Source organism: Myroides sp. WP-1 (assembly GCF_014145635.1).
Lineage (GTDB): Bacteria > Bacteroidota > Bacteroidia > Flavobacteriales > Flavobacteriaceae > Flavobacterium.
Map to the genome: position 1 here is coordinate 115343 of NZ_JACHTC010000005.1, position 57671 is coordinate 173013.

Genomic DNA, 57671 nt, shown 5'->3' on the forward strand with positions numbered 1-57671 from the left:
TTACCTTTATTTTCGCTAAAAATTAATCCTAAGAACTTAGGTGCATATAAATTGCAATTAGGGTTTGTATTGGCTTCGATTATCTTGCTAGTGACTCTACACTACTTAGCAATTCCAATTATCATTTTGCTTTATATTTTACTTTCAATAGTTAAAAATGTAACTGCCAAAAAAGAAATAGCTTAACATAAAAAAGGTCAGCAAATGCTGACCTTTTTTATTTCTATCTAGTTATCTTCTTACCAATCTCTCCACTCTTCTGTGATATCTTCATCACATTTGCCATAGCCTTTTTCGCAATTCACTCGGATTAAAATCGTTGCAATTATATCTCTTTCTGAAGTAGAAATCAACTCCAAATCACACTTTTGATTTAATGCATTGAACTTTTCTACTGTCGTTTGGACAATAAGCAACCCTTTTTCTTTTGAAGTAGATTTTTCCATCTGTTCAAAATATTCATCCAAGATAACACCTACCTGATTGACATCTTCTTCTGAATAAGGGCAATCCGCCATTTTTTGATAGGCTAGCATTCCTTTTTTTAAGTTTGTTATTTCCTTTTGATACGGAATACCTAACTCGTATTCCACATTCTCATTTGCCTTGTAATCGATTTTTTCTTGCTTTTTATTACAAGCACAAGCAAAGATCAAAAAAGCAATCACAAATCCTACTATTACAACGCTGTATCTCGTCATGTTTATAGCTTAATTATTATATCTGCCAGAACACCGAAAACGACAATAAGTATTTGAAAGGTTATGACCCCTAGTAAATAACTAAAAAATCCTTTCCAATAACTACGTCTCGTTCCGCCGTAAAATCTACCAATAGCCCAACCTACATAAAAGAACAGCACCACTGCAGTTATAAACTCATTGAGTAAAATAGCTTTGGGAAATACAAAATTCAACGCCACTTGGAGTGTGTACAACAACATCCCCTCAGCCATTATTAAACTCGTCACGACAAAAGTTTCATACGTATTATACTTGTGTTCATTAAACAAAAGCCGAGTCCAAAAAGTAATAGGTACTAACATCAACAAATTGGCATATCCATAATTTTGCTGTACCCAAAAGGACAATTTAAAAATATAGGAATCGCCATACATTGTTTTCATCATTCCAGTATGAATAAGATCAGATTTGAAGTAATGGCCAACTACAGTATAAATTAAAGATGTCAGGATAAGAAAGGTAATGGGTTGGGTAATTCGCTGTCGATCTTCATCGAGATATTGGCGAATAACTTTTCCTGGACGGAGGGCTAATGCTATAACGGTATATACAAATCCTTTTTCGTATCCGGTGAGTTTCATCAACTCCTGAATAGCATATTTACGATCTATGCGCTCAATACTAAGAGATTGCCCACAATTAGAGCAAAATTTACCAGATTCTTCTAAATTACAACTTAAACAATGTGCCATATTATGGTAAGTTGCGTTGTTTAAGTTCCTTTTCAAGAATTTTATGGTCTTGTTTACTTTTCAATAAAATAAAAACAAAAAACAGAGGGAAAAAAGTAAAAAATCCCATACCCTTTTTATAGGTACTAAAAATGGCTACACCTACAAACACACCAATCATTACGGCATTTATTAGGGCATACGTTTTCGCTTTTTTTTCTTTTTGGATTAACGCTTCATCCGTTAATTCTTTTAGTTCTTGTTCGGTCATAAGGTTGAGTTAGTATAGCGCGTTTTTTTTATTCTACTTCATCCACACAAAAAAGACGAATAACATAAAAAATCATATTTGCTTTGTTCAAATGTATAAAAAAAACACAAACAGATGAATAACTGAACGATGAAGGATTTTAAAAAATGAGGTAAAAAAAAAAGTAACCTTTCGGTTACTTCTTTTTCACTAAAGGATGATTTAACCCCTTTACATTATTATTGATGACTTCGTACGTTTTTAAATGCTTAAACATTTCGGTTAAATTTCTAAAACCATAATCACGCGAGTCAAAACTTGGGTCTAGTTTACGCAGATTATTACCCACGGTTGAAATATATGCTTCTACTTCTTCATCGACAGACATATCAAAAGCGCGATCAATGAGACGCATCTCCTTTTTGGTAATTGTACGTGTGTCGTTATCATCCTCTTCATCGACAACCTGTTTCTTTTCTTGATTAACCGTTTTTCCTTCTTTTACAGGTTTAGGCATTAGAGTTTCACAATACGTAAAAATCTCACATGATTGCACAAAAGCATTAGGTGTCTTCTTTTCGCCTATTCCCATCACAAAGATTCCTTCTTCTCGAATTCGCTTAGCCAATCCTGTATAATCACTATCACTTGAAACAATACAAAATCCATCGACCATCTTGGCGTGTAAAATATCCATTGCATCTATTATGAGCGAACTATCCGTAGAATTTTTTCCAGAAGTGTAATTGAACTTTTGAATCGGCGAAAAAGACAAATCATTTAAGAGATCTTTCCAACTGTTCATTTGTGGTGTTGTCCAATCGCCATAGATACGACGAATAGTTACCTTTCCATATTTGGAAACTTCAGCTAATATATTTTCTAATAATTTGGCTTGTGCGTTATCTCCATCAACGAGTATCGCTATATTGTTATTATTTTTTTCCATTTTTCTTTAGTATTCATACTCAAGTAGGGAAAATACGAAAAAAAAGTTCAAAAATAGCGATTTTAATCTTTTTTTAGCACTGTTAAGGTGTTTGTTTTTGCACGACCCACTTACCTACTTTTGGGGCTTCATATGCTTCCATTTGCTGTAATAAATCGTCTAGATTGTCCGATACAATAACCATTTTTTTATTTTCTTCTTTTAAAAATCCCTGATGAACCATAGTATCCATCATTTGCAACAGCGGATTATAAAAACCGTCCACATTAAATAACGCAATGGGTTTTTTATGTAATCCCAGTTGCCCCCATGTCAATACTTCAAAAAACTCTTCTAACGTACCATATCCACCAGGTAATGCGATTATTCCGTCAGATAACTCGTCCATCTTTGCTTTGCGCTCATGCATTGTATCAACAAAAAACAACGAAGTAAGTCCTTGGTGTCCTAACTCTACATCAGCTAAAAAATGAGGTAACACCCCAATTACTTCTCCATTGTTTGCCAAGGCTCCATCAGCGATAGCTCCCATCAATCCAACTTTAGCGCCTCCATAGACTACTCCGATATTACGCTGAGCTAATACCGCTCCTAAAGCGGTTGCACTTTTCATATATTCTTGTTTACTTCCTGCACTTGATCCACAAAAAACAGTATATCTCATAAAATTTATATTTTTTCTAAATAACAAATAAACACCTGAAAATCAGTAAAATACAATAAAAATATTTGATTGCTTAATTTTTTTTACTCCTTATCTTGTAACAAAAGTAACGATTCTCAGTCTATTAGGTAAGACAAAAAACTTAATTCAACTAATCAAATGAATTCAAAACTATCTTTATTGTTTTTTCTACTCTCTCTATGTGGCGTTTACGCTCAGAGTTCAGTAAAACTAACGGGACGTGTACTTGACAAAAATCTCAATGAAGCCGTTCCATACGCTACCATTACGCTTAAAAAAGGAGATGCTGTTATTACGGGTGGAATGACTACCGATAACGGTACATTTACGATTACAGCAGCAGCTGATACTTACGATTTAGATATTCAATTTATTGGTTACAAACCGTATCATAAAGAAATTGCTATCAAATCAGCAACTGATTTAGGAACTATTTATTTAGAGGCAGAAGCAACAACTTTAGCGGATGTTACTATTGTTGCAGAGCGATCTACTATTGAACAAAAAATTGACCGAAAAGTAATTACTGTTGGTAAAGATTTAACTACAGTAGGAGCTACAGCATCGGATATTATGAATAATATTCCTTCTGTAAATGTAGATAAAGACGGGAAAATTTCTTTAAGAGGGAACGAAAATGTGAGAATCTTGTTGGATGGAAGACCAACAAATATGTCTGCAGAGCAATTGTTAAAACAAATTCCTTCTACCTCAATTAAGAGCATTGAATTAATCACAAACCCCAGCGCCAAATACAATCCAGAAGGAATGTCGGGAATCATCAATATCGTGTTACACAAAAACACAGCTGATGGATTTAATGGTTCTGTAGATAGTGGGGTTACTATTGCAAAAAATATCCAATCAACGACTTCACTTAACTTAAACTACAGACAAGGAAAATTAAACTTCTTTGGTAATGCAAGTTATTCTGATGGTAAATCGAAAAATAACGGAGATATGTTTCGCGAAGACTTATTGTCTCCAACAACGATCGACATGTTGAATAATAATAAAAATATCCTATACAAAGTAGGGGTTGATTATTATATAAATGACAATAATACGCTTTCATTTTACACAAATCAAAGTACAAATAAAAGCGATATGGGTTTGAAAACGTCAACAATTTACCCTGATCAATCTTTTGATAATATTTTTCAAAATACAAACTACAACAACAAAAACACGTTTAGCACTTATAACTTAGCTTACAAGCATTTATTTGCTAAAAAAGGGCACACACTAGATGTTGAAGTAAACCACAACATCAATAAATCGGATATGGATGGAGATTACCTAACAAAACTAGGAACTGCTAGTGATTTGTTGTATCAAGATGGAAATGACGATAAAAACACATTATCTACAGTAAACATTGATTATGTAAATCCATTAAACGACCACACCAAATTAGAATTAGGTGCTGAGGCTAGAATTTCTAGAGCAGATAATAATTTCAACTCTAACAATCCTTTAATTCCGGTAAATCAAACGACAATTGCCAATAAATACGATCAAGATATTTTCTCTGCTTATGCTACTTTTGGTCAGACTTTAGGTAAGTTCAACTACCAAATTGGAACGAGAGTTGAGAGCTACAAAGTAGACTCTAAACTAGATGGTACATCTACATTTAAAGATGATTATGTAACGCTTTACCCTTCCGTTTACTTAGGATATAACTTAACGGAAAGCGATATGTTCAACGTAAGTTACAGCCGTCGTGTAGATCGTCCTGGGGTAAGACAAACCAATCCAGTTCGTCAGTTTTCTACTCCATTAATGACAATGGTTGGAAACCCTGAGCTAAAACCACAATTTACAAACTCAGTGGAATTAAACTATACGCGTTTATTCGCTAAAAGAAGTAGCATTACCGCTGGAGTATACTATAGACGTATCAATCACGAAATCAATCACGTGATTTACGACGATCCAGAAAACGACAATCCAAATGCGTTGTTAATGACGTTTGATAACTACAAATCAAATGATGCTTATGGTTTTGAAGTTTCAGCCAACATTATTGTTACGCCTTGGTGGGATATGCAACCTGCAATTGATTTTTCTAGTATTAAACAAACAGGGTTTGTTTCTCAGTTAGATGCTACAGGAGCTATGCAAACTGTATTGCGTGATATCACTGCAAATGCTTTTAATGCACGTTTAAACAGTAATTTCAAAGCAACAAAGAATTTGCGTTTCAATTTATTCGGTTTCTATAGAGGTGCTGTAGATGGAATCACTTCAGATGCAAAAGAAATGTACAAAATAGACGCTGGAGCTCGTTATGCTTTAATGGATAACAAACTAGGTATTAGCGTTAGATTTAACGACATTTTCAATACCATGTCTTACAAATACGAAACTAAATATCCTTATCCTTCAAAAGGTGAATTCACTTGGGAAAGTCAATCCGTATACATTGGTGTAAACTATACCTTTGGTGGAGGAAAAGGACGTTCATTACAAAGAAAGTATAGAGATACCAACACAAAACAAAGTGGTGGATCAGGAGGATTATTCTAAATCTATACCTAGACTTCAATTATTGCGAAAAAGGATACCCGAAAAGGTGTCCTTTTTTTGTTGCCTTTTGTTTGTTGCCTTTCGTTTGTTGTCCTACTAATAACCGGTAACAGTTTACCTTTCACAACAAAGGGGACAACAAGCGCAGAAAGCTATTTTTCAAACGATGCCATTTAGAGCGTTTATTCCAGCGATCTAATTCTAGTTTAATTGCATTTTTACAATCTTCTTCAAACATCGCTCGCATCTGATTGGCAAAATCCATATCGTAGAGTACAACATTAACTTCAAAATTGAGATCAAAGCTACGATGGTCTAAGTTACAGGTCCCTACTGAACTAATACCCGAATCAGTCACCCAAGTTTTGGCATGAATAAATCCTTTTTTATACAGGTAGATTTCAACACCAGATTCTAACAATTCTTGAAAATAAGATTCCGAAGCTAACTTGACTGTAAGAGAATCGGTTATACCAGGTAATAACAGCTTTACTCTTTTTCCGCTAAGTACGGCCATTTTAATAGCTAACTGCAGAGATTCATCCGGAATATAATAAGGCGTTGTAATACAAATTTCACGATCCGCAGCTTGGATGGCTTGTAAGACGCTAAAGAGAATAGATGGCACATCTGAGTCTGGTCCGGACGCAATTACCTGCAGAGGGAGTGTTTCTTGTTTCCCCATATTTATTTTAGGAAAATAATCGGCTGAGAAATTGATATTTTCTTTACTACAGAAATTCCAATCCGTTAAAAATACATGTTGCAATCCGTAAGCTCCACTTCCTTCAATTCGGATATGCGTATCTCGCCAAAAGAAGTCATTTTCTCCTTTTCTGCTGTTGTCATAGCGATCGGATATATTAATCCCTCCGGTATAAGCTACTTGCCCATCAATAACCACTATTTTACGGTGATTGCGGTAATTTAATCGATTGGCTAGGGCTAACAGTATAATTTTATTAAACGCGAAAGCTTGAACGCCATTTGCGCGTAAATCTTTGACTATGTTTTTGCGGATACTTCTACTGCCAAAATCGTCATAGATAAAACGAACCTCTACTCCTTCTTTTGCCTTCTGAATGAGCAATGCAGCAATCTCTTTTCCGATCTCATTATTTTCGTAGATATAATATTCAATATGAATATGGTGCTTCGCCTTTTTGAGATCCTCCAATAAACGAGGAAAGAATTCCTCTCCATTTTGTAGGAGTTCTACGTGATTATCTACCAACAGAGGTCCCTCTCCGACGATAGCATTGGATAGTAGATCAACAAAAGATCGGTGTTTATCAACAATAGGATGTCCTTGTTGTTTGAGATCCAAATGAATTTCTTGAATTCGCTTATTAAAGCGATCCGCGTAATTATCGTTAGCGATTAATTTCTTAGAATACATTTTTCTTCGGCGATAATTAATGCCGAAAGAGAAATAGAACACAATACCAAAAATAGGTACGAAGAAAACGAGTAATAGATAGGCTAAGGTTTTGGAAATAGAATCCGTATCATATATAATTCGGATTGAAACGAGAATTGCAATAATAAAATAGACTAATTCCCAATAAATAACCCATTCTGATTCAAAAAGCAATGCTATCATAATTTGAATTATTGCGCCATGAAACAATGTCAATTGTCATTTAAACGAAATCTAAATTTACGCATTCTTTAAATAGGAAAGAATATAAATAAAAAAAGCTTCCTATGTGATAGGAAGCTTTTGAGCCGATGGAGGGACTCGAACCCACGACCTGCTGATTACAAATCAGCTGCTCTAGCCAGCTGAGCTACACCGGCAATTTAAATTGCCTTACAAGACTTTTGAAAAAATTTGAGCCGATGGAGGGACTCGAACCCACGACCTGCTGATTACAAATCAGCTGCTCTAGCCAGCTGAGCTACACCGGCGACTCAAATTGCCTTGCAATATTTAATCTTCAAATTTGAGCCGATGGAGGGACTCGAACCCACGACCTGCTGATTACAAATCAGCTGCTCTAGCCAGCTGAGCTACACCGGCGACTCAAATTGCCTTGCAATACTTAATCTTCAAAATTTGAGCCGATGGAGGGACTCGAACCCACGACCTGCTGATTACAAATCAGCTGCTCTAGCCAGCTGAGCTACACCGGCGACTCAAAATCGTCTTGCAATATTTAATCTTCAAAATTGGAGCCGATGGAGGGACTCGAACCCACGACCTGCTGATTACAAATCAGCTGCTCTAGCCAGCTGAGCTACACCGGCGACTCATTTTGCGAGTGCAAATATAACACGCTTTTTCAATCTTCCAACTGATTTAGCGTGTTTTTTTCGCTTTATTTTAATTACAAGTTGTTAATTTTTTCAACTAATTGACCTGCAATGTTTTCCAATTTTACAAAAACGCCTTTAAAATGAGCTTTTTTATTTTCAACTCCTTTAGCATTGATGTCAACGATCAATTCATCGAATCCTGTTAATGCTTCTTCGATTAATGCTGATGTCTCTTCTGTAGGTCCTCCTACTGTCAATTCATGGATATAAATTGCCTCAATGATGTCTCCTAATACTTGGTGTACATCTTTTTTTAATCCTCTTACACTTGCCATAATAATTTATTTAAAATTTAAACAAAAGTACAATTATCTTTACTATATCGTCGGTCTAATCGATATATATTTCTAACAATGTTGCCTGACCAATGGCAACTAGCTTTTTCACTGAAGCGGGAATCAACACGGTTTCTCCTTGTTTGATTTCGCAAGTCAGGTTATTAATTTGAAGCTCACACGCCCCTTCTGTACACACATAAAGGTAAAAGCGATCTAAAGGCTTCTCTATTTCGTATCGTTCTGCTAAGGGGATGAAATTGACAGTAAAAAATGGACAACACACCAAGGGATTTGCTTTGTTTTCCAGTTTATCATACGTAAGTACTACCTGTTTTTTCTCGTAATTAATGGCTTTTAACGCCAAATCTACATGTAATTCTCTTGTTTGTCCTTCACTATCCATCCTATCCCAATCGTATACGCGATAAGTAATATCAGATGTTTGCTGAATTTCAGCGAGTAATACGCCTCCGCCAATGGCGTGAACCGTTCCTGTTTGTATAAAAAAAGCATCTCCTTTTTTTACGGGAATCTCATTTAAAATAGAAGGAAGTGTTTTGGCACTCAGATGTTGTAAGTAATCCTCTTGCGTGACTCCCTCTTTAAAGTCGACAACAACTCTAGCTTCAGGATCTGCCTGCATGACATACCACATTTCTGTTTTACCTAATGAGTTGTGTCTTTCCTTTGCCAATTCATCATTGGGATGTAACTGAATAGACAAGTCTTCCTTGGCGTCTAAAAACTTAAACAGCAGGGGAAACTGATACCCAAATGTTGTTACAATAGAAGACCCTAAAACATCCATTGGATAAGTTTTAATCAGTTCTTCTAAGCTTTGTCCTTTATAACAACCATTTGAAACAAGACTAACATTTTCTGGAACATTTGAAATTTCCCAACTTTCTCCAACGGAATCAGAAATCTGCTGTTTACCTAAAACAGTATGCAATTTCTTCCCTCCCCAAATTCTATCTTTTAGGATGGGTTCGAACATCATTGGATATGGTATAAAACTCATAGGCTTAACTTCTTCCTCATTTTGCGATAGTCTATCCATAGGTTTATCGCTTAAAACAAGACGCAAATGTACAACTTTTAATGGATTCTATGCATGTTAAATCCCCTCCCCTTTAAAAGTTACAAAGTTTCTAGAAGTTTCATACAAAACCACCTCCAAATCTTTGTCTTTTTCAATAAAAGGCCTCAATTTTTGCCAAATTACTACAGCTATATACTCAGCTGTAGGAATGAGATGTTTAAATTCTTTCACATCTAAGTTTAGGTTTTTATGATCAAACGCCTCTTCAATCTCTGCTTTGATCAAATCTGAAAGTATTTTAAGATCCATGACAAACCCTGTTTCCGGATCTACTTCTCCAGTTACATTGACGATTAATTCGTAATTATGTCCATGAAAATTAGGATTATTGCACTTGCCAAACACAGCCTGATTCTTTTCGTCCGACCAATCGGAACGATGCAATCGATGTGCTGCATTAAAATGTGCTTTTCGGCTTACTGTTAATCTCATGCTGTTTTATTTTTTATGCGCTTCGATGTGGGGATAAAATTTGGCAAATATGATTTTAAACCATGCTGTATAAAGGTGCGGATTTACTTCCATATCATTTTTCACCTCTTCAATACCCATCCATTTCCAAGCTTCTACTTCTTCAGGGTTAATAATAGGTTCGTCATTGTAATACCCAATCATCACATGGTCAAATTCATGTTCTGTTAGTCCGTTGTCAAACGGTGCTTTATAGATAAAATGAAAAACGTCTTTCAAGGCTACCTCAAATCCCATTTCTTCTCTCAAACGGCGTTTCCCTGCTTCAATATTCGTTTCTCCAACTCTCTGATGACTACAACAAGTGTTTGCCCATAACAACGGTGAATGATACTTCTGTGCAGCACGTTGTTGTAACATAATCTCATTTTTATCATTCAAAATAAACACGGAAAATGCACGGTGCAACAAAGCTTTTTCATGGGCTTCTTGTTTACCCATGGTACCTACTTGTTCATCTTGCTCGTTAACTAAAATCACTTGCTCTTCAATCATACCTAGTGTTACTTTTATTTTACTTCCAAAAGTACAAAAAACAAAATAGTAAACCAATGACGAAAAAGAGTTTAAAGACCTCCCTAAACTACTTCTTCTTTTAAAGATCTTTTCGTTTACGTTTTAGGTCCGATACAATTTAGTTACCTTTGAGGTTTTACACTAGTCATGGAGAGATTAATTAAACTTATTTGGGATTTTCGCGGTCCTGATGCTGAAAGAATAGCAGAGCATCACGTGATTCACTTGCGTGAATATGTGGCTTTAGAAAAACTTCCTTTAACACTTATGGATAAAGAGGTCATCAATGAATTTCACGCTATTGCTTATTTGGTAGTCAATGATCAACAAATGAGAGCATTGAGAGACACTTTAAAACCGCATCGCGGTGAAGTATATGAACAATAAAAAAAATGCCTATACAATTGTATAGGCATTTTTTTTATTTCATAGGCTTAATTTGCTTCCTTGGTAATAAATTGGATGCGCATTAATCGCAATTCATCCGTATCATATTCACCATCAAATTCTGCCATTGCTGTTTTAATATTATCCGATTCAGAATCCATGAAGTAATCGTAAATTTCTTCTTGTTGCTCTTCATCCAGCACTTCATCCAGCCAATAATCGATATTTAATTTTGTTCCAGAATAGACAATCTGTTCCATTTCTTTCAATAGAGCATCCATATCCAGTCCTTTTGCTTTCGCAATATCATCTAAAGAGAGCTTTCTGTCCACACTTTGTATAATATACAACTTCAACGCTGAATTTGCCCCAGTAGATTTCACGACTAGATCATCTGGTCTGATGATGTCATTTTCTTCGACATAGTTCTTAATTACATCGACAAAATCTTTTCCGAATTTTTTAGCCTTTCCATCGCTCACTCCGATGATATTAGCCATTTCTTCCAGTGTAATAGGATACTTCAAGCACATTTCTTCTAATGAGGGATCTTGAAATACTACAAATGGAGGAACTCCTGCTTTTTTGGCCACTTTTTTACGCAGATCTTTTAATAAATTAATCAACACTTGATCAATTATCACTTCTGCTTTTGGAGTATCACTTTCAACAACCGAATCGCCTTCTGCATATTCGTGATCTTCAGTCATCATAAAAGAAACCGGATGCTCCATAAAGTGTTCGCCCATTTCTGTCAGCTTCAATACACCGTAAGACTCAATGTCTTTTTTGAGGTATCCCGCCACATTTGCTTGGCGAATTAGCGCCAACCAAAAACGTTCATCTTGATGTTTTCCTATTCCAAAAAAAGGTTGTGTATCCGTTTTATTTACTTTCAAGAGTGCGTTTAACTTACCTAACAAGATAAACACAATCTCTTTGGTCTTGTATACTTGTTTGGTTTCTCCGATGATCTTCAACACTTTCTGAAGGTCTTCTTTTGCTTCACTCTTTTTCTTAGGATTTCTAACATTGTCATCCATGTCTGCTCCATCTCCATGCACTTCATCAAATTCCTCTCCAAAATAATGGAGTAAAAATTTACGTCTAGACATAGAGGTTTCAGCATAGGCTACTACTTCTTGCAATAGCGCTATTCCTATTTCTTGCTCGGCAATTGGCTTACCTGCCATAAATTTTTCGAGCTTTTCGATATCTTTATATGAATAATAGGCCAAACAATATCCTTCTCCTCCATCTCGTCCAGCTCGTCCAGTTTCTTGATAATAGCTTTCTAGAGACTTAGGAATATCGTGATGAATAACATAACGCACATCTGGTTTATCAATCCCCATTCCAAAGGCGATAGTAGCTACCACAACATCTACATCTTCCATTAAAAACATGTCTTGATGTTTAGCTCTCGTCTTTGCATCTAACCCCGCATGATAAGGTACAGCACTAATACCGTTTACTTGCAAAACATTGGAGATCTCCTCTACTTTCTTTCTGCTTAAACAGTAAATCACACCCGATTTACCTTTGCGTTGCTTGATAAAGCGAATAATATCACTTTCTATATTTTTCGTTTTGGGTTTTACTTCATAATATAGATTGGGTCTATTAAATGAAGCTTTGAAAACATTAGCATTTGGGATCTCTAAGTTTTTCAGAATATCTTCCTGTACTTTTGGAGTAGCTGTAGCAGTTAAACCAATAATAGGAATATCGCCTAATTGTCGGATAATATTCCTTAAATTTCTATATTCGGGTCTAAAATCGTGTCCCCATTCGGAAATACAATGCGCCTCATCAATCGCAACAAACGATAGTTTTACTTCTTGAAGAAAATTCACATATTCTTCTTTTGTCAATGATTCTGGGGCTACATATAACAGTTTTGTTATTCCTTGTTTAATATCTTCTTTCACCTGATTTACTTCTGTTTTGGTCAAAGAAGAGTTTAAAACATGGGCAATTCCTTGCTCAGTTGACAAGCTGCGAATAGCATCAACTTGATTTTTCATCAGAGCGATCAACGGAGAGACAACGATAGCAGTACCGTCTAAAACCAATGCAGGTAATTGATAGCAAAGTGATTTACCACCACCTGTAGGCATAATCACAAATGTATTGTGCCCGGAGATAATACTTTTCACCACGTCTTCTTGAAGACCCTTAAACTGAGAAAAGCCAAAAAATCTCTTTAACTCTTTGTGCAAGTCAATTTCAATTGATTTCATTATTTTTGTATGGTATTTTACATAAATTTGCAGTACCTAAAGATAATAATTTTCTTTGGTGCAATCCTAATATTTAACATTCTCGTCATTTTGAATACATCTACAACTATATTACAGCGAGCAAAACAAACTTTACTATCTGAAAGTGAAAGCATTAAAAAGCTTATCGATTATTTAACGGAAGACTTCTCGGCGGCTGTACAAACCATCTTGGCTTGTAAAGGGCGTGTAGTAGTTACAGGGATTGGTAAAAGTGCGTTAATCGGCAGCAAAATTGTTGCAACCTTCAACTCCACTGGAACTCCTTCGCTTTTTATGCATGCATCAGAAGCTGTTCACGGAGACTTAGGTTTACTTCAACCCAATGATTGCGTTATTTGTATCTCGAATAGTGGAAATAGTCCCGAAATAAAAGTATTGACTCCTCTACTAAAGCGCTTTGGCAATACGCTCATCGCAATCACGGCCAATGAACAATCTTTTTTAGGAAAAAACGCCGATTACGTTTTACTTTCTAAAGTAGATCGCGAATCAGATCCGAATAATTTAGCTCCAATGGATAGCACCACTGCGCAACTAGTCTTAGGTGACGCATTAGCCGCTTGTTTAATCGAATGCAGAAATTTCACTGCCAATGATTTTGCTCTTTATCACCCAGGAGGTGCCTTAGGTAAGAAATTACTCCTTTTGGTTCAAGACATCTTAAACAACGAAAACAAACCTATGGTACGTCCGGATTCTTCAATTAAAGAAGTAATCGTAGAAATTTCTCAGAAGCGTTTAGGAGTGACTGCCGTTATAGATCAAAACAAGTTGATTGGTATTATTACAGATGGAGATTTACGTCGAATGTTGCAAAACAACACTAGTTTTGAGAATATTCAAGCTAAAGATATCATGAGTATCAACCCTAAAACGATTGAATCTGACCAGCTTGTTTCCAAAGCCTTATCTGCGTTAGAAGACAATTCAATCACACAGTTAATTGTTACAAACAAAGGCGAATACCAAGGTATTATCCATTTACACGATATTTTAAAAGAAGGAATAGTATAACCAATGGCAAAACAAAAAAACTCAGAAAAGGCAATGTCCTTTTTAGACCATTTAGAAGAATTAAGATGGCTTTTAATACGCTCTTCTGTTTTCATTTTAGGAGGAGGTATTGTAGCTTTCTTTTTCAGAGATTTCATTTTTAATCAAATTATCTTCGGTCCTAAAAATAGCGATTTCATTACCTATCAATTCTTTTGTAAAATCGCACAAAAATTTAATTTTGACGATAGTTTTTGTCAACAAGAACTTCCATTCGAAATTCAAAATAGAACCATGGATGGGCAATTCTCTGTGATGATGTGGACGTGCATTACTGCAGGTTTTATCATTTCAGTTCCTTTTATCTTACGAGAAATCTGGAAATTTATTAGCCCAGCCCTCTATACGAAAGAAAAAAAATACGCCAAATTCTTTATTATTGTTTCGTCATTTTTATTCTTTTTAGGTGTTTTATTCGGTTATTATGTAATCACTCCCTTATCGATTAACTTTTTAGTTAACCTACAAGTGAGTGATATCGTAAAGAATGATATTGATATCAATTCGTATATCGGCTTAGTGAAGACAACGTCATTAGCCTGTGGTCTTATTTTTGAACTACCTATTATCATGTATTTCTTATCCGTACTAGGCTTAGTAACTCCACAATTCTTAAGAGAATACAGAAAATATGCAATTGTTTTAATTCTAATTTTGGCAGCGATTATCACACCTCCAGATGTAATAAGCCAAATTATCGTATCGATCCCTTTATTAATTCTGTATGAAATTAGTATTTATATCTCTAAATTTGTTCAGAAGAAACCTAAAACAGAAGCTTTAGAAGCGCATAAAAAGGACTAATCATGAAATTAAGAGCAGACAATATTGTCAAGATATACAAGAAAAGGAAAGTCGTAAAAGGAGTTTCTGTTGAAGTAAATCAAGGAGAAATTGTAGGTCTATTAGGCCCCAATGGAGCGGGAAAGACAACGTCATTTTACATGATAGTTGGTTTAGTAAAGCCCAATCTAGGTCATATTTATTTAGACAATATGGATATCACCAATTTCCCGATGTACAAACGAGGACAACATGGTATTGGATATCTTGCACAAGAGCCATCCGTATTTAGAAAGCTCAGCATTGAAGATAATATTCTCAGTGTTTTACAGTTGACTAAATTGTCGAAGCAAGAACAAGTTGCAAAGATGGAATCGTTAATTGCTGAATTCAATTTAGAACACATTCGAACGAATCGTGGAGATCTACTTTCAGGAGGAGAACGTCGAAGAACAGAAATTGCTCGTGCATTAGCTACTGATCCAAAGTTCATTTTATTAGATGAACCATTCGCAGGTGTTGACCCTGTAGCAGTAGAGGACATTCAACGTATTGTAGCCAAATTAAAAAACAAAAACATTGGCATTTTAATTACGGATCACAACGTACAGGAAACACTAGCCATTACAGATAAAACCTACTTAATGTTTGAAGGAGGAATTTTGAAAGCCGGAATTCCAGAAGAACTTGCAGAAGACGAAATGGTTAGAAAAGTATATTTAGGTCAAAACTTTGAATTACGTAAAAAGAAATTAGAGTTTGATTAGATAAATTGTAAAAAAACTGATTTCAGCACTCTTTTACTTTAATTTGTAAAATATTGCTACTTTTACTTTTATTCGACTCAACAAAGTTCTATTTTTGAAAAAAAATTAACAATGAAATTAAGAAGCTTTTTTGTAGTGCTTTTGGTAGCAACTACTGTGTTTTTCTCTTCTTGTGCCTCAAGAGAATCGGTAGTATATTACCAAAATGTAGAGGATGTTTTAGCGAAAGACAATACAGTAAAACAATTTGAGACGTATTTACAACCCGATGATTTATTAATGATTATCGTTTCTGCTCAAGACAGAGAGGCTGCCGAACCCTTCAATTTAATCAACACTATGGTGACTAACTTGAACAACCAAGCGGGTGTAGGGTCTGCTCAACAGCAACTTTACTTAGTGGACAATAAAGGAAATATTGAATTTCCTGTTCTAGGTACTGTAAAAGTTAGTGGATTAACGAAAAAACAAGCCACAGACTATTTAACAAGTGAAATTAGCAAATATATCATTCGCCCTATTGTAAACATGAGAATCATGAATTTCAAAATTACAGTACAAGGTGAGGTGAACCGTCCTGGTATTCACACTATTGTAAGCGAACGCCTAACGCTATCTGATGCTATTGCTCTTTCTGGTGACTTGACTGTTTACGGTAAAAGAAACAACGTCTTAGTTATCCGCGAAGTAGAAGGCAAACGCATTCCGTATCGTGTTGACATGACAAAAGCTGATTTCATAACTTCCCCTTATTACTATTTGAATCAAAATGACATTGTATACGTAGAACCAAACAAAACAAAGATTAACTCATCTGTAGTTGGTCCAAACTTGAGTTTAGGTATCTCTGCGTTGTCCCTATTAGTAACTATAATCGCATTAGCAGCTAAATAATAGAAATGGAAGGAAAATTCGAAAATAACGAAAATACGAATATCAATATTCGAGAAGAATTAGAAAAGTATCTTATACATTGGAGATGGTTTGTTGTAAGTATTTTTCTTACACTAGTTCTTGCTTTTATCTACCTTCGTTATACAGAAAAAACCTATAAGGTTAACACAACCATTGTAGTAAAAGACGAAAAACGAGGTGGCGGTATTTCTACTGAGCTCTCTGCTTTTGCTGATTTAGGTATGCTTTCAGGAGGTAAGAGTAACGTTGAAAATGAGACTCAGATCTTATCTTCACGTACCTTAGCTGAACGAACAGTACGTCGTTTACAATTAAACATTACTTATATCAATGAAGGTCGCTTAATCAACAGTGAACTTTATAACAATAGCCCGATAGATTTTAATTTTATCGAACGCGTTTTTGACTTTGACAATATTACGTATACCTTCTATGCAAAAGACATTACAGAAACGTCTTTTACACTTTTAGATAAAGACAAAGTTAACTTAGGAACCTTTGGATACAATACCACAATTGAAACGGTCTTAGGTAAATTGGTGGTTACAAAAAATCAACCAAAACAAACTCCAACATTAAAAAAATTAAACTTAGAGCAAGTAGACCCAGAGGAAAGTGAAGAAATCAAGAATATTATTATTGAAATTACTCCTATTGAGAAAGTTACAGATTACTTTGTAAAAAACGTACAAATCTCTCCTACGGATAAATTTTCTAGTATTTTAGATTTATCGCTTCTTAGTCCTACACCAGCAAAAGCAGCTGATTATTTAGATAATTTAATTACTCTTTACAACGATGCTGCTGTTGCAGATAAACGCTATATATCAGAAAAGACATCTGAATTTATCGATAGCCGTTTAAAGCTTATTACAGATGAATTAAGCGATGTTGAGAAATCAGTTGAAGGTTATAAATCTAGAAATAGCATTACAGACATTCCTACTGAATTAGGTCTGTTTTTACAAGATGCTAACGTTTATGACAAGCAAATTATAGAGAATGAAACGGAATTAAAAGTAGTTTCTTCTTTGATTGAATTTTTAAGAAACAGCAAGCAAAATGAGCTTTTACCAAACTTGATTTCTTCGGATGCCAATGTTAATGCTCAGATAAACCAATACAATATGTTGGTTCTAGATCGCAATCGTATTAGTTCGAGTTCGACAGATTTGAACCCTACTGTAGTAAAATATGACGATCAGATTTCTGCTATGCGTACTTCAGTTGCTGGTAGCTTATCTCGTTTAGAAAGTTCATTAAAAATTACAAAGAAAGAATTAGCAAGTAAAGAAAACGAATTGCGTTCTAAACTATCTCAAGTACCTAGACAAGAACGCGAGTTTAGAATCATTGATAGACAGCAAAAAGTAAAAGAAGCAATCTACTTATACTTATTCCAAAAAAGAGAAGAAACTGCAATTACATTAGCAGCAACGGATCTTAATGCAAAAGTAATTGACACTGCAAAAAGTTCAGACAAACCTGTTTCTCCTAAAAAAATGATTGTTTTATTAGCAGCGTTAATTTTAGGTGGTTTGATTCCTTTTGCTATCATTTATTTGCGTTTATTACTTGATACAAAAGTTAAGAATAGACTAGATATTGAAAACAATACGAATGTACCTTTCTTAGGAGATATCCCGCATTCGGATGATAATGAAAACATCATTGACTTATCAAGTCGTTCAAGTTCTGCAGAAGCGTTGCGTATCATACGCACAAACTTGGAGTTCATGCTTGGAAACGTGAAAGAAGGAATGGCAAAAACCATTTTCTTAACTTCTACATTCCCGAAAGAAGGAAAGACATTTACTTCTGTAAATTTAGCAGCGACAATCGCTCTTTCTGGAAAACGCACTCTTTTAATTGGGATGGACTTGCGTAATCCTAGATTGGATGATTACTTAACATTACCTTCTAAAGGAGTTTCTGATTACCTATTGAGAAAGAATGTCGACATCGATCAATTCATTGTCAAAATTGACGGATATGAGAATCTCTTTGCTCTACCAGCAGGAACAATTCCGCCAAACCCAGCAGAGTTATTGATGGGTGATGCCATTGATGCGATGTTTGCGAAGCTGAAAAAAGAGTATGACTACATCATTGTAGATACAGCACCAGTAAGTTTAGTAACAGATACCTTATTAATCAGTAAGTTCTCTGATACATTCATTTATGTAACAAGAGCGAATTACTTAGATAAACGCATGTTAAAACTTCCAACAGATTTACACCGCGAAGGCAAGTTGAAAAACATGTCTATTATCTTAAACGACACCATGACAATGAAAGGATATGGTGGTTATGGATACGGGTACGGATATGGGTATGGTTATGGACACGATGTTCAACAAGATAATCGCCCTTGGTGGAAAAAACTATTAAACCTAAAGTAACAGAATAAAAGCAAAAGGCTGACATTGTACAATGTCAGCCTTTTTACTAATATTACTTTTTTACTCGTCCAAAAATAACAATAAAGCAATATTACTTATACATTTTATAAACTTAACAATTCTACTGTTATATCCCTGAATTAGCGCGTTTTTTCAATGCTTATGCTTATATTTGCTTTATAATTTCAATGTTTTAGACTCAACACATACAAACAATTATATTGTTATCATTTAAATCTAACAAAAATGACAAAGAATTCTAAAATCCTTTACACGTTTACAGACGAAGCTCCGATGTTAGCTACGTATTCTTTCTTACCGATTGTTCAGGCTTTTGCAAAAACAGCGGATATTGAAGTAGAAACAAGAGATATTTCTCTAGCTGGACGTATTTTAGCTAATTTCCCAGAATTTTTAAAAGACGAACAAAAAATTGGAGACGCTTTAGCTGAATTAGGTGAATTGGCAAAAAGTCCAGATGCTAACATTATTAAATTACCCAATATTTCTGCTTCTATTCCTCAATTAAATGCAGCTATCAAAGAACTTCAAGCTCATGGATTTGCTGTTCCTAATTATCCTGCAGAGCCAAAAACTGAAGAAGAAAAAGAAATTAAAGCAAAATATGCTAAAATCTTAGGATCTGCTGTAAACCCGGTATTACGTGAAGGTAACTCAGACCGTCGTGCTCCAAAAGCAGTTAAGAATTACGCAAAGAAACACCCACACAGCATGGGCGCTTGGGCCAAAGATTCTCAAACAAGAGTAGCTTCAATGAGTGAAGGAGATTTTTACGGTTCTGAAAAATCAGTAACGGTTGCTAAAGATGGTAAGTTCAAAATTGAATTCATCGCTGCAGACGGAACAACTAAATTATTAAAAGACTATGCTTCACTTATACAAGGAGAAGTAATCGACTCAACAGTCTTAAATCTAAATAAATTAAAAGCATTTGTTTCTGAATGTAAAGAAGAAGCAAAAGCGAAAAACATTCTTTTCTCTACACACTTAAAAGCAACGATGATGAAGGTTTCTGACCCTATTATTTTCGGTGCGGTTGTAGAAGGGTACTTTGCAGATGTGTATACAAAATACGCAAGTGTATTTGCTGAATTAGGTATTAGCCCAAACAATGGTTTAGGTGATTTATACACTAAGATTGCAGGTCATGCTTTAGAAACTGAAATCAAAACGGCTATTGACACTGCAATTACTCAAGGACCAGCAATTGCTATGGTAAATTCAGACAAAGGAATTACAAACTTACACGTTCCTTCTGATGTAATTGTCGATGCTTCAATGCCTGCAATGATCCGTACATCTGGACAAATGTGGAACAAAGAAGGAAAACAACAAGATACTTTAGCAATTATTCCAGACCGTTGCTATGCAGGGGTATACGAAACAGTAATCGAAGATTGTAAAGCAAATGGTGCTTATAACCCAACAACAATGGGATCTGTACCGAACGTTGGTTTAATGGCACAAAAAGCAGAAGAATACGGTTCTCACGATAAAACATTCCAAGCAGATGTTAAAGGAACAATCCGCGTTTCTGACGAAAACAATACTGTTTTCTTCGAACAAGCTGTGGAAGCAGGTGATATCTTCAGAATGTGTCAAACAAAAGATGCTCCTATTCAGGATTGGGTTAAATTAGCTGTTAACCGTGCACGTTTATCTGAAACACCAGCTATTTTCTGGTTAGATGAAAACAGAGCTCACGATAGAGAGTTAATCAACAAAGTAAACGAATACTTAAAACAATACGATACAACAGGGTTAGATATCCGCATTTTAAGTCCAATCGAAGCAACTAAAGTTACAGTGGAACGCATCCGCCAAGGATTAGACACAATCTCTGTAACAGGTAACGTATTGCGTGATTATCTAACAGATTTATTCCCTATCTTAGAAGTAGGTACATCTGCAAAAATGCTTTCTATTGTTCCATTAATGAACGGAGGAGGATTGTTTGAAACTGGTGCTGGTGGATCTGCTCCAAAACACATTGAACAATTCATCGAAGAAGGATATTTACGTTGGGATTCACTAGGAGAATTCTTGGCTTTAGGTGCTTCTTTTGAGCATTTAAGTCAAACACAAAACAACGTTAGAGCTTTAGTATTAGCAGAAACACTAGACGAAGCTACAGCAAAATTCTTAGATAACGATAAATCTCCAGCGCGTAAAGTAGGATCTATTGATAACCGTGGATCACACTTCTACCTAGCAATGTACTGGGCTGAAGCTTTAGCTGCTCAAACCAAAGACGCAGACTTAAAAGCTAAGTTCACTCCTATTGCTAAAGCAATGGCAGAAAATGAAGCAAAAATTAACGAAGAATTAATTGGAGCTCAAGGAAAAGCACAAGAAATTGGTGGTTATTACCAAACAAATGCAGCTGCTACTTCAAAAGCAATGCGTCCAAGTGCTACATTAAATGCAATCATTGACGCTATCTAAATCATAGCTCATTCATATAAAAAGGCTGTCTAAATAGACAGCCTTTTTTATTTTCATACCAAAAAAAGAAGGACTGAAATCAGTCCTTCTCTATATGTTAAACTCCCAAATAATTACTTGGGGTAATTTGTTTTAATTCTCCTTTAATAGTATCACTTACCGCTAAGGTATCAATAAAATTGTGAATAGAATCTCTATTGATCACGGTATTGGTACGCGTTAAATCTTTCAATGCTTCGTAAGGATTTGGATACCCTTCTCTTCTCAAGATCGTTTGAATTGCCTCAGCCACTACAGCCCAATTCTTATCTAAATCTTCTGCAAACTTATCTGCATTTAAAAGCAATTTATTTAATCCTTTTAATGTAGCTTCAAAAGCAATGATTGTATGTCCCATTGGCACACCAATGTTTCTCAGCACTGTGCTATCTGTTAAATCACGTTGTAATCTAGACAAAGGCAATTTTGCAGCTAAATGTTCGAAAATAGCATTGGCAATACCTAAATTTCCTTCTGAATTTTCAAAATCGATTGGATTCACTTTGTGCGGCATAGCGGAAGAACCAATCTCTCCTGCTTTGATTTTTTGCTTGAAATAATCCATAGATACATACGTCCAAATATCTCGATCTAAATCGATCAAAATCGTATTGATTCGCTTCAATGCATCAAAGAAAGCAGCAAAATGATCATAATGCTCAATTTGTGTTGTTGGGAAAGAATACTTTAATCCCAAACTCAATTCGACGAAATCCTCACCAAACTGCTTCCAATCGTTTTTAGGATAGGCTACATGGTGTGCGTTAAAGTTACCTGTTGCTCCACCAAACTTAGCGGCAAAAGGAACATTATTCAGCAAACGCAACTGTTCTTCTAAACGTTGAACAAACACGTTGATTTCTTTTCCTAAACGCGTTGGCGATGCAGGTTGTCCATGTGTTCTTGCCAACATGGGAACATCTGCCCACTCCTTACTCAAATCCTTTAACTTATTCACGACAGAAACAAATAAAGGCATATACACTTCGTGAAATGCTTCTTTTGTCAATAAGGGAATCGAGGTATTATTAATGTCTTGAGAAGTCAATCCGAAGTGAATGAATTCTTTGTACTGCTCTAATCCTAAACGATCAAAAGCATCTTTGATAAAATACTCAACAGCCTTTACATCGTGGTTAGTTACTTTTTCCTTTTCTTTAATCCAAAGTGCATCTTCTGCTGTAAAATCTTTGTATAATTTTCGTAATTCTGGAAATAGATCAGGTGAGATTCCACTCAATTGCGGAAGATTATATTCACATAGCGCAATAAAATATTCAACCTCAACTAATACTCTATACTTAATTAGAGCCTCTTCGGAAAAATATTGAGCTAATGATTGGGTTTTACCTCTATAACGCCCGTCAATAGGCGAAATCGCATTTAATTCTGTAAGCATCATTTAGATTGTGTTGTTAAGATACAAAGATAGTATTTTTTGTCTTTTTGTTTTTTGCTTTTGATGATTTCAATAGAAAAAGTAAGCTTCCCAGTATTTCATCAAGAAATATCAGAAAGTAACAGTGTCCGTTACTTCGCTTTTATTTTTCTTTTCCATCAGGCATTAAATTGCTTTAGACCATTCTTTGATCGCGTCTTTATTCATTTTTACGTAATCGAGATTATTTGCTTTTTCGGCTAACTCTAACGCTACCTTAGCTGTTTCTACTGCTCCGATTTTATCTCCTGCTTTAGCTTGAATTTGAGATTTTAAACGCACAAAATAATACGGAACTTTATCTGCAGATTTCTCTATGGCTTTGTTGATCCAAGATAGTGCTTTAGTCAAATCTTTTCCTGTTAAATAGAAATATTCTGCAGCCGCATAGTAATCAACAACTTTAGGTCCCTCAAATGTCTCAGTAATACTTTCCATAGCTAAGTTGTCTGTTGGTACTTTAAATCGCACAGGAACTAAAGTACGCTCCCACATGATTTCCAAATCAGCATAATCAATATTTACGTTGTTAACCGCCATGGTAAACGTTTCAAACTTTCGATCTAAATTTTGAACTTTTACTTTAGTTGACAAGGCTATTTTAGACTCCTCCCATTTTTCAGGTAATCCCCAACTGTTGGTGTCTTTATAAAAGATCACTTCCCACTCTTCTACTTTGGGAATTGTAAAAATGGCATAAGAACCTTTTTTCAATACTTTACCATCAATTTCAACGTCATTCGCAAAAGTCACAACGGTGTTCATATTTGCTCCCGTACGCCATAAACGTCCATAAGGGACTAAATCACCAAAGACTAAACGCCCACGCATATTGGGTCTTGAATAATCAATAGTCACGTCTGTAAGACCTACTACCTGGTGAATTTCGGATTTCGTACTTGTAGGAGGGGTTTGTACCTGAGCTTGTACTGCGGATAGCGCAAACACAGCTAAACTAGTAACAACAAACTTTTTTATCATGTTTATCAGTATTTTATGGTCTTTGTTATTTTAAATTTTAAGCTTACAATTTATTAATTAATCTGCTGATTTAGTCTTAAAATAAACAAAAAAAAGCGACCGAATTTCGATCGCTTTTTGTATTTAGAATTTATTTTCCTTTTTGAATTCCACCTTCTAACCATGTTTTATATTCTTCTACATCGGGGGTGTATCCTACTGGTTCAGATAAACGTTGTCCTGCACCATCTAAGACAATATAGTAAGGTTGTGCATTGGCGTGGTAGTGTTTCATTTGGAAATCACTCCATTTATTTCCAATGGTCTTAATTTTCTTGCCTGTTGTTTCAGAAATGTACTGTTCATTTTCTGGCAATTCTTTTTTATCATCTACATAAAGAGAGATTAAAACAACCTCATTTTTCAGTAGCGCTAAAATTGCAGGATCTGACCAAACATAGTCTTCCATTTTACGACAATTCACACAAGCAAACCCTGTAAAATCTAATAAAACGGGTTTATTAACTGATTTCGCATAAGCCATTCCTTGTTCATAATCCGTAAAAGCAACGATGTCATGTGCTCCATATTTGGCTCCTTCTGGCAATACTTCTGTTGCGGTAGATCCACCACCGCCTTTTCCACCAACTCCATACGGACTTTCAGCATACGTCATTGGAGGAGGGAAACCCGAAATAATTTTCAATGGTGCTCCCCATAAACCAGGTACTAAATAAATGGTAAATGTTGTAACAAACAACGCCATAAATAAGCGTCCTACGGAGATGCTATCCATTGGAGAATCATGAGGTAATCTGATTTTACCAAACAGATATAAAGCCCAAGCTCCAAAGATGGTGATCCAAATAGCTAAGAATACTTCTCTTTCCAACCAATGCGCTTGCAATACAAGATCCGCATTTGATAAGAATTTAAATGCTAGTGCTAATTCTAAGAATCCTAAAGACACTTTTACGGTATTCAACCATCCACCAGAACGCGGCATAGAGTTTAACCATCCTGGGAACATTGCAAATAACATAAATGGAAGTGCTAAAGCCAAAGAAAAACCTAACATTCCAACAATTGGTGCAATTCCTCCTTTAGATGCGGCTTCCACTAATAAAGTTCCTACAATCGGTCCAGTACAAGAGAATGAAACAATAGCTAGGGCTAAAGCCATGAATAAAATTCCTATTATACCACCTCTATCAGCTTGTGAGTCTACTTTGTTCGCCCATGAATTTGGCAGCATAATTTCAAATGCTCCCAAGAAAGACGTTGCAAATACAACAAGCAACAAGAAGAAAATCACATTGAAATATACGTTTGTAGACAGGGCATTAAGTGAATCAGCACCAAAAATTGCTGTTACAATAGTTCCCAAAACAACGTAGATCAAAATAATAGACAAACCGTAAATAATGGCATTTTTAATTCCTTTTGCTCGTGTCTTACTTTGTTTCGTAAAGAAGCTCACAGTCATTGGAATCATTGGAAACACACAAGGTGTTAACAAAGCAGCAAATCCGGAGAAAAAAGCTAGGATAAAGATTGTAAATAATCCTCTTTTCTCTTCTGTTTTAGGGGCTGCAGTAGTATCCGTTGCTGAAGCAGTTTCTTCCTTCGCTGTAGTACTCTTACTTTCATACGCTTCGAAGTTTTCTACTTCTGTAACTTGTAAAGTTTTTAAATCGTATACAAAAAGATTGCTTTGACTAATACAAACATCTAAACACACTTGGTATCCCAATTCTACTTGGATATTCGGTGTATCTGGGTTCGTTAATTTAATGTCTTGAACCAGTTGAACAGGACCTACAAAATAGGTTTCATCCACCTCAAAGACATCGTTATAAACGGTTTTGGTTTCGCTTTCTTTGGCATCACCAACCAGTTCGTAGTTTCCTTCAATATTGTTGTATATAAATTCCGTCGGCAGGGGTCCTCCATCAGCGGTATACTGGGAATACATGTGCCAACCATTTTCGATAATACCATTCCATGTAATGGTATATTCGGTATCGGATTTCTTCTCAATTTTCGTGGTCCATTTGGCAGGATTTTCCATCATCTGCGCTTGAACACTAAAAATAGACACAAAGAAAAATAGCAAATAAGCTAATTTTTTCATACGGTTAATTTAATTTTTAAAACATTAATAGTTGTACTTCTTACCTTAAATCGTTCATCCATTCGACTTCCAATAATCCATACAATGGTATCTCCTGAGCATAATAACCACAGATTTTCCTTCTGCAATTGGGTCATTTTCTCATCTTTTACATATTTAGAAATTCGCTTTGTTCCTTTCATTCCAAAGGGCACAAAATAATCTCCTTTTTTAGGTTTGCGAATAAGCAGCGGAAACTGCAATTTATCTCGGTCGAGATACGCACACAAAGAGTCCGATGTCAATTCAATTTTAGTTCTGTCATAAGTTTTAGCTGTTACGTGTATTGGTTGTTTAATTGTTTGGTTCTCTTGTAAATAATAAGAATCTCCTGGTTCTTCTACCATCTTACTTTTTAATCTCAATAATAGATGTGCTCTATCTTTGATCAAGTAATAGTGTTCTGCTGGGATTCTCTTGCCATTTTCTGCCTTGACTAAATCAGCAATATCGTTCCATGCCTTAAAACCATAAGGTTCTAACCATTTATACAAATACGCTTTAGGCAAAGACAACTCACTTAATTCTTTTAAAGGAAATAACAAGTCATCTCCTTGTCTAATGACAACTTTCTCAAACATCATCTTGCTTGCATCTTCACTCATCTGATGTGTTTCTTTTAAATGCGCAACAGTCTGTTGAAAAGCTTGATCCAGTTGTTGATTGATTTCTTTAAAAACCGGCAAGATATTTTTTCTTATCTTATTTCGCAAATATTTTGTTTGCGCATTTGTATAATCTTCCCGCCAAATCAATTGATTAGCTTCTGCATATTGTTCAATTTCCTCTCGTGTAAACACTAACAATGGCCGCCGAATATAATCTGTTTTTTCTGGTATTCCTAGCAATCCTTCAATTCCTGTTCCCCTAGAAAAATTAATAAAAAACGTTTCCATTGAATCATCCAAGTGATGTGCTGTGAGTAAAAACTTTGATTTTCCTTGTTCTATTACTTCTTCAAACCAGTGGTAACGCAATTCACGTGCAGCGACTTGAATAGATACTTTTTGGGTTGTTGCATAGGCATTGGTGTCAAATTCCCGTACAATACAAGGTACATTTAACTGCTGACAAACCTGTTCAACAAATTGCTGATCCAGTACACTATCCGTTCCTCTTAAATGAAAATTACAATGTGCAACTGTAATATCTAGTCCCAAACGATGACATAATTGCAATAGCACAAGACTATCTATACCACCACTAACCGCAATTAAAAGGGGATGTACTGTTAATTCAGCAAAATTTAATTCAATGTGTTTTTTAAACTTACTTTCCATGGATTACCTCAACATAACTAATTCAATTGGCGGATAATTGTTAACCTTTATTCACAATTGACTAGCAAACTTCAAAAATACCTCTTTTTTCATAAAAAACCTTTACAACACCTTCATTTCTGTGTATAAAAAAACCACAAAAAATATTTTGTGGTCTTATCTTATTCAAGCTCAAGAGCAGAATTTTGAGCATAGGTTCTCCATTTTTCAATACAGGCTACCATATCTTGTGGGACTTCCGAATCAAAGCGCATGTACTCTTTGGTTACAGGATGTTCAAACCCCAATGTTTTGGCATGTAGTGCTTGTCTAGGTAAAAGTTGAAAACAGTTTTCGACAAACTGTTTATACTTGGTAAAGGTTGTTCCTTTTAGAATGAGGTTTCCACCATAGCGTTCATCATTAAACAAGGTATGTCCGATGTGTTTCATGTGCACTCGTATTTGATGTGTACGTCCTGTTTCTAATCGACAAGAAACAAGAGTAACATAGCCAAAGCGCTCTAAAACTTTATAATGTGTAACGGCCCATTTTCCTTTTTCTTCCTCGTCAAAAGCAGCCATCTGCATGCGATCCTTCACATGTCGTCCTATGTAACTTTCGATTGTACCTTGATCCTCTACAACATTTCCCCACACTAAGGCAACATACTCACGCTCTGTTGTTTTCTCAGCAAATTGACGTTGAAGCTCTGTCATGGTCCATTCTGTTTTGGCTACAACCAGCAATCCACTTGTATCCTTGTCAATTCGGTGCACTAATCCGGGGCGTTCACTGCTATTTAGCGGCAGATTATCAAAGTGATAGGCTAAAGCGTTAACTAGCGTTCCTGTATAATTACCATGTCCTGGGTGTACCACCAAGCCAGGTTCTTTATTAACGATCAATAAAGAATCGTCTTCGTATACAATGTTTAAAGGAATGTTTTCTGGAATGATGATATTCTCAAATGGAGGTTGTTTCATTAATACGCGAACAACATCTAAAGCCTTTACCTTGTGGTTGGACTTTACAGGGATGTCATTCACAAAAATATTTCCATTTGATGCGGCTTGTTGAATTTTATTGCGCGTTGCATTTTCAACTAAATTCATCAAAAATTTATCTACGCGTAAGGGCGCTTGTCCTTTACCCGCTTCAAATCGAAAATGCTCGTACAATTCTTCTTCAAAATCGTCGAACATTTCATTTACGTTTTCTTGCATAACTTATGTTATCTTAATCAATATCTGGAGCTACATCCAATTGTTCTGCTGATAATCCAGCCTTTCCATCACCTAAAACAAAATCAATTCTAGAGTTTTTCACAACTAAATCTCCTTTTTTTAATTTTTTGCCATTTTGATAAATCCCCAAAACAACATCTTTTCCTATGAAAGTAGCATATGATTTTGTTCCTTCTTTCAATCCCATTGAAGCAATCGTCGAACTAGCTTGTCTGTACGTTAACTGTTCTAATTCAGGTAAAATTACTTTACCATAACCTGAGGCGTTAATCTTAACGTATATTTTTCTATGTTCTTTTACACTTGAACCAGGCATTGGATCTTGTTCCAATACAGTTAATGGCGGATAATTCTTGTTGTAATCCAACGTATCCAACACCACCATACGCAATTCTTTTTGATCGAGTGCTTGTTCAGCTTGAAAGGCATCTAGCTTCATAACATTCGGAACCTCAATACGCTGTTCGTGATTCGTTGTTATTTTCAACCATTTCAATAGGCCTAATACGCCCACAATTGAGATTAAGATGGCCGCTGCCAAAGAAATTAAAAAGCTCTTACTTTTCAAAAATTGAACTAATTTCATAGGGATATATTTTTGACAAAGATATAAAATCGAAAAGATTTTTTGTTTCTGTGTTTTGTTATAAATTTGTTTTAAACAATTTAATCCAATTCTTTTATCAATCTAACTTCAAACATCCTTGGTATATGAAGCACGTAGCAGTAATTATGGGGGGCTATTCGAGTGAATTTAAAATTTCACTAAAAAGTGGTCAAGTGGTATTTGACACCTTAGACCGCGCGCAATACACGCCTTATAAAATCCATATTTTTCGCGATAAATGGGTTTATGTCGATGAGAACAACGAGGAATTTCCCGTAGATAAGAACGACTTTTCAGTCCAGTATAAAGGACAAAAAATTTCTTTTGACGTAGTGTTCAATGCCATTCATGGAACACCTGGAGAAGACGGGTTGTTACAGGCTTACTTTGAATTGATTCAAATGCCTCATACCTCGTGTAATGCCTATCAGGCAGCTTTAACGATGAATAAAAGAGATATGTTATCTGTTTTAAAACCTTACGGCATTAAAACAGCTATTTCTTACTATTTAAATAAGGGAGACGAAATCAACCCAGAAGAAATCATTCAACGCGTTGGGTTGCCTTGTTTTGTTAAACCGAATCGCTCCGGTTCGAGCTTTGGTATTTCTAAAGCCCATACAACAGAAGAACTTGTACAAGCGATTGAAGTTGCTTATAAAGAAGATAATGAGATCTTGATCGAAAGCTTTTTAAAGGGAACTGAAGTTTCTGTTGGAGTAATCAATTACAAAGGAGAAGTTATTGTGTTACCTATTACAGAAATTGTAAGTGAAAATGACTTTTTTGATTATGAAGCTAAATATCTAGGCAAATCTCAAGAAATCACACCAGCTCGAATAGACGATACTATCAAAGCCAAGATCGAAGATATTGCAATCAAAATCTACCGTATTCTAAAAATGGATGGCTTTTCGAGAAGTGAATTTATCATTGTGGGCGATACACCCTTTTTATTGGAGATGAATACCGTTCCAGGATTAACAAGAGAAAGTATTTTACCTCAACAAGCTGCTGAAGCTAAAATTCCATTGTCTGATTTGTTTGGCAATGCAATTACATTAGCTTTGCAAAAATAAAGATTCTTAAAGTATGAGAAGAGCTGTTTTCCCAGGATCTTTTGATCCAATCACGAACGGGCATTACGACATTATTAAGAGAGCATTGCCTCTTTTTGATGAGATCATTATTGCCATTGGTGTAAATGCTGACAAAAAATACATGTTCAGTTTAGAAGAACGCAAAGTTTTTATTGAAAAGACATTTGCCAATGAACCCAAAATAAAAGTAGAAACGTATCAAGGGCTAACCACTGATTTTTGTCACCAAAAAAAGGCACAATTCATTTTAAGAGGATTGCGAAATCCGGCAGATTTTGAATTTGAAAAAGCCATTGCACACACCAATCGCTTCTTGACTAAAATAGAAACGGTCTTCTTACTCACTGCTGCAAGTACTTCGTTCATTAGTTCAAGTATTGTACGCGATGTTATTCGCAACAATGGAGATTATACCAAACTAGTTCCAGAACCTGTACGAATATAAAAAATAAAAAGTCGCCTATCGGCGACTTTTTTTATTCACTCAGCAAACCTGCTTCTTCTACTAATAGTTTTATATTTTCATACGAGTTAGCCATGGCTTCCTTAATCTGCGCCTTGTCAAACCAAACCACTTCTTCAATCCCCTCCTCTATTTGACCCTTTAGTTCTCCTTGATACGCAGTGGTCATCTCAAACCAACTAGTAATTTTTAATCGATACTTGCCATTGCGTTTAAATACGTGGTATGTCTTTGGTAGCTTCTTGGTTACCTTTAGTTGACGTACTCCCGTTTCTTCTTCAACTTCGCGAACTGCAGTCTCTTCTATTTCTTCGTATTTCTCAATACCGCCCTTAGGCAAGTCCCATTTGCCATTTCTCTTAATAAAAAGCACTTTTCCCTCTTCATTATAAACCACTCCTCCTCCTGCTTTTTGAACAGGAATCTTCTCTTTTAGCTTTTTCATCATTGCTTTTTCGTCTGGATGATATAAAAATGCCTTATCAATTTTATTTTGAAAATATTTAATGATAATTTTGTCAATATCAACACTGTCTAACAAGAACAACTGAAAATCGGTTTCTTTCTCAATTTTATCAGTGAGAAACAACGGTTTATCGTTTACAAAAACTTTATACATTTGTATTATGATTTTTACTAAAGAAACAGCTCAACAAACTGCCGAATTACTTCTGCAAATTAACGCAATTAAATTAAATCCAAAAAATCCTTTTACATGGGCTTCTGGATGGAAATCACCTATTTATTGTGATAACCGCATAACGTTGTCTTATCCAGAGATAAGAAAATACTTAAAAGACGAGTTTGCGAAACACATTGTAGAAAAATATGGTCAACCTGATGTAATTGCTGGTGTAGCAACTGGCGCTATCGGAATTGGGTTATTAGTAGCAGAAGCTTTACAATTGCCTTTTGTATATGTTCGTCCTGAACCAAAAAAACACGGAAGACAAAATCAAATTGAAGGTCAATTAGAAGCAGGAAAAAAAGTAGTTGTAATTGAAGATTTGATCAGTACAGGAAAAAGTAGCTTACAAGCAGTGGAAGCCCTAAAAGAAAACGGTGCTGAAATTTTGGGAATGGCTGCTATTTTCACTTATGAATTTCAAGTTTCTAAAGACAACTTCGCTCAAGCCGGAATTGAACTAACAACGTTGAGCAATTATTCTTCTCTATTGGAGAATGCAGTGAAACAAAATTACATTTCTGCTTCTGATTTAGAAACACTACAAGAATGGAGAGTTAATCCATCGCAATGGAATCAATAATTAAAGAAATAAGCATATGCAATTAGAAAGTCCAAAAGTAAAAGTAGCGCAATCCGCTGAATATATATTTAACGCATTATCAGACGTAAAGAACTTCGAAAAATTAATGCCTGAATCTATAGCAAAATTTGAAGTAACAGGAGATGATTCATTCATTTTCGCTTTAAAGGGAATGCCAGAAATCAAATTAAAGAAAAAAGAGGCTACACCTCATTCTAAGATTGTTTTAGGTGCAGCAAGTGATAAATTACCCTTTACACTAACAGGAGATATCACTGAAGTTGACGCGAACAACACAGAAATTCAACTTCACTTTGAAGGAAATTTCAACCCAATGATGGCGATGATGGTAAAAGGACCTATCGGAAAATTCATCGAAGCTTTAGCAGGAAACATGAATAAATTATAAAAAAAAAGAGCTTGAAAAATCAAGCTCTTTTTTTTATTTCAATTCTACTTTATACTCTAATATCTTTGGATTAGCAATAACATCTGACATTTTAAATTCTTTGACAAACGATTTACCATCTTGCGAGATCATTGCATCTTGGTAAGATACCGATTTAATAGGTTGCTCAAAACTCACTTTAATTCTATAAGTAAACATTGCGGCCATCTGTCCCATTTCTCCTAAACTCTTTGCAGCATCTTCTGGTTTAACTGAAATGGTGCGTTGTAGTGTTTTCTTCTTCCAATCATATGTTGAATGCTTAACAAATTCAGGCGCATCTAATTTCTTTCCATTTCCTTCACCTAAGGCACTTAATTCTTTTAGATTCGCCAAAGATGTATTGAGTTCCGAAGCACTTTTAGCTATAACTTTCAATCCAATATTTCCGATCGAATCATTCATCATTACGCGCATTCTCAGATTCTCCGTTTTTTTGAGTAAATCAGGATTAGCTTTGAGAATACTGTCTTTCTTTTGCTCTGGATTTTTACTTTCTAGCAAGCTAATATCCAATAATTGATCAACTGACAACTCTTCTCCATTAATTAAGTCTAACGCTTTTTTTACATCTCCAGACATTCCTCCGTTCGCACTAGGCATTGTTTGTAGCAATTCAGAAAAATCCATATCCATGGCATACGTTATTACTCCATCTTTTTTTACTGTTACCTCTTCTGTTGTTACACATGACTGCAACATAAAGCCCATGACTACGGCTAATCCTATTAACTTTTTCATCGTGATTATTTTTTTACAAAAATAGACAAATCTTATCAACAGCCGACTTTTCCTTTGGCTATTCTCTTTTTTGATTTTCTTCTTAACCTCTAGTTTTTAGTTTTTTAGTAGCCGTACATCTGTTTTAAAAATAAAAATTAAATTATAGTTGGTTATATCAAAAAGTTTTTGCAAAATTTGCATTCAAATAAGTTTAACACAAAAAAACGAAGAAAAAATGTTTGTACTAAATTCTACATCGGCATTGTTCACACCAGCACAGGTTGCTTGGGTGTATCTTCGTGGTACTTCACTGTAGTAAATCAGATTACTTAATATATGAAAAGCCCGAAGATGTAAATTCGGGCTTTTTTTTGTTTATTCCGGACCCTTTACAGAAAACCCGAATTGACACGTTGGTCGAACACCAACCAAGTTCACGCAACTCTTATTCACGAGTTGCCTTTATAGTCAATTAAACAAAAAATCATGGGAAGGAAACTTTCAGGAAAAGACCTTATTCAATTAGGTTTTCCACAGAATAATACAATTAATATTGCTTTAGGTACTATTAGTCGTTATAAGAAAAAAGAAAACAAAGACGCTATACTTAGAGAAGCAAAACAAGTGTTACAAAACCCCGAAACGTATTTAGGTGATGGTATTTGGGGAAAAGTAGCAGAAAGCCTGGTCAAACAAGTAGAGATTAAGAAACAAGAACTGATGCATACACGTGCACCCTTCTCCATTTTTGGAGCAGATGCCATTGATGAACAAACCAAGTATCAATTATATACTGCTCTAAAACTTCCTGTTGCAACAGCAGGAGCATTAATGCCCGATGCACACTATGGCTATGGACTACCAATAGGGGGCGTATTAGCGACAAACAATGCCGTTATTCCCTATGGTGTTGGGGTAGATATTGGATGTAGGATGAGTTTATCTGTATTTAATTTACCCGCAAACTTTCTCAAGGGCAAGGATCATCAGTTGATGAATATCTTATCGGATCACACTAAATTTGGGATGTATGAAACCCACCAAAACAAAGTGGATCACGAAGTATTCTATCGCGATGCTTTCAAAAATATCCCCTTTGTAAAAGGGTTGTTAGACAAGGCATATAAGCAATTGGGAACATCGGGAAGTGGAAATCACTTTGTAGAGATTGGCGTAGTACATTTAACAGAAACCAAGCCTGAATGGAAATTAGAACCTGGTAGTTATATTGCGGTATTATCGCATAGTGGCTCGAGGGGTTTAGGAGCAAATATTGCTAAACACTATACCTATTTAGCGACCAAACAATGTCCATTACCGAGTAATGCGCAACATTTAGCATGGTTAGATCTCGATACACACGATGGGCAAGAATACTGGTTGGCTATGAATTTGGCAGGAGATTATGCAAAAGCTTGTCACGATGATATCCATCGGCGAATAGCCAAAGCTTTGGGCAAACAAATTGCATTTACAATCGAAAATCACCACAACTTCGCATGGAAAGAAGTGATCAACGGACAGGAACTCATTGTTCACCGAAAAGGAGCTACTCCTGCGGCAAAGGGGCAATTAGGAATTATCCCGGGCTCAATGACAACGCCTGGTTTTATTGTGGAAGGTTTGGGAAATGAAACGAGTTTGAATTCGGCCTCACATGGAGCAGGTCGCTTACATTCAAGAAATGCATGTAAGAGTAAATTCACCAAAAGCGATATTAAAGCGGCCTTAAAAACGGCAGGTGTACAGCTCCTTGGCGGTAGCGTTGACGAAGCGCCAATGGCCTACAAAGACATTCATGCCGTTATGCAAGCCCAAGAAGATTTAGTAAGAACACTAGGCACGTTTACGCCTAAATTTGTACGCATGGATAAGTAAGATGAAAAAGATAATACAAATTACCTCAGGTCGAGGTCCTGCTGAATGTACATTTGCTGTAACTCGAATTGCTGCTATTTTCGTCAAAGAAGCAAACCAACAAGAGATAACAGCAACGTATCAAGAACAGACAACCTGCGATTCAGATTCCGTTTTTATTGAACTCAATTGTGAAGACGAACGCAAACTATTGGTTTTTACACAATCATGGTTAGGAAGTATACAGTGGATCTGCACAAGTCCTTTTCGTCCGAAGCACAAGCGAAAAAACTGGTTTATTGGAATTTTTCAAAGCGACGAAGCTAAAGAAAGAGAAGCATTAGCAGAGAGCGATTTATCCTATCAGGCGATTCGCAGTTCTGGTGCAGGAGGACAGCACGTTAATAAAGTCAGTTCTGCCGTACGCGTGACGCATCTACCTACCGGTTTACAAGTAACCGCTATGGACAGTCGATCACAACATCAGAACAAGAAATTAGCACGGACGCGATTGGAAGAAAAAATAGCCCAGATCAACGAAGCTACAAAAGAAAAACGAGAGAAAAACACTTGGTTAAACCAAATGCAGATTGCAAGAGGAAATCCCATTAAAGTATTTGTGGGGTTAGATTTTAAACAAAAAGGGAGCCTATAGCTCCCTTTTTTATTGTATTTCTGCACTCAATCCTGCGTCTAACAATTGTAGGCATTGTGGTTTTAATTTTTTAAACTCACCCGTCTTCACTGTGCACTTTCCAGTATAATGAACTAAAATAGCACATTGTTCTGCTTGTTCTGCTGTATGATCACACACTTTGATTAACGTATCGATAACGTGATCAAACGTATTGACATCATCATTATACAAGATGATTTCACTTTGACCGTCGAGCAATTCAGATACATCAATTTTTTCTTCAACTATTTCCTTTGTACTCATACTATTCGTATTTTAATATGACTAACGCTTTTTAAACTTCAAAGATACCCAATTATTTTTTTCTAATTGATTTTCAAAGGTTAAACCTTTTTCTTCTGCTGCTTTTTTGATGCTAGCCACATCTTCTGTATAGAATCCGCTGAAATAAATTTCTGCATTTTCCTTCATTGTTTTGATATAGTGATCCATATCGTTCAGCAAAATATTGCGGTTGATATTGGCTAATACTACATCGTATTTAGGTTCTTGAACCAAAATAGAGGCATCACCTTCAAACACTTCAACATTAGCACAAGCATTGCGCTCAGCATTTTCTATAGAATTTAAATAACACCAATTATCAATATCAATAGCATCTACGTGTTTTGCTCCACGCATAGCCGCTAAGATTGCTAAAATAGCTGTTCCGCATCCCATATCTAACACAACTTTATCTTGCATATCGTTGGTTAAAATTTGACGTACCATCATATAGGTTGTCTCGTGATGTCCTGTTCCGAAACTCATCTTAGGCTCAATTACAATATCGTATTGTGCCTGTGTTTTTTCGTGAAAAGGTGCGCGAATATAACATATACCATCCACGTCAATTGGATCGAAATTCTTCTCCCATTCCTCATTCCAATTCACTTGTTCAATTTCTTCCTTTCTATAGGTAATAGTAAATTGATCCGATTGCAAAATGAAAATATCTTCCAAAATATCCTCTGTCCATAAGTCTTGTTGTACATAAGCACTAACGCCTATGGCTGTTTCTTCAAAACTCTCAAATGCTTTTTCCCCTAATTCTGCGATAAGAATCTCTACACCAGGCACCATAGGCTCTACTGTAAAATGATATCCAATATATGACATGCTGTTTTCTTTACTATCTTTAATTAACCATTTAATAACATTGAACTTACATTTCGATAACAACGATATAAATGCAGAAACAAAACTAATCTTATTTTTGCAAACTCAACACACGAACACATGAAAAAGATCTATTTATTAATATTGACGTTACTTTCATTTAACGCAATAGCACAGAAAATTGAAACTGCAACTAACGATGTTAAACTTGCACAATTGCCTTACTACAATTTTGGTAAAGGTGTTGGAATCACATCTGCAGACAGTATTTTTCAACTAAACTTGCGTTTTCGCATGCAAAACCGTTTAACCTTCATGGAAAACGACGGTGGAAAAACAAAGTACGAAGGAGAAATTAGACGTTTGCGTTTGCGTTTCGACGGTTATGTAGGGAATCCTAAATTCTTATACGTTATCCAATTGTCCTTTGCCCCTAAAGACATGGGAAAAACAGTGGAAGGAGAATCGGTGAATATTATTAGAGATGCAGCAATGACCTATCGTCCGAATGAGAATTGGAGTTTTATTTTCGGACAAACAAAGCTACCTGGAAACAGACAACGCATCAACTCATCCGGAGCTTTACAATTGACAGATCGCTCTATCAATAACGCCAAATTTAATATCGATCGCGATTTTGGTATTCAGGCTTACTATCATCAAGAGCGAAAAGACAAATTTGGTTATGTCATTAAAACAGCTGTTTCCACAGGACATGGAAGAAATTTCCAAGGTTCTGAAAGCGATAGTTATGCCTTAACAGGTCGTGTAGAATTATTTCCGATGGGAAGTTTTAAAAATAATGGAGCGTACTTCGAAGGAGATATTGCTCGAGAAGCTAAACCTAAATTAATGCTTGCTGGAACGTTTTCACACAACAACAACGCTGAAAACTCACAAGGGCAAACAGGAACAAAACTCTATGAACCTAGAAATCTTAATTCTTTTATGGCTGATGCTATCTTAAAGTACAATGGTTGGGCGGGAATGGTTTCCTTTATGAATAGAAATGTAGATGATGCGATCACCTACCAAACACAACTAGACGGTACTAAAAGCAATAGTTACGTTTTTGCAGGTCATGGAATGGATTATCAATTGAGTTATATCTTACCAAGCAATTACGAATTTATTGGTCGTGTTTCTACACAAAAGATGAAAACACAACTCCATGAACAGTTAAACTTACCCAATACGACACAGTATACTTTAGGCGTTACAAAATACTTATGGGAACACGCTTTCAAGTTGCAAGCAGAAGTTAGTTATGATCAATTAGACTTCTATCAAGGAGCAGGTAAAAACAACTGGTATTTTAGAATGCAATTTGAAATTGGAATCTAATTCTTGTTATTTTATTACTGCAATTCCATTTTTTTAAGCAATAAAACAACGGCTTCTATTAGTTTGTAAAAAAAATATATAAAAATTCTGTTTTTTTAATTATATTTATAATAGTAACAATCTTAACTAATTAGCTATGAATAGATTATTTTATTATTTCGGCATTATACTAGTTGGAGTCGGTACAATGGGATGTCAAGACAAATCCACTTCTTCCACTCCTACTGAGGTAGAAACGAGCACTCCTGTAGATCAAGTTAAACTTGATTCAGCGATAGAAGAATATGAATTGATCAAACAAGATACATTAGATGAGTTAAATGAGGCTATCAAAAGAGAGAAACTCACTTCTGTAGAAAATATCATGCGTTTTTATGCACCTGAAGATACCCATGCAGAAGGAAAATACAGCTATGATATTACTGTTTTAAAAATGTCTGACACCTCGGTTACTTTAGTTACCTTAGTTGAAGATGGCATAAACGATGATTCAATGAAGGCAAAAAAAGTGGTGATGACAGTTAATCTAAAAGAAGGACAATACCACGTTACAAAAATCAAACAAAGTTATCAATGCTGGGAAGGTCGAGGTCATGCTAATTGGAATTCGAATCATTGCAGTTAATCTATAAAAAAAAGTCGTGAGTAAATCACGACTTTTTTTGTTATCTTAAAATAAAAGCTGAGCTTATTTCCTTTTAATCAAGATTGAGCTTATTGTGTAGCTCACTAAAAAGGAAATCAATAAAGCGACATAAAACAACCAATCTTTATAAAAACAATGCCCGGATGCTATGACTAATTTTATACTATTTTGAAAGTAAAAAGAAAACAAAAATAACAAGGTTCCTACTGTAACAAAAACATGTTTCATTGTATTTTAAATTATTTTATAGTAATTCTAACTTTACTATTCAAAGAGACTCTTTGCAAATCTCTGAGGGAATTCTGAATTTCACTGAGTATAATTTCTTCCTGAGAGGGGCTCATTTGAGAACGAATAACTTTAGGGTAATTCATTCCCTTATATCTTGGATCAATAGGGTCGATAGTCCCCAAGAGTACACAATTTCCAGAACCACTTCCTCCTTGTGTTTGAGTAAAGCAATCCACACTAGCCCATAAAAAACCTCCTAACATACCCGTACTCGCTCCAGCAGCACCTACAAAAACTGCTCCACCTACAGCACCTACTGTAGTTCCTATTATAGGTACAGCTACAGTACCACCGCCTGCTCCGGCAATAGCACCACCTATAGCACCACCTATAGCCCCCTCAACTAAACCTCTAGCTATTGGAGCACCACCCTTTTGTGTCATACAGTCTAACCAACTCGTATATTTTGGATTTGAACCAAACAAAGATTTTCGAGGATTTTCATTCTTGGTAAAATTATACTGAAGAAGAAGAAAATCTATATTTGCCTCAAACGATGCAAATATGGGATTCAATACTTCATAATCTCTAAGTGTCAAATCTTTATTATTGATAAACTTACTTTTTTCAGTATCGAAAACTTCTTTCAATGTCTTGATTTCTGTATTGAAAATAGAACTATACAAATTTGATAAAACCACAGATACTTCCTTTGAAAAGTTGAAATTATATTGAATTTCAATATCTACTATTTTGTCGTTAATACTATTTTCATCAGAAAAAAGTCCTTTAGACTGCGCTTCAAAAAACGATCTTTCTAATTGATCAATATTTTCTTGCCAATTACTTTGGGCATACTGATAAAAAACTTTTTTTAAATCTACATAACTGTAGCTCATAAGATCGGGAGTTACTAAATCATTTTGCTCCGATTTACTAAATTCTTGTTTAGAGTCATCGTCAATTTTATTACAGGACAATAAAGCAATAGTAGAAAAGGTTAATAGAATTATTTTTTTCATAATAAATTAGATTAATATTCTACATTAAAATATAACATTTTAATTAATTTTTAATAAAAAACTACATTTATTTTAAATAAAAAATACAAAAACACAAAAATAAAATGATTTTTGTTCATTTTTTACAAAAATCAAACAATAATCTATTTAACACTACGAAGTCCTCGCCAATAAGAAAGATCAAAAAATTACTTGCGCAATAGAAGTAGAAGGTCAAAGAAGAGAAATAAAAAAAGTCGTGAGCAAATCACGACTTTTTTTGTTCTTATTCTGCTTTAGGTTGCTCTTCGTCCCTTTTAGCAATATTCATATTTGGAAATTTCTTTTGAATGGATTGTAAAGCAAATTCATTAATTTCATTCATCGCTTCTGGTGAAGGCAATTTTAATGTTTCTGCATTGTGTTTTAGTACTTCTTCCAATAAGATTTGTGTTCTTAATAATTGAAAGTTTAAATCGATTAATTCTCCTGCTACGTCGATATCTCCTAATTTCATTTTACTTGGGATTAAATTAAAGTTCTATTTTTATTACAATCAAATTTAACAAAGAATTTCTAATAACAACTACAAAAGACTTTATTCTTTAAAATAATAATTCAGCGGTTGTCTCAAGTTGTAACGAGAAGACATCACTTCTCCATAGGCACCTGCGGAACGAATAGCGATCAGGTCGCCTCTAGTTAATTCGGGTAATGCCACATTTTTGCCGAAACAATCACTGCTTTCGCAGATAGGTCCCACAACATCATAGTATATACTTTGTTGTTCTTGAGATTCTCGTACAGTTAAACACTCTATTTTGTGGTAAGCTTGATACAAAGCAGGGCGCAACAATTCTGTCATTCCCGCATCGAGAATGGCAAAGTTTTTTTTCACTCCGTTTTTGATATACAAAACGCGGCTGATTAAACTTCCACAAGTTGCAACGAGGGATCTTCCCAGCTCAAAGTGTATTTCTTGTCCTTTTTTAGGGGTTAAAAACTGATTAAAAATGGCAAAAAAAGCTTCAAAATCAACGATAGGATCGCTGGTCGTATCTGTATAATTCACCCCTACACCTCCACCGACATTGAGTATCGGCACGGTAATACCACGATCTACAAACCACTCATTCCATTCGTTCACTTTCAAACACAACCGCTTAAACACATTCCAATCGGTAATTTGCGATCCTACGTGAAAATGCAAACCAACCAAAGTTAAAACCGTTGCATGCGTACGAATCCAAGTAAGACAGTCTTCTAACTCATGCATCATAATCCCAAATTTATTTTCGTCTAGGCCTGTTGTTATATAATGATGGGTTTGTGCATCAATATTTGGATTAATACGCAACGCTATACGAGCTTGTGTCTTCATTTCTTCTGCAAGAGAACCAATCACTTTTAATTCATCAAGCGATTCAACATTAAAAGCTAAAATCTGTTGAGCTAAGGCGATTCGGATTTCTTTATCCGTCTTACCAACTCCGGCAAACACGATATTCTTCGCTGTAAACCCTTGATCAATAGCGTGTTCAATTTCCAATCCACTAACACAATCTGCTCCTAATCCCTGTTGGCTTATTTCTTGCAAGATTCGCGGATTATTATTGGCTTTTATCGCATAGTGAATGTGGTATCCCCAGCGATCTGCCGCCTGTTTTGCACAAGCAATCGTCTCTCTTAATAAGGACAAATCATAATAATACAATGGCGTTTCCTCCATTTTTAATTGTTCTACTATATCGGTTGAAATCATACTTTTTCTACTTTAAAATAATCGGTGATGCAAAGCGCGTAAAGCTTCTATTTTGTACGTTGATGGAAGTAATAAAGAGATGTTGTGTTCACTCCCACCATAAGAAATCATGCGGATTGGAATATGCTTAACTGCTTCCGAAACCAAAGTTGCATATCCATTTTTATTGCGTTTAAAATCTCCTACAATACACACAATTGATTGCTTATCGTCGACTTCAACAGATCCAAAATGATTTAATTCTTCTACAATTGCATGTACATTTGTTGTATCATCTATAGTCAGTGAAACTGTTACCTCAGAAGTAGTGATCATATCAATAGGGGTTTTATAGCGTTCGAACACTTCAAAAACACGTCTTAAAAATCCGTAAGCTAACAACATTCGAGACGAATGAATGCGAATCGCTGTAATGTTGTCTTTTGCAGCAACTGCAACAATCTCATCAGCATGATCAAAGCGAGAAGATATTAAAGTTCCTGCGGCCTCTATATTCATGGTATCGAGCAAACGAACAGGCACATTCGCTTTTTGCGCAGGAAACACACTTTGAGGATGCAAAATTTTCGCTCCAAAATAAGCCAACTCTGCTGCTTCTTCAAAACTCAAATTAGCAATTGGCTTTGTTTGTGACACATAGCGAGGATCATTATTGTGAAATCCATCAATATCTGTCCAAATCTGAATTTCTTCAACACCTAAAGCCGCTCCAATTAAAGAAGCAGTATAATCTGATCCTCCTCTTCTCAAATTATCTACTTCACCAAAAGCATTTCTACAAATATACCCTTGTGTAATAAAAACCGTATCAGCTTCATGCTTTGCTAGCAACTGCCCTAAATGATGTTGTATGTAAGCTAAATCCGGTTCATTATCTTCACTCATACGCATAAAATCTAAAGCAGGAAGCAAAACACTAGCAACACCTATTTCTTGTAAATAATAATGAAATAAAGTAGTTGATAAGAGTTCTCCTTGTGCTAAGACTAAACGCTCTTCAACAGAAGTAAACAAATCGTTTCCCAAGTCATCTAAAAAATGAAAATGACGATCCACTACATCTTGTCCTATATCTCTACCAATTGACGTAGAAAAAAGTTCGGCTACAAAAACGTCATACGTTTGCTTTAAACTTTGTACGAGTTTCCGCGCTTCTGTTATATTCCCGTTTACATACTGATTGGCAATCTCCACTAAAGCATTCGTTGTCCCTGCTACTGCAGAGAGAACAATCACCTGTTTATCTGAAACTTGAGACTGGATAATTGGCCATAATCCTTCAAATCTCGCTGGACTTCCCACAGAAGTTCCTCCAAATTTTAAAACTTTCATCCTCGTTATTTTTCAAAAAAAAAGGGTTTGTCTTCGCGACAAACCCCTTGTTATTTTTAGTTACTTATAAAAAAAAGGACCCTGCTCACGACCAGTGGTGTAAGTTCATCTTCTTCCCCTTTTTTATAACAATTAGATTCATTTCTCTTCTTTATTTCTGCAACAAATATATTTAGTTTTTATTTTACTTTTATTTCATTAATAAATTATTAACCACTTATTAGATTATTTTTAACAAAAGTAAATTATAGTATGATTGAAAAATTAGAAGATAAAAAGAGGTAAAGCACAAAGGTTTACGGTAAAAATAAAAAAGAAAGATATTTTAGTTTTTTACTTTTGTCAAAACCTTTCCACAAGAAAAAAGAATAATAGTTTATATTTGTCCATCACTTTTTAAAGTAAGAAAAAAGGCATTTAAACCCTTCTTTTTTCTTACTTTGCAAGATTAGACAAACAAACTATGCGTGCTTTACAATCCTTAAATAAATATTTCTTTAAGTATAAATACCACTTTTTAACGGGTGTTATTATTACCATTGTCGCTCAAATATTTACGCTTTACACGCCTAAATTAGTTGGGGATTCTATCCGTATTTTGGAACAACTTACTGCTTTCGACAAAGAAAAAGTAACAGAGTTATTATTATCCAACATTTTTTGGATTTTAGTTACAACACTTATTGCAGGTTTTTTGACTTTTTTAATGAGACAGACATTAATTGTTATGTCTCGTCATATTGAGTTTGATCTAAAGAACGATGTTTTTAAACACTATGAAATTCTTACTCAGAGTTTTTACAAACAAAATCGCACGGGTGATTTGATGAATAGAATCAGTGAAGACGTTGGAAAAGTTCGACAATATGTTGGTCCGGCGGTGATGTATTCTATCAATACACTTATTCGATTTGCCGTAGTACTAACCCAAATGTATATTATTTCGCCTCAACTGACTTTTTATTCGCTGTTACCTTTGCCACTATTGGGTTATTTTATCTTCAAACTCAGTCGACAAATCAACGAGCGCAGTTTAATTTTTCAACAAAACTTGTCTGTTTTATCGACATTTACACAAGAGATTTTCTCCGGTATGCGCGTGATCAAGGCCTATGCCATCGAGAATAAAAAAGTAGAAGAGTTTGAAGTATTAACAGAGAGCAGCAAAGAAAAATCTTTAAAATTAGCGAAGACTGGAGCACTGATTGGTCCTTTAATGATTTTGCTCATTGGACTGAGTAACTTGATTGTGATTACCATTGGATCCATTTTATACTTCAATGGCAAGCTACCTGATATTGGAGTAATCGCTCAATTTATTCTATATATCAACATGTTAACATGGCCCGTTGCTTCCTTGGGATGGATTTCTTCCATGATTCAAGAAGCAGAAGCTTCACAAAAGCGCATTAACGAGTTTTTAGATGTACAGCCCGAGATTTTCAACACCAACCCCAACCCAACAGAAATTAAAGGTAATATTGTTTTTGACCGTGTTTCCTTTACCTACCCAGACACTGGAATTGTTGCGTTACAAGATGTTTCATTTTCACTAAAACAGGGAGAAACTTTGGCTATATTGGGAAAAACAGGCTCTGGAAAAAGTACTTTACTATCGTTAATTAGCCGAATGTATACGATTGATGAGGGGCAAATCCGCTTTGATCAAACGCCAATTGAGGATTGCAATCTTCGTGATCTGAGAAAAAGTGTAGCCGTTGTTCCACAGGATTCCTTTTTATTTTCGGATACGATCAGCAATAATATACGCTTCGGAAAAGAAGATGCAACTATGGAAGAAATCATTGAAGCAGCTAAAAAGGCCGTAGTTCACCACAATATTGAACAATTTGAGCATGGTTATGAAACCGTACTAGGCGAACGAGGATTAACACTATCCGGAGGGCAAAAACAACGTGTTTCAATTGCACGCGCCCTAATTAAAGATGCGCCAATTCTCTTGCTTGACGATGCCTTATCTGCAGTAGATACAGAAACCGAAGAACGCATTCTAAAACACTTAGAACAACACAGTAAACACATAACAACACTTATTGTAACGCATCGCATTTCTTCTGCAAAAAATGCAGATAAGATAATTGTACTAGATCAAGGAAGAATTATTCAAGCAGGAACACACGAAAGTTTGATTATTCAAGAAGGATATTATTCGGAGTTACATGAAAAACAATTGAAAGAAAAAGAAATAGTGTAAAAAGTTGGTTTATTAGGATTTTTTTTAGACTTTTGAAAGCTATATATACAAATCAATTAATTGATAGAAGGATTATGAGAGATAACGAAATGTTAGAAAAAGAAGAGATTTTCTCTAAAGTATTGAGAGCTGGTAGAAGAACTTATTTCTTTGATGTAAGAGCTACAAAGGCGGATGATTACTACATAACCGTAACTGAAAGCAAAAAATTCACAGAAGACGACGGATCATTTCACTTTAAAAAGCATAAAATCTACTTATACAAAGAAGATTTCACAGCCTTTAAAGATATCTTAGATGAAATGACAGAGTATGTTGTTAATCACAAAGGTGAAGAAGTTATTTCAGAAAGACACCAAAAAGATTTCAAAAAAGAATATCAAAAAGAAGAGTCTGATTCTTTAAACAATTTTACAGATGTAGAATTTGATGACATTTAATCAACTCTAAAAAAATAACATAAAGTTCAACTCAATGAGTTGAACTTTTTTTTTATCTTTGTTTCATCATAATAGGCAATGATGTCTGCCTTGAACCGCCTTGTAGCTGATGACGTCTGGTATACTATAGTTTAACTAATCTATACTGAGTCGTTATGAATACATGTAAAAAAACAAAAAACTATCTTTTTCACTCACCAAGTAAGCCGCTACTTTGGCTTGTTTTAAGTTTACTTCTCGGTGTTTTAATTGGTACATCTGCAGCAATCTTTCTTTCTGTTCTCGAATATGTAACTCAGGTACGTATCCATCAGCCTATGCTACTATGGGGATTGCCTTTGGGTGGTTTATTCGTTGGAGGTCTTTATCACTATTTTGGAGGTGCAGCGAATAAAGGAAATAACTTATTGATCCAAGAATACCACCATCCAGTTGAAAGGATTCCCTTAAAAATGGCTCCTTTTGTGCTACTAGGTACGTGGATTACTCATCTATTCGGAGGATCCGCAGGTAGAGAGGGAACAGCTGTTCAAATGGGTGGAGCGATTGCCGATCAATTTAGTAGACTCTTCAACCTTGATTCAGCTGATCGACAAGCCCTATTGCTCATGGGTATCGCCGGTGGTTTTGCAGCCGTTTTTGGAACACCTCTAGCGGGAATGTTGTTTGCCTTAGAATTGATGGTAGTTGGTCGAAGTAAATACAATTACATTCTTCCGCTATTGCTCACGGCTATTGTTTCACATTTTGTTTGTATCTCTTGGGGCATTACCCACACGAATTATACGGTCGAGAGTGTTCCAGCATTAACAACACTGACCCTAGTCAAGGTAAGTATAGCTGGTCTTCTATTTGGTTGGACTGCCATCTTGTTTGTCAAAGCTACAGATACACTCTCACACTTAGCGACAACTAAGATTGCCTTTCCTCCCTTGCGACCATTTATAGGAGGGTTAATCCTTATAGGCTTATTTTATAGTATTCAAGACACGCGATTTTTAGGTTTAGGAATAGAAACTCTTGTAGATTCGTTTACAAATCCGCAAGACTATTCTGTTTTTCTACTCAAAATTCTATTCACCGCGATCACCTTAGGCACAGGGTTTAAAGGTGGAGAAGTTACCCCTTTATTCTTCATTGGTGCAACATTAGGTAGCTTTTTAGCCGTTTACCTGCAATTACCCATTGGTTTTGTGGCGAGTTTGGGTTTTGTGGCCGTGTTTGCCGGAGCGACCAAAACACCATTAGCTTGTATATTTATGGCAGGTGAATTATTTGGTAGTGAATTACTTATCTATGCTGGCTTAGCCTGTTTAGTTGCTTACTTAAGCAGTGGTAAACACAGCATCTATAAATTTCAATTATACCTATAAAACACGTTATCCTTCCCCTATTATACTAAAAAAAAAGAGCAATGATTACATTTTACACAATTATTAATGAAAATACGTAAAAATTCATTATTCATGTCCTGTAAAATTATCATATTAGCATTTTTACAGCCGAATCTTGTCAAAATAATAATTATAAAAATCTTTTAAATTCAAAATCTTTACTACCTTTGCTTTCGATAGAAGTGATTTTACTTTCTGTTTATTTTTAAACTAAAAAGTGAGGAATCACGACCTATTCACCCTATTTTTAAACCATTAACATTACAAACTAGACAACAAAAAGATTGCACTAAATTTTAGATTTATGTTTCACAAAAAGTTTTTTAATCGATTCACATTTGGCCAATTGACCATTACATTAGTTGTGATATACGTACTGTACTCTATTACGACTTTTGTACTTACCCAATCAACAGCTAGCATAGTTAATCTTGTAATCTCAGGAATCCTTACATATTTAACGATCTATGATTTACTTCAAAGTAAACATACGATCCGTAGAAATTACCCTTTATTTGCACGTTTTAGATACATGTTTGAATCTATTCGTCCAGAGATGCGTCAGTATTTTTGGGAGGGAGAATTAGATGGAAAACCATTTAACCGTCGTGAGCGTTCAATTGTTTACCAAAGAGCAAAAAATGAGAAACAAACGGTTTCATTTGGTATGCAAGATGATCCAAACCGCATTGGTTATGAATGGGCTGCACACTCTGTGTATCCAAAACACGTTTCAGATACAAACTTCAGAACTTTAATTGGAGGTGAGGACTGTAAACAACCGTACAGTGCAAGTATTTACAATATTAGTGCGATGAGTTATGGTGCATTAAGTAAAAAAGCCATTACAGCTTTAAATGAAGGAGCGAAGATTGGTGGTTTTGCACATAACACAGGTGAAGGAGGAATCAGTCAATACCACCGTTCAGGAGGAGATTTAATTTGGCAAATTGGTACAGGATACTTCGGTTGTCGCGATGAAAAAGGATTTTTCAGTGAGTCATTATTTGAAGAGCGCTCAAACTACCCAGAGGTGAAAATGATTGAGTTAAAACTTTCTCAAGGAGCGAAGCCTGGACACGGAGGTTTATTACCTGCAGAAAAAAATACAGTTGAAATTGCTGGAATTAGAAGTATTACTCCACATACAACGGTTCACTCACCGTCAGGACACACAGCATTTAGCAACCCAGTTGAACTTGTTCAATTCTTAGCTAAACTTCGTTTGTTGTCCAATGGAAAACCGGTAGGTTTTAAAATCTGTATCGGTCGTAAAGATGAGTTTTTGGCGATTATTGACGCTATGAAACAAACAGGTATCACACCAGACTTCATCACAATTGACGGTGCTGAAGGAGGTACAGGAGCAGCTCCATTAGAGTTTATCGATTATATGGGGATGGCATTAAATGACGCTTTAGTATTTGCTAATAAGACATTAATCGAAAACGGTTTAAGAGGTAAAATTAGACTTTTAGCTTCAGGTAGAATTATCTCTGCATTTGATATCGCTAAAACAATTGCCTTAGGAGCTGATGCATGTTATAGTGCACGTGGTATGATGTTTGCTCTAGGTTGTATCCAAGCGTTACAATGTGATAGTGGACATTGTCCTGTTGGTATTGCAACACAAGATGAAACACTATACAAAGCTTTAGATGTAACAGATAAGAGAATGCGTGTTGCGAACTTCCACAAAAACACAATGAAAGCTCTAGGAGAATTCATCAGTGCTGTTGGATATGAGAAACCTAGCGAAATCGATCCTAGAACCTTCCATAAACGCGTAGATCACGGAGTAAACAAAAGCTTCCAAGAAATGTATTTTGGAGAATTGGATACACGTAAAAAAGCATAAGTACTCAAAACATATCGAAATAAAAAAAGGTCAGCTATTCGCTGACCTTTTTCTTTCCCAAAAAAAACACTCATTCAACTAGGTTAGAATGGAATGAGTATCCCAAAACAATTAAAACAAAAAATTTATTAAAAACCAAAACTCTAGCTTCACTGCAAAGCTATTAAGTAATCTTCTTTTTCATTTTCTTTCTAAAATCAGACGACAATACATGATATCATCGCCTGAGTACTCTTTAAAATTAATAAACCTTGAGAGGTCTCCCCTTGTATTCTTTCCTTGCAAGGATGACTAATGGCTCACCATCACAAGGAAGAGAATGGGGTTTCATACAATATAGTTAGTTGGTTGGTAAATGCAACTTATTTTGCCCTTTCTTCTTTGTCGCTACTAGTAGATAGTTCTATTAGCCTTTACAACAAAGCACGCGTTAAAACGCTCCTAAGGTCTATTTCTTGGCTATACAGCCTCCTCACATCGCAACAAAGGTTCTCTCCTTTATATTCCGCAAGTCCTTTACTAAACGACAGCATTTTTAAGTTTACTCCATCAAAGACTTCTTTTATGCGTAAACTATTATTATCAGTTCTAGTCTCCTCTTCCTTCTTCTATCGCTTTTTCTTTCTATTGTACATTATAATGAAGAACGTCTCTTTTTGTAATTCTACTGCTACAGGTTACTTTTATCTACATCCTGAAACAAATTCTTAAGCAAAGTAAAACATTCTGTTAAAAAAGACACTATATTTGGGGTGGACATCGAGGTGGACATGAGGGTGGACATCTGAAAATTTAACTTTTCTCTTTATTTATGAAAAAAATATTCATTATTCTCTTATTATCAATTATGTTCTCTTGTTCTAAGAAAACAGAACATACTTCGAATCAAATCAACCTTTTCATTGCAGAATTAAATAAAGTAGATGATATTATTAAGTTAGAAGAAGTTCTTTTAAGTAATTCCCCCAAAGAATTTGAGTTGAATAAAAGCATATACAATGTCATTGTAAAAATTAAACGCGCACAAATCAAGGCTAAAGAACTTGGTGCCTTTAATGAACAAACCACCTTACTTTTTAAAGAAGTGGAGCAACAGTTAGAAACGATTGACTTTCCCAATCTTAAACACTGGGCTTATACCCAAATTGGCTTTTACTACTACAGTTACAATCACTATATTGAATCTGCTAATTACTACAGTGAAGTTGCCTTTATTTTAGATAACCACCCCGAACAAATCACCATTCAATCCACTGATATTTATAGAAAAATCGGTTATTTCTATGGCACAATTGGCAAGTATAAACAAGGAATTACCTATCTAACAAAGGCCTTGCAACTCACGACCAAAGACAACATCAACTACACGAGTCTGTTAAACGCTATTGGAAGCTTTGCCATCAAAGACAAACAAGAAGCCCTAGCGTATCCTTATCTAATACAAGCGAAGAATTTATCGGAAAGTCAGGGCGATCTCTTGCGTTATGCTAAGGTACTTGGTGATCTAGCGATGCTTGAAAACAACAAGCAAAATTGGGAAAAAGCCATTAGTTATTTAGAGGAAGACATTACTTTATCAAAAAAAGTGGACGACAAGAAAAATACGATGTACGCATTGATCTCCCTTGCTCGAGTATATTGGGATAAAAACGATATTCCCTTAGCTAAAAAAAATGCTTTAGAAGCCTTTACGTATACGCAAAGTTTAAACTACGTCAAAGGTTTCGAATACGAAATCATGGAATTGTTATTGGAGATTTCTATTGCAGAAAAAGATGAAAAAAGAGAGTTACTCTATCGTCGTCACCTCACAACACTCCATGAATACATCAATGAAACCGAAGGAGAAAAAGCAATCGATCAAATCAATTGGGATGCAGAAATTGAGCTGATCAATTTACAAATTGAAGCACAGCGCTATCACTATGAGAAAATCAACTATCAGCGTTTGCTTTTCATCTCCCTTTCTTTTTCTTTGGGGTGTATTCTAGTTTTTGTTTATCGTATTTACCGAAAACAGCTATCCAAACAAGCATTTCTATATGAATCAAACATTCTCAAAATAGAACAAGAGATGGCTGAATCGGAAAAGAGATGGCAAGATACCAATCACTCGTTAGATTCCTATAAAGAATACTTGGCTGAAAAAACAAAGCAAATCAACATCTTAGAGGTTGAATTAAATAAACTAAAAGACTCCACAAGCGTAAAGTCACAAACGGAGCGAATGAAGCTAGAACAAACTATCTCTTCGCATTTGATGACGGACGAAAGTTGGATGATCTTCAAAAAAACCTTTCAAACGGAACAAAGTGAATATTTTGAAAAACTCATGCAACAATTTCCCGATCTGACAGATTCCAATCTGCGGGTTATCTTGTTGCAAAAATTAAATCTAACCAATCAGGAAACCGCCAATATCTTGGGCATTACGATTGATGCGGTCAAAAAGACAAAGCAACGACTCAAGAAAAAATACCATACCTCGTATGATCAATTGTTTACTTAAATGTTGTTTGTTGTACGTTGTTTGTCGATTATCAAACAACGTACAACAAACAAAAAAAACCACCCCTACAAAGGAATGGTTTATTTATAATTGAATATCCGCTGTTAACCGTTAACTGCTAACCGTTAATCAAACGGCAAATTATCTAAATCGACATTACCGCCAGATAAAATAATACCTACTTTTTTACCTTCAAACAAGGGACGTTCTTTGATTAGAACGGCGAGTGCCACGGCACTACTTGGTTCAACGACAATTTTCATTCGCTGCCAAATGAGGCGCATTGCACTGACGATTTCGTTTTCACGAACTCGAATAATTGCTTTTACCCCTTCTTTGATAATGGGAAAGTTCACATCGCCTAATTGTGTACGCAAGCCATCTGCTATGGTATCTACTGAGAGATTTGATTCAATTGTACCACTTTCTAAAGAGCGAAAGGCATCATCCACTTCATAAGGTTCGCCTGCGTATACTTCAATACCCTCTTTACCATAGGTTTGAGCGGCTAAAATCGTACCCGCCAATAATCCACCTCCACCTACAGGAACGATTAACGCATCTAAATCGGGGTGAATTTCCAACAATTCTTTGGTTGCGGTACTATTCCCAATAATCACATTCATTTCGTTCGATGGATGGATAAAGGTTGCACCAGTTTCTTCAATCACTTGATTGCATACGCGTTCTCGAGATTCCATTGTTGGCGCACATTCTACAATTTCACCACCATACATCACCACTGCATCTCTTTTTACATTCGGTGCATTAAAGGGCATTACGATATAGCATTTTACACCAAACGTACGAGCAGCAAGTGCTAGCGCTTGTGCGAAATTACCAGAGGAATGCGTAACGACTCCTTTTTCCTTTTGTGCTTCGGTAAGATGTAAAACAGCATTCGTTGCTCCTCTCATTTTAAAGGCACCTGCGCGCTGAAAGTTTTCACATTTAAAATACAAATCACTACCTAAAAAGTTTTCGATATGCCCAGATTCCATGATAGGAGTATGGTGCACATACGGTTTTATTTTTTCGTAACACGTATTGATTTTCTCTTTCATAACTAAAAATAGGTTTGATAAAAAACTCCCAAACTTAAACAAGATTGGGAGCTTTTTTTATATTGAACTCATCTTGACTTTCTCTAATTGGTTAAAAAATCAAGATAAGTACATTACTTTACGTCCATTAATTCAACATCGAACACTAGAATTGCATTTGGTGGAATAACCCCTCCTGCTCCTCTTTCTCCGTATCCTAAATACGATGGAATAACAAAGCGCGCTTTATCACCAACTCTCAATAGGGCGATTCCCTCATCCCATCCTTCGATTACGTGTCCCATACCTAATGGAAACTCGATTGGTTTTTTGCGTTTGTAAGAGTTGTCAAACTCCATTCCATTATCTAATGCTCCTTTATAGTGAACAGCAACTGTTTTTCCTTTTTCTGCTTTTGCTCCAGATCCGTTTACGATCATTTGGTAACGCAATCCGCTTTCTGTACGCTCAAAACCAGCGGCTACTTTTTCTAAAGCTTCTTCTGCTGCTGCTTTTTGTTCTGCCACGCGCTTCTCTCTTGCTCCTTCAAATACTCTAAACGCTTCTACTGCATTCCATTTTTGTGCTTCTTCTCCTACGCGAACGATCTCCAGTGATTCGATTACGTCATCTTGTCCAATCGCATCTACGATATCTTGTCCCTTGATTACGCGTCCAAACACGGTGTGTTTTCCGTCTAACCAAGGAGTTGCTACGTGTGTGATAAAGAATTGAGATCCGTTTGTTCCAGGACCAGCATTAGCCATTGACAATACACCAGGACCATCGTGTTTTAAACTTGCATCAAACTCGTCGTCAAATGTGTACCCCGGACCACCTGATCCAATACCTTGAGGACATCCTCCTTGAATCATAAAATCAGGTATAACTCGATGAAATTTTAATCCATCATAATAAGGTTTTCCTTGTGGACGTGCTGAATTTTCTAATTTCCCTTCCGCTAATGCAACAAAGTTACCTACTGTTCCAGGTGTTTTATCTTCAGTTAGTTTAACTAAAATCTCGCCTTTTGACGTATTAAATTTTGCGTAAATACCGTTTTCCATTCTTCTTATATTATTAATTTTTAGTACTTCTTTTTCTTTGGGCGCGCAGGTAAATCAAGAATGACAAAAAGGCCAAAGCCATGCCACCGATACACACACCTACCCAGCCAAAATATTTCCACAAATATAAACCAAAAGCCGAGCCAAACGCAGTTCCGAGGAAACTAAATGACATATAGACAGTATTTAGTCGGTTACGCGCTTCGGGTAATAAGGAGTAGATTCGCGTTTGATTGGATACGTGTATGGTCTGTAAACCTAAATCAATAAGGACAATTCCGATGATTATTCCTACAATAGAGCTGGCAGAAAGGGCAAAAACGACAAAGCTCAAGAATGTCATGCCTATGCCATAGAGAATTAATTTTTGCGCTCCCCCTGCTCCGCCAATTTTCCCGACTAAAGGTGCGGCAAAAGCACCACAAGCCCCAATCAATCCAAAGGATCCGATCAACGCGCTGTCATAGCCAAAGGGTTGATTGTGCAACAACAAGACCATCGTGGTCCAAAATGCTCCAAATTGAGCAAATGCCAAGCTGGTAATCCAAGTTGCCTCGCGCAGCACTGCTTGTTCTTTAATTAGCTTAAATAAAGAGCCGTATAAACTAGAAATAGATCCTTGATACGTGGGTTTATTAATGGGTAGACGAAATTGAATCATCACCACCAATAAGACACAAATGGCCGTTGCAATCCAAAACATACCGCGCCATCCCAACCACATCCCAACAAATCCACTCAAGGTACGGGAGAATAAAATTCCGATGAGCAATCCACTAACCACTGTGCCAATTACTTTTCCTCTTTGCTCTTCGTCTGCCAAACTTGCCGCCATAGGCAAGACCAACTGCGGAACAATAGACGTGGCTCCGAGAACAAAACTCACCACCTGCAACCAAAAGAAATTACTCACACTGGCTGTTAGTGCTAAGGCTATAATGGCACAGATAGTCGTCCACGTGATTTGCTTTTTTCGCTCTAACCGATCGCCCAATGGAATCATTAAAAACATTCCGATGGCATAACCTGCTTGGGTTAAATAGGTCAATGTACCTGCTTCTGCTTCTGAAACGCGAAATTCTTCTGCAATAAGGGGAATTAAGGGCTGACAATAATATAAATTGGCTACAATTAACCCCGTAACTGCTGCCATGAATCCTACATTTGCTTTAGATAAACTCATCTGGCAAAGGTAAAAAATCTCTAGTATTCAAAGTGAGTACGCTTAGGATTTCTACAGTAAATTAATGATATTGTTGGTTGTTTGTTGGTGAGTTGGTGAGAGGGTGAGTTGATGAGAGGATGAGTTGGTGAAATCGAAACGCAGTGAAAATCGAAACGTAGTGGAGATTCATCGAACACAAAAACCAATATAAACTCAGTGAGATATATTCATCGAACACTAAAACCAATATAAACTAGGTGAGATAGTTGGTGAGAGGGTGAGTTGCCCGATGACGCGGAGTTAACGAAAGAAGGTATTCCCTCACCTTCAAAAACTATAAAAAAAGAAACAAAACTCTTTAATCTCATTGACATTACAAAGAACACACCCGTTCTGATACATGTAGATGATCTTTTGGAATAATATGTGCGTTATCGACTGTAATCCTAAATCAAAGTATTGTGATCTTGAAAAAATATTTTTACCGTATGGTAAGGTGATAGTATCGGAAACAACTGAAACGCTTACTTTGAGCGTAGGACACCTAAGCCATACGGATTTTCACAATTCCTACAGATATTTATTACGTACTCGAAGTAGTTACCATCCTACAACAATTGCGAGATCCAATACAAAAAAGATGGAATAGGTTAGCTTTATAACAACAAAAGCAGTAGGAAATGTTCTCTACTGCTTTTGTTTGTTATAGATTAACCCTTTATTCTTTTTCAATTTCTAAAAAGGCTTTGCCATAATAGGGCTCTTTCATAAATTCCTTCATCTTCTCAGAAATTTTAAGCGGCACAATATTACTTTCTATCTTTTTTGTATACAATTGATATCCATCATCTTCTAGATTTTTTCTACCATAAAACTCATTTCCTTTTCTTAACTGCTCCATTTTCTCTTTTTCAACTTGATAGCTTAGTTGGAAATTAGCAAATAAATTATCTGTACTCTGATAGTATAAAGAACAAGAATAAATATCCTTCTTAATAAATTGTATAGCTACTTTTATTCTTACTGAAGTATTAGATTCCATTATCAAGATATCAACATTCTTAAAATTCTCCTCTTCCTTCATCGTTCTGAAACTAAATAAACTTTGTTTAACATCCATACAATCTGTGATACCTGTTCCTCTATAATTTCCATGTTCCATACTGCTATCATACCATACCTCATTCAGTGAAAAATCTCCTCTTCTTTTATCATAGTAACTATTAAAACCAAGATGCCGATCCATTGAGGTGTCTAAAGGGAGATAATAATCTGTATCACTATGGTTAAAAAACTCAATCGTAACCAAACTATTATTTTCAATAGAGTCTTTTAAAATAGTTAAGGATATATCTCCCTGAGTAGTATTCTGACCATAGAAAGATATTGATATAAAAAACAATAATAAGCAATAGTGTTTTCTTTTGAAATAAGAAATTTTCATCTTTATATTATAATTTAAAATTGCCAATTATTACTATTAACTTTGTTAAGATGATTTAAATAAACGGGATTTGATTCTATATAAATATCTCCCCAACTCATCTGCAATTGATACGCTTTCACCTCAGACATATGCAAAGAAGCATTCTCTCCATATTGCTTATGCCAAATACCTCTTAATCTTGATACAACATCAATGACGTGGCTTAATTCATGTATCATAGTTAATGTTAAACCTCTATAGCTGTTAAATACAGTGGAGCGAAGTCTAACTTTTCCATCTGTAAGTGAATAATTAAAGTCATCTCCTTTTTGTATCCATTTACTTTTTGTTTTACCAACAGATTGATTCCCATATGCATCACATGATTCAGCCCACTAACAATCAATCCTTGTCGCATGCCTTGCCAAAAATCACCACCGGCAATGGTAGAAGAGATACCTCCGGATAATCCTCCGCCAGCAATCATGGCTGCTTGAGTTGGAATACTAAGTTACTCCAAATAGATGGTTAAACTTGATTCCAAAAGAGTCATTAAACAAAATTATTAGAAGAAAAATGACTAGTCTCCTAATCCTACTACTGTTTTAAAATAGCATTTTAACGAGAAAAGCAGTAGGGAATTCTCTCTACTGCTTTTGTTATAAATATCATTTTTTAAATAAATTCTATCAGTTACTCCCTTCAAAAGTCTATTGTTTTGAAACCATTAATCTAACGTTCTAACAAACCACTGCTGAATACTTCACTTTGAATAATTTTAAGATTAAATTTTCTTTTCTTTATTTGATAATTAAACATTTCATAAGGATATGAATGAAAATAATAGACAATATAATCTGCATAAAAATCCTCTTCTACTTTTATATCTTTAACGTTACATAAATCATTTACTAACAGAATTAATTCACTATTTTCTCCAGCTTCATCTGTGAATTTTTCTAAAAAATAAATCGTTTTTCTTTTAAAGACACTTGCCTGATTCAACATAACATCTTCACTATAAAACAAATTTTCTTTGTTTTGTCTACTTATACTATCCAAACCATCCAAATAGTTATAGTAATCAACTATCAAGTGATCAATAGCCTTGTGTTTCTCATTTAAAGAGAAACTAGGATTAGTCTTTTTTTTTAGTTATTACAGTATTTAATGTAGCAATATTATTATCCAATTCTTCTCCTAACACAAGATATGCATACGCTATATTTAAATCATACTTATCCTTACAAGATATAAAGAGTAAGGACAGGACAATAATTATTTTAC

General features: G+C 35.5%; 54 protein-coding genes, 5 tRNA genes and 1 riboswitch (1 of these 60 cut by a window edge). Of the genes, 22 read left to right on the forward strand and 37 right to left on the reverse strand.

All coding sequences use genetic code 11. From position 1 onward, the window contains the following. Nucleotides 1-186, forward strand: the 3' end of a protein-coding gene (locus H4K33_RS06945; RefSeq protein ID WP_182647742.1) for a phosphatidylcholine/phosphatidylserine synthase. The gene continues 555 nt to the left of window position 1, outside the view; the window shows 186 of its 741 coding nt (coding positions 556-741); its start codon lies off the left edge, out of view; it ends in the stop codon at nt 184-186. Between the two features lie 53 nt (nt 187-239). Here H4K33_RS06945 and H4K33_RS06950 read toward each other — a convergent pair whose 3' ends face one another. The 5 genes from H4K33_RS06950 to H4K33_RS06970 form a co-directional block, all read right to left on the reverse strand. After that, nucleotides 240-701, reverse strand: a complete 462-nt coding sequence (locus H4K33_RS06950; protein WP_182647743.1) for a hypothetical protein — start codon at nt 699-701, stop codon at nt 240-242. A 2-nt stretch (nt 702-703) separates the two neighbouring features. After that, nucleotides 704-1435 (reverse strand): DUF3667 domain-containing protein, encoded by a 732-nt coding sequence (locus tag H4K33_RS06955; RefSeq protein WP_182647744.1) that lies wholly within the window; start codon nt 1433-1435, stop codon nt 704-706. Between the two features lies 1 nt (nt 1436). Then, the gene (locus H4K33_RS06960; protein WP_182647745.1) at nt 1437-1685 is read right to left on the reverse strand and encodes a hypothetical protein; all 249 of its coding nucleotides are present in this window, start codon (nt 1683-1685) and stop codon (nt 1437-1439) included. Nucleotides 1686-1860: 175 nt separating this feature from the next. After that, nucleotides 1861-2613 carry an NYN domain-containing protein gene (locus H4K33_RS06965; protein ID WP_182647746.1) on the reverse strand — a complete coding sequence of 251 codons (753 nt, stop codon included), beginning with the start codon at nt 2611-2613 and terminating at the stop codon, nt 1861-1863. Nucleotides 2614-2695: 82 nt separating this feature from the next. Beyond that, nucleotides 2696-3277 (reverse strand): TIGR00730 family Rossman fold protein, encoded by a 582-nt coding sequence (locus tag H4K33_RS06970; RefSeq protein WP_182647747.1) that lies wholly within the window; start codon nt 3275-3277, stop codon nt 2696-2698. 159 nt (nt 3278-3436) lie between these two features. Here H4K33_RS06970 and H4K33_RS06975 point away from each other — a divergent pair, with 159 nt between their 5' ends. Continuing rightward, nucleotides 3437-5830 (forward strand): TonB-dependent receptor domain-containing protein, encoded by a 2394-nt coding sequence (locus H4K33_RS06975; protein ID WP_182647748.1) that lies wholly within the window; start codon nt 3437-3439, stop codon nt 5828-5830. A gap of 121 nt (nt 5831-5951) precedes the next feature. Here H4K33_RS06975 and cls read toward each other — a convergent pair whose 3' ends face one another. The 10 genes from cls to idi all read right to left on the reverse strand — a co-directional run bounded on the left by cls (nt 5952) and on the right by idi (nt 10495). Beyond that, nucleotides 5952-7433, reverse strand: a complete 1482-nt coding sequence (gene cls / locus H4K33_RS06980) for a cardiolipin synthase (protein WP_182647749.1) — start codon at nt 7431-7433, stop codon at nt 5952-5954. Nucleotides 7434-7556: 123 nt separating this feature from the next. Then, nucleotides 7557-7630, reverse strand: a tRNA-Thr gene (locus H4K33_RS06985). 37 nt (nt 7631-7667) lie between these two features. Continuing rightward, a tRNA-Thr gene (locus tag H4K33_RS06990) sits at nt 7668-7741 on the reverse strand. A 38-nt stretch (nt 7742-7779) separates the two neighbouring features. Continuing rightward, nucleotides 7780-7853, reverse strand: a tRNA-Thr gene (locus tag H4K33_RS06995). Nucleotides 7854-7892: 39 nt separating this feature from the next. Then, nucleotides 7893-7966, reverse strand: a tRNA-Thr gene (locus H4K33_RS07000). Nucleotides 7967-8003: 37 nt separating this feature from the next. After that, nucleotides 8004-8080, reverse strand: a tRNA-Thr gene (locus H4K33_RS07005). 80 nt (nt 8081-8160) lie between these two features. Further along, nucleotides 8161-8424 carry a hypothetical protein gene (locus tag H4K33_RS07010; protein ID WP_182647750.1) on the reverse strand — a complete coding sequence of 88 codons (264 nt, stop codon included), beginning with the start codon at nt 8422-8424 and terminating at the stop codon, nt 8161-8163. 55 nt (nt 8425-8479) lie between these two features. After that, entirely contained in the window at nt 8480-9448 is a 969-nt protein-coding gene (locus tag H4K33_RS07015) for a type I phosphomannose isomerase catalytic subunit (RefSeq protein WP_182647868.1), read from the reverse strand. 96 nt (nt 9449-9544) lie between these two features. After that, nucleotides 9545-9961 carry a 6-carboxytetrahydropterin synthase gene (locus tag H4K33_RS07020; protein WP_182647751.1) on the reverse strand — a complete coding sequence of 139 codons (417 nt, stop codon included), beginning with the start codon at nt 9959-9961 and terminating at the stop codon, nt 9545-9547. A 6-nt stretch (nt 9962-9967) separates the two neighbouring features. Beyond that, on the reverse strand, nt 9968-10495 hold the full coding sequence (idi, locus tag H4K33_RS07025) for an isopentenyl-diphosphate Delta-isomerase (protein WP_182647752.1): 528 nt from the start codon (nt 10493-10495) through the stop codon (nt 9968-9970). A gap of 168 nt (nt 10496-10663) precedes the next feature. On the opposite strand from idi, the gene H4K33_RS07030 reads away from it, so the two are divergent. Continuing rightward, the gene (locus H4K33_RS07030) at nt 10664-10903 is read left to right on the forward strand and encodes a hypothetical protein (protein ID WP_182647753.1); all 240 of its coding nucleotides are present in this window, start codon (nt 10664-10666) and stop codon (nt 10901-10903) included. A gap of 47 nt (nt 10904-10950) precedes the next feature. On the opposite strand, the gene recQ is transcribed toward H4K33_RS07030, so the two are convergent. Then, nucleotides 10951-13146, reverse strand: a complete 2196-nt coding sequence (recQ, locus tag H4K33_RS07035; protein ID WP_182647754.1) for a DNA helicase RecQ — start codon at nt 13144-13146, stop codon at nt 10951-10953. Nucleotides 13147-13236: 90 nt separating this feature from the next. On the opposite strand from recQ, the gene H4K33_RS07040 reads away from it, so the two are divergent. The 6 genes from H4K33_RS07040 to H4K33_RS07065 all read left to right on the forward strand — a co-directional run bounded on the left by H4K33_RS07040 (nt 13237) and on the right by H4K33_RS07065 (nt 21574). Further along, a complete protein-coding gene (locus H4K33_RS07040) occupies nt 13237-14202 on the forward strand; it encodes an SIS domain-containing protein (RefSeq protein WP_182647755.1) in 966 nt (321 codons plus the stop codon). A gap of 3 nt (nt 14203-14205) precedes the next feature. Then, complete coding sequence (gene tatC, locus H4K33_RS07045; protein WP_182647756.1) at nt 14206-15045, forward strand: twin-arginine translocase subunit TatC; 840 nt, start codon at nt 14206-14208, stop codon at nt 15043-15045. A 2-nt stretch (nt 15046-15047) separates the two neighbouring features. Next, nucleotides 15048-15791 (forward strand): LPS export ABC transporter ATP-binding protein, encoded by a 744-nt coding sequence (gene lptB / locus H4K33_RS07050; RefSeq protein WP_182647757.1) that lies wholly within the window; start codon nt 15048-15050, stop codon nt 15789-15791. A 111-nt stretch (nt 15792-15902) separates the two neighbouring features. After that, a complete protein-coding gene (locus tag H4K33_RS07055; protein ID WP_182647758.1) occupies nt 15903-16685 on the forward strand; it encodes a polysaccharide biosynthesis/export family protein in 783 nt (260 codons plus the stop codon). A gap of 5 nt (nt 16686-16690) precedes the next feature. Further along, entirely contained in the window at nt 16691-19108 is a 2418-nt protein-coding gene (locus H4K33_RS07060; protein ID WP_182647759.1) for a polysaccharide biosynthesis tyrosine autokinase, read from the forward strand. Nucleotides 19109-19354: 246 nt separating this feature from the next. Beyond that, nucleotides 19355-21574 carry an NADP-dependent isocitrate dehydrogenase gene (locus H4K33_RS07065; RefSeq protein WP_182647760.1) on the forward strand — a complete coding sequence of 740 codons (2220 nt, stop codon included), beginning with the start codon at nt 19355-19357 and terminating at the stop codon, nt 21572-21574. 97 nt (nt 21575-21671) lie between these two features. On the opposite strand, the gene purB is transcribed toward H4K33_RS07065, so the two are convergent. The 6 genes from purB to H4K33_RS07095 all read right to left on the reverse strand — a co-directional run bounded on the left by purB (nt 21672) and on the right by H4K33_RS07095 (nt 29276). Beyond that, entirely contained in the window at nt 21672-23012 is a 1341-nt protein-coding gene (purB, locus tag H4K33_RS07070; protein ID WP_182647869.1) for an adenylosuccinate lyase, read from the reverse strand. A 165-nt stretch (nt 23013-23177) separates the two neighbouring features. Next, the gene (locus tag H4K33_RS07075; RefSeq protein ID WP_182647761.1) at nt 23178-24032 is read right to left on the reverse strand and encodes a DUF2911 domain-containing protein; all 855 of its coding nucleotides are present in this window, start codon (nt 24030-24032) and stop codon (nt 23178-23180) included. Nucleotides 24033-24162: 130 nt separating this feature from the next. Then, complete coding sequence (locus H4K33_RS07080; RefSeq protein ID WP_182647762.1) at nt 24163-26145, reverse strand: protein-disulfide reductase DsbD; 1983 nt, start codon at nt 26143-26145, stop codon at nt 24163-24165. Continuing rightward, a complete protein-coding gene (gene tilS / locus H4K33_RS07085) occupies nt 26142-27464 on the reverse strand; it encodes a tRNA lysidine(34) synthetase TilS (protein ID WP_182647763.1) in 1323 nt (440 codons plus the stop codon). Before tilS ends, H4K33_RS07080 begins: the two co-directional genes overlap by 4 nt. 161 nt (nt 27465-27625) lie before the next feature. Next, entirely contained in the window at nt 27626-28669 is a 1044-nt protein-coding gene (locus H4K33_RS07090) for an RluA family pseudouridine synthase (protein WP_182647764.1), read from the reverse strand. 13 nt (nt 28670-28682) lie between these two features. Continuing rightward, nucleotides 28683-29276 (reverse strand): PASTA domain-containing protein, encoded by a 594-nt coding sequence (locus H4K33_RS07095; RefSeq protein WP_182647765.1) that lies wholly within the window; start codon nt 29274-29276, stop codon nt 28683-28685. A 125-nt stretch (nt 29277-29401) separates the two neighbouring features. Between H4K33_RS07095 and H4K33_RS07100 the strand changes: the two genes are divergently transcribed. Further along, the gene (locus tag H4K33_RS07100; protein WP_182647766.1) at nt 29402-30376 is read left to right on the forward strand and encodes a D-alanine--D-alanine ligase; all 975 of its coding nucleotides are present in this window, start codon (nt 29402-29404) and stop codon (nt 30374-30376) included. A gap of 13 nt (nt 30377-30389) precedes the next feature. Next, nucleotides 30390-30842 (forward strand): pantetheine-phosphate adenylyltransferase, encoded by a 453-nt coding sequence (gene coaD, locus H4K33_RS07105; RefSeq protein ID WP_182647767.1) that lies wholly within the window; start codon nt 30390-30392, stop codon nt 30840-30842. A 31-nt stretch (nt 30843-30873) separates the two neighbouring features. Here coaD and H4K33_RS07110 read toward each other — a convergent pair whose 3' ends face one another. Further along, complete coding sequence (locus H4K33_RS07110; protein ID WP_182647768.1) at nt 30874-31479, reverse strand: NUDIX hydrolase; 606 nt, start codon at nt 31477-31479, stop codon at nt 30874-30876. Nucleotides 31480-31486: 7 nt separating this feature from the next. Between H4K33_RS07110 and pyrE the strand changes: the two genes are divergently transcribed. Beyond that, nucleotides 31487-32128: an orotate phosphoribosyltransferase gene (gene pyrE / locus H4K33_RS07115; protein WP_182647769.1), complete on the forward strand. Its 642-nt coding sequence runs from the start codon at nt 31487-31489 to the stop codon at nt 32126-32128. A gap of 16 nt (nt 32129-32144) precedes the next feature. Continuing rightward, complete coding sequence (locus H4K33_RS07120; protein ID WP_182647770.1) at nt 32145-32537, forward strand: SRPBCC family protein; 393 nt, start codon at nt 32145-32147, stop codon at nt 32535-32537. Between the two features lie 33 nt (nt 32538-32570). On the opposite strand, the gene H4K33_RS07125 is transcribed toward H4K33_RS07120, so the two are convergent. Further along, on the reverse strand, nt 32571-33317 hold the full coding sequence (locus H4K33_RS07125; RefSeq protein ID WP_182647771.1) for a hypothetical protein: 747 nt from the start codon (nt 33315-33317) through the stop codon (nt 32571-32573). 468 nt (nt 33318-33785) lie between these two features. Between H4K33_RS07125 and H4K33_RS07130 the strand changes: the two genes are divergently transcribed. Next, complete coding sequence (locus tag H4K33_RS07130) at nt 33786-35177, forward strand: RtcB family protein (protein WP_182647772.1); 1392 nt, start codon at nt 33786-33788, stop codon at nt 35175-35177. 1 nt (nt 35178) lies between these two features. Then, entirely contained in the window at nt 35179-35811 is a 633-nt protein-coding gene (gene prfH, locus H4K33_RS07135; protein ID WP_182647773.1) for a peptide chain release factor H, read from the forward strand. A gap of 9 nt (nt 35812-35820) precedes the next feature. Here the strand turns inward: prfH and H4K33_RS07140 are convergent, their stop codons facing one another. Further along, nucleotides 35821-36096, reverse strand: a complete 276-nt coding sequence (locus H4K33_RS07140; RefSeq protein ID WP_182647774.1) for an ATP-dependent Clp protease adaptor ClpS — start codon at nt 36094-36096, stop codon at nt 35821-35823. A gap of 21 nt (nt 36097-36117) precedes the next feature. Beyond that, a complete protein-coding gene (gene prmA, locus H4K33_RS07145) occupies nt 36118-36951 on the reverse strand; it encodes a 50S ribosomal protein L11 methyltransferase (protein ID WP_182647775.1) in 834 nt (277 codons plus the stop codon). A 120-nt stretch (nt 36952-37071) separates the two neighbouring features. Between prmA and H4K33_RS07150 the strand changes: the two genes are divergently transcribed. After that, nucleotides 37072-38295: a porin gene (locus H4K33_RS07150; RefSeq protein WP_182647776.1), complete on the forward strand. Its 1224-nt coding sequence runs from the start codon at nt 37072-37074 to the stop codon at nt 38293-38295. A gap of 136 nt (nt 38296-38431) precedes the next feature. Beyond that, entirely contained in the window at nt 38432-38920 is a 489-nt protein-coding gene (locus H4K33_RS07155) for a hypothetical protein (protein ID WP_182647777.1), read from the forward strand. 260 nt (nt 38921-39180) lie between these two features. On the opposite strand, the gene H4K33_RS07160 is transcribed toward H4K33_RS07155, so the two are convergent. The 4 genes from H4K33_RS07160 to H4K33_RS07175 all read right to left on the reverse strand — a co-directional run bounded on the left by H4K33_RS07160 (nt 39181) and on the right by H4K33_RS07175 (nt 43267). After that, nucleotides 39181-40194 (reverse strand): hypothetical protein, encoded by a 1014-nt coding sequence (locus H4K33_RS07160; RefSeq protein WP_182647778.1) that lies wholly within the window; start codon nt 40192-40194, stop codon nt 39181-39183. Nucleotides 40195-40459: 265 nt separating this feature from the next. Beyond that, nucleotides 40460-40690: a hypothetical protein gene (locus H4K33_RS07165; RefSeq protein WP_182647779.1), complete on the reverse strand. Its 231-nt coding sequence runs from the start codon at nt 40688-40690 to the stop codon at nt 40460-40462. 81 nt (nt 40691-40771) lie between these two features. Beyond that, entirely contained in the window at nt 40772-41935 is a 1164-nt protein-coding gene (lysA, locus tag H4K33_RS07170; protein ID WP_182647780.1) for a diaminopimelate decarboxylase, read from the reverse strand. A 12-nt stretch (nt 41936-41947) separates the two neighbouring features. Further along, the gene (locus tag H4K33_RS07175) at nt 41948-43267 is read right to left on the reverse strand and encodes an aspartate kinase (RefSeq protein ID WP_182647781.1); all 1320 of its coding nucleotides are present in this window, start codon (nt 43265-43267) and stop codon (nt 41948-41950) included. A gap of 463 nt (nt 43268-43730) precedes the next feature. On the opposite strand from H4K33_RS07175, the gene H4K33_RS07180 reads away from it, so the two are divergent. From H4K33_RS07180 to H4K33_RS07200, 5 genes are all read left to right on the forward strand, one after another. After that, nucleotides 43731-45482: an ABC transporter ATP-binding protein gene (locus tag H4K33_RS07180; protein WP_182647782.1), complete on the forward strand. Its 1752-nt coding sequence runs from the start codon at nt 43731-43733 to the stop codon at nt 45480-45482. Nucleotides 45483-45556: 74 nt separating this feature from the next. After that, a complete protein-coding gene (locus H4K33_RS07185; protein WP_182627303.1) occupies nt 45557-45922 on the forward strand; it encodes a PUR family DNA/RNA-binding protein in 366 nt (121 codons plus the stop codon). Nucleotides 45923-45987: 65 nt separating this feature from the next. Beyond that, nucleotides 45988-46048: riboswitch (Fluoride riboswitch) on the forward strand. A 29-nt stretch (nt 46049-46077) separates the two neighbouring features. Beyond that, entirely contained in the window at nt 46078-47295 is a 1218-nt protein-coding gene (locus tag H4K33_RS07190; RefSeq protein WP_182647783.1) for a chloride channel protein, read from the forward strand. 325 nt (nt 47296-47620) lie between these two features. Next, nucleotides 47621-49174 (forward strand): FMN-binding glutamate synthase family protein, encoded by a 1554-nt coding sequence (locus H4K33_RS07195; protein WP_182647784.1) that lies wholly within the window; start codon nt 47621-47623, stop codon nt 49172-49174. An 811-nt stretch (nt 49175-49985) separates the two neighbouring features. Then, nucleotides 49986-51683, forward strand: a complete 1698-nt coding sequence (locus H4K33_RS07200) for a hypothetical protein (RefSeq protein WP_182647785.1) — start codon at nt 49986-49988, stop codon at nt 51681-51683. 125 nt (nt 51684-51808) lie between these two features. Here the strand turns inward: H4K33_RS07200 and H4K33_RS07205 are convergent, their stop codons facing one another. The 7 genes from H4K33_RS07205 to H4K33_RS07235 form a co-directional block, all read right to left on the reverse strand. Next, a complete protein-coding gene (locus tag H4K33_RS07205; RefSeq protein ID WP_182647786.1) occupies nt 51809-52747 on the reverse strand; it encodes a pyridoxal-phosphate dependent enzyme in 939 nt (312 codons plus the stop codon). A gap of 113 nt (nt 52748-52860) precedes the next feature. Next, nucleotides 52861-53793 carry a peptidylprolyl isomerase gene (locus H4K33_RS07210; RefSeq protein WP_182647787.1) on the reverse strand — a complete coding sequence of 311 codons (933 nt, stop codon included), beginning with the start codon at nt 53791-53793 and terminating at the stop codon, nt 52861-52863. 13 nt (nt 53794-53806) lie between these two features. Beyond that, entirely contained in the window at nt 53807-54976 is a 1170-nt protein-coding gene (locus H4K33_RS07215; RefSeq protein ID WP_182647788.1) for an MFS transporter, read from the reverse strand. 700 nt (nt 54977-55676) lie between these two features. After that, nucleotides 55677-56402, reverse strand: a complete 726-nt coding sequence (locus H4K33_RS07220) for a hypothetical protein (protein WP_182647789.1) — start codon at nt 56400-56402, stop codon at nt 55677-55679. Nucleotides 56403-56416: 14 nt separating this feature from the next. Beyond that, nucleotides 56417-56623: a hypothetical protein gene (locus tag H4K33_RS07225; RefSeq protein WP_182647790.1), complete on the reverse strand. Its 207-nt coding sequence runs from the start codon at nt 56621-56623 to the stop codon at nt 56417-56419. 8 nt (nt 56624-56631) lie between these two features. Continuing rightward, nucleotides 56632-56871, reverse strand: coding sequence for a hypothetical protein (locus tag H4K33_RS07230; protein WP_182647791.1), 240 nt, complete (start codon nt 56869-56871; stop codon nt 56632-56634). 245 nt (nt 56872-57116) lie between these two features. Then, nucleotides 57117-57446, reverse strand: a complete 330-nt coding sequence (locus tag H4K33_RS07235; RefSeq protein ID WP_182647792.1) for a hypothetical protein — start codon at nt 57444-57446, stop codon at nt 57117-57119. Nucleotides 57447-57671 lie beyond the last annotated feature (225 nt).

What these genes read in the sequence shown, in the direction of transcription:
- H4K33_RS07155 (WP_182647777.1), top strand. Translation starts at nt 38,432, where the DNA reads ATGAATAGATTATTTTATTATTTCGGCATTATACTAGTTGGAGTCGGT.
- H4K33_RS07165 (WP_182647779.1), bottom strand. Translation starts at nt 40,690, where the DNA reads ATGAAATTAGGAGATATCGACGTAGCAGGAGAATTAATCGATTTAAAC.
- H4K33_RS07010 (WP_182647750.1), bottom strand. Translation starts at nt 8,424, where the DNA reads ATGGCAAGTGTAAGAGGATTAAAAAAAGATGTACACCAAGTATTAGGA.
- H4K33_RS07075 (WP_182647761.1), bottom strand. Translation starts at nt 24,032, where the DNA reads ATGATAAAAAAGTTTGTTGTTACTAGTTTAGCTGTGTTTGCGCTATCC.
- H4K33_RS07110 (WP_182647768.1), bottom strand. Translation starts at nt 31,479, where the DNA reads ATGTATAAAGTTTTTGTAAACGATAAACCGTTGTTTCTCACTGATAAA.
- prfH (WP_182647773.1), top strand. Translation starts at nt 35,179, where the DNA reads ATGAAAAAGATAATACAAATTACCTCAGGTCGAGGTCCTGCTGAATGT.
- H4K33_RS06975 (WP_182647748.1), top strand. Translation starts at nt 3,437, where the DNA reads ATGAATTCAAAACTATCTTTATTGTTTTTTCTACTCTCTCTATGTGGC.
- H4K33_RS07220 (WP_182647789.1), bottom strand. Translation starts at nt 56,402, where the DNA reads ATGAAAATTTCTTATTTCAAAAGAAAACACTATTGCTTATTATTGTTT.
- H4K33_RS07200 (WP_182647785.1), top strand. Translation starts at nt 49,986, where the DNA reads ATGAAAAAAATATTCATTATTCTCTTATTATCAATTATGTTCTCTTGT.
- H4K33_RS07150 (WP_182647776.1), top strand. Translation starts at nt 37,072, where the DNA reads ATGAAAAAGATCTATTTATTAATATTGACGTTACTTTCATTTAACGCA.
- coaD (WP_182647767.1), top strand. Translation starts at nt 30,390, where the DNA reads ATGAGAAGAGCTGTTTTCCCAGGATCTTTTGATCCAATCACGAACGGG.
- H4K33_RS07095 (WP_182647765.1), bottom strand. Translation starts at nt 29,276, where the DNA reads ATGAAATTAGTTCAATTTTTGAAAAGTAAGAGCTTTTTAATTTCTTTG.
- H4K33_RS06955 (WP_182647744.1), bottom strand. Translation starts at nt 1,435, where the DNA reads ATGGCACATTGTTTAAGTTGTAATTTAGAAGAATCTGGTAAATTTTGC.
- H4K33_RS07065 (WP_182647760.1), top strand. Translation starts at nt 19,355, where the DNA reads ATGACAAAGAATTCTAAAATCCTTTACACGTTTACAGACGAAGCTCCG.
- H4K33_RS07205 (WP_182647786.1), bottom strand. Translation starts at nt 52,747, where the DNA reads ATGAAAGAGAAAATCAATACGTGTTACGAAAAAATAAAACCGTATGTG.
- prmA (WP_182647775.1), bottom strand. Translation starts at nt 36,951, where the DNA reads ATGTCATATATTGGATATCATTTTACAGTAGAGCCTATGGTGCCTGGT.
- pyrE (WP_182647769.1), top strand. Translation starts at nt 31,487, where the DNA reads ATGATTTTTACTAAAGAAACAGCTCAACAAACTGCCGAATTACTTCTG.
- H4K33_RS07140 (WP_182647774.1), bottom strand. Translation starts at nt 36,096, where the DNA reads ATGAGTACAAAGGAAATAGTTGAAGAAAAAATTGATGTATCTGAATTG.
- H4K33_RS07160 (WP_182647778.1), bottom strand. Translation starts at nt 40,194, where the DNA reads ATGAAAAAAATAATTCTATTAACCTTTTCTACTATTGCTTTATTGTCC.
- H4K33_RS07185 (WP_182627303.1), top strand. Translation starts at nt 45,557, where the DNA reads ATGAGAGATAACGAAATGTTAGAAAAAGAAGAGATTTTCTCTAAAGTA.
- H4K33_RS07210 (WP_182647787.1), bottom strand. Translation starts at nt 53,793, where the DNA reads ATGGAAAACGGTATTTACGCAAAATTTAATACGTCAAAAGGCGAGATT.
- H4K33_RS07175 (WP_182647781.1), bottom strand. Translation starts at nt 43,267, where the DNA reads ATGAAAGTTTTAAAATTTGGAGGAACTTCTGTGGGAAGTCCAGCGAGA.
- H4K33_RS07180 (WP_182647782.1), top strand. Translation starts at nt 43,731, where the DNA reads ATGCGTGCTTTACAATCCTTAAATAAATATTTCTTTAAGTATAAATAC.
- H4K33_RS06960 (WP_182647745.1), bottom strand. Translation starts at nt 1,685, where the DNA reads ATGACCGAACAAGAACTAAAAGAATTAACGGATGAAGCGTTAATCCAA.
- H4K33_RS07080 (WP_182647762.1), bottom strand. Translation starts at nt 26,145, where the DNA reads ATGAAAAAATTAGCTTATTTGCTATTTTTCTTTGTGTCTATTTTTAGT.
- H4K33_RS07225 (WP_182647790.1), bottom strand. Translation starts at nt 56,623, where the DNA reads ATGATACATGAATTAAGCCACGTCATTGATGTTGTATCAAGATTAAGA.
- lysA (WP_182647780.1), bottom strand. Translation starts at nt 41,935, where the DNA reads ATGATTTCAACCGATATAGTAGAACAATTAAAAATGGAGGAAACGCCA.
- H4K33_RS07215 (WP_182647788.1), bottom strand. Translation starts at nt 54,976, where the DNA reads ATGAGTTTATCTAAAGCAAATGTAGGATTCATGGCAGCAGTTACGGGG.
- H4K33_RS07195 (WP_182647784.1), top strand. Translation starts at nt 47,621, where the DNA reads ATGTTTCACAAAAAGTTTTTTAATCGATTCACATTTGGCCAATTGACC.
- H4K33_RS07055 (WP_182647758.1), top strand. Translation starts at nt 15,903, where the DNA reads ATGAAATTAAGAAGCTTTTTTGTAGTGCTTTTGGTAGCAACTACTGTG.
- H4K33_RS07100 (WP_182647766.1), top strand. Translation starts at nt 29,402, where the DNA reads ATGAAGCACGTAGCAGTAATTATGGGGGGCTATTCGAGTGAATTTAAA.
- H4K33_RS07230 (WP_182647791.1), bottom strand. Translation starts at nt 56,871, where the DNA reads ATGATTGCTGGCGGAGGATTATCCGGAGGTATCTCTTCTACCATTGCC.
- H4K33_RS07060 (WP_182647759.1), top strand. Translation starts at nt 16,691, where the DNA reads ATGGAAGGAAAATTCGAAAATAACGAAAATACGAATATCAATATTCGA.
- H4K33_RS06970 (WP_182647747.1), bottom strand. Translation starts at nt 3,277, where the DNA reads ATGAGATATACTGTTTTTTGTGGATCAAGTGCAGGAAGTAAACAAGAA.
- H4K33_RS07130 (WP_182647772.1), top strand. Translation starts at nt 33,786, where the DNA reads ATGGGAAGGAAACTTTCAGGAAAAGACCTTATTCAATTAGGTTTTCCA.
- idi (WP_182647752.1), bottom strand. Translation starts at nt 10,495, where the DNA reads ATGATTGAAGAGCAAGTGATTTTAGTTAACGAGCAAGATGAACAAGTA.
- tatC (WP_182647756.1), top strand. Translation starts at nt 14,206, where the DNA reads ATGGCAAAACAAAAAAACTCAGAAAAGGCAATGTCCTTTTTAGACCAT.
- tilS (WP_182647763.1), bottom strand. Translation starts at nt 27,464, where the DNA reads ATGGAAAGTAAGTTTAAAAAACACATTGAATTAAATTTTGCTGAATTA.
- H4K33_RS07015 (WP_182647868.1), bottom strand. Translation starts at nt 9,448, where the DNA reads ATGAGTTTTATACCATATCCAATGATGTTCGAACCCATCCTAAAAGAT.
- H4K33_RS07030 (WP_182647753.1), top strand. Translation starts at nt 10,664, where the DNA reads ATGGAGAGATTAATTAAACTTATTTGGGATTTTCGCGGTCCTGATGCT.
- H4K33_RS07190 (WP_182647783.1), top strand. Translation starts at nt 46,078, where the DNA reads ATGAATACATGTAAAAAAACAAAAAACTATCTTTTTCACTCACCAAGT.
- recQ (WP_182647754.1), bottom strand. Translation starts at nt 13,146, where the DNA reads ATGAAATCAATTGAAATTGACTTGCACAAAGAGTTAAAGAGATTTTTT.
- lptB (WP_182647757.1), top strand. Translation starts at nt 15,048, where the DNA reads ATGAAATTAAGAGCAGACAATATTGTCAAGATATACAAGAAAAGGAAA.
- H4K33_RS06950 (WP_182647743.1), bottom strand. Translation starts at nt 701, where the DNA reads ATGACGAGATACAGCGTTGTAATAGTAGGATTTGTGATTGCTTTTTTG.
- H4K33_RS06965 (WP_182647746.1), bottom strand. Translation starts at nt 2,613, where the DNA reads ATGGAAAAAAATAATAACAATATAGCGATACTCGTTGATGGAGATAAC.
- H4K33_RS07125 (WP_182647771.1), bottom strand. Translation starts at nt 33,317, where the DNA reads ATGAAAAAGTTAATAGGATTAGCCGTAGTCATGGGCTTTATGTTGCAG.
- H4K33_RS07120 (WP_182647770.1), top strand. Translation starts at nt 32,145, where the DNA reads ATGCAATTAGAAAGTCCAAAAGTAAAAGTAGCGCAATCCGCTGAATAT.
- H4K33_RS07090 (WP_182647764.1), bottom strand. Translation starts at nt 28,669, where the DNA reads ATGCAAGAAAACGTAAATGAAATGTTCGACGATTTTGAAGAAGAATTG.
- cls (WP_182647749.1), bottom strand. Translation starts at nt 7,433, where the DNA reads ATGATAGCATTGCTTTTTGAATCAGAATGGGTTATTTATTGGGAATTA.
- purB (WP_182647869.1), bottom strand. Translation starts at nt 23,012, where the DNA reads ATGCTTACAGAATTAAATGCGATTTCGCCTATTGACGGGCGTTATAGA.
- H4K33_RS07020 (WP_182647751.1), bottom strand. Translation starts at nt 9,961, where the DNA reads ATGAGATTAACAGTAAGCCGAAAAGCACATTTTAATGCAGCACATCGA.